General features: G+C 45.2%; 46 protein-coding genes and 1 tRNA gene (1 of these 47 running past the window's edge). 26 read left to right on the forward strand and 21 right to left on the reverse strand.

The window, feature by feature from the left end; all coding sequences use genetic code 11:
• Nucleotides 1-386 precede the first annotated feature (386 nt).
• From R7E42_RS19945 to R7E42_RS19980, 8 genes are all read left to right on the forward strand, one after another.
• Nucleotides 387-1,184 carry an SH3 domain-containing protein gene (locus R7E42_RS19945; RefSeq protein WP_025768373.1) on the forward strand — a complete coding sequence of 266 codons (798 nt, stop codon included), beginning with the start codon at nt 387-389 and terminating at the stop codon, nt 1,182-1,184.
• Between the two features lie 152 nt (nt 1,185-1,336).
• Complete coding sequence (locus R7E42_RS19950) at nt 1,337-1,885, forward strand: phosphatase PAP2 family protein (protein WP_262630243.1); 549 nt, start codon at nt 1,337-1,339, stop codon at nt 1,883-1,885.
• Between the two features lie 3 nt (nt 1,886-1,888).
• A complete protein-coding gene (locus tag R7E42_RS19955) occupies nt 1,889-2,935 on the forward strand; it encodes an MJ1255/VC2487 family glycosyltransferase (RefSeq protein ID WP_005379691.1) in 1,047 nt (348 codons plus the stop codon).
• A gap of 555 nt (nt 2,936-3,490) precedes the next feature.
• On the forward strand, nt 3,491-4,450 hold the full coding sequence (gene calR, locus R7E42_RS19960) for a LysR family transcriptional regulator CalR (protein WP_005379693.1): 960 nt from the start codon (nt 3,491-3,493) through the stop codon (nt 4,448-4,450).
• A gap of 293 nt (nt 4,451-4,743) precedes the next feature.
• Nucleotides 4,744-6,552 carry an AMP-dependent synthetase/ligase gene (locus tag R7E42_RS19965; RefSeq protein WP_033906039.1) on the forward strand — a complete coding sequence of 603 codons (1,809 nt, stop codon included), beginning with the start codon at nt 4,744-4,746 and terminating at the stop codon, nt 6,550-6,552.
• Between the two features lie 449 nt (nt 6,553-7,001).
• Nucleotides 7,002-8,726, forward strand: a complete 1,725-nt coding sequence (locus R7E42_RS19970; RefSeq protein WP_005379695.1) for an acetolactate synthase 3 large subunit — start codon at nt 7,002-7,004, stop codon at nt 8,724-8,726.
• Between the two features lies 1 nt (nt 8,727).
• The gene (gene ilvN / locus R7E42_RS19975; protein WP_005379697.1) at nt 8,728-9,222 is read left to right on the forward strand and encodes an acetolactate synthase small subunit; all 495 of its coding nucleotides are present in this window, start codon (nt 8,728-8,730) and stop codon (nt 9,220-9,222) included.
• Nucleotides 9,223-9,332: 110 nt separating this feature from the next.
• Nucleotides 9,333-11,213, forward strand: coding sequence for a GGDEF domain-containing protein (locus R7E42_RS19980; protein WP_005379698.1), 1,881 nt, complete (start codon nt 9,333-9,335; stop codon nt 11,211-11,213).
• A 54-nt stretch (nt 11,214-11,267) separates the two neighbouring features.
• Here R7E42_RS19980 and R7E42_RS19985 read toward each other — a convergent pair whose 3' ends face one another.
• A complete protein-coding gene (locus tag R7E42_RS19985; protein WP_318072942.1) occupies nt 11,268-11,954 on the reverse strand; it encodes a GntR family transcriptional regulator in 687 nt (228 codons plus the stop codon).
• A gap of 157 nt (nt 11,955-12,111) precedes the next feature.
• The gene (gene pykF, locus R7E42_RS19990) at nt 12,112-13,524 is read right to left on the reverse strand and encodes a pyruvate kinase PykF (RefSeq protein ID WP_005392243.1); all 1,413 of its coding nucleotides are present in this window, start codon (nt 13,522-13,524) and stop codon (nt 12,112-12,114) included.
• 433 nt (nt 13,525-13,957) lie between these two features.
• On the opposite strand from pykF, the gene R7E42_RS19995 reads away from it, so the two are divergent.
• Both R7E42_RS19995 and glmS read left to right on the forward strand, forming a co-directional pair.
• On the forward strand, nt 13,958-14,719 hold the full coding sequence (locus R7E42_RS19995; RefSeq protein WP_005379701.1) for a DeoR/GlpR family DNA-binding transcription regulator: 762 nt from the start codon (nt 13,958-13,960) through the stop codon (nt 14,717-14,719).
• A 110-nt stretch (nt 14,720-14,829) separates the two neighbouring features.
• Entirely contained in the window at nt 14,830-16,662 is a 1,833-nt protein-coding gene (glmS, locus tag R7E42_RS20000) for a glutamine--fructose-6-phosphate transaminase (isomerizing) (RefSeq protein WP_033906046.1), read from the forward strand.
• An 82-nt stretch (nt 16,663-16,744) separates the two neighbouring features.
• Here glmS and R7E42_RS20005 read toward each other — a convergent pair whose 3' ends face one another.
• Complete coding sequence (locus R7E42_RS20005) at nt 16,745-17,827, reverse strand: glycerol dehydrogenase (RefSeq protein ID WP_005379703.1); 1,083 nt, start codon at nt 17,825-17,827, stop codon at nt 16,745-16,747.
• A gap of 353 nt (nt 17,828-18,180) precedes the next feature.
• Between R7E42_RS20005 and dhaK the strand changes: the two genes are divergently transcribed.
• The 3 genes from dhaK to ptsP are packed head-to-tail and all read left to right on the forward strand — an operon-like array spanning nt 18,181 to nt 22,291.
• Nucleotides 18,181-19,239 (forward strand): dihydroxyacetone kinase subunit DhaK, encoded by a 1,059-nt coding sequence (gene dhaK, locus R7E42_RS20010; protein ID WP_064353600.1) that lies wholly within the window; start codon nt 18,181-18,183, stop codon nt 19,237-19,239.
• Between the two features lie 15 nt (nt 19,240-19,254).
• Nucleotides 19,255-19,890 carry a dihydroxyacetone kinase subunit DhaL gene (gene dhaL / locus R7E42_RS20015; protein WP_005379705.1) on the forward strand — a complete coding sequence of 212 codons (636 nt, stop codon included), beginning with the start codon at nt 19,255-19,257 and terminating at the stop codon, nt 19,888-19,890.
• Nucleotide 19,891: 1 nt separating this feature from the next.
• On the forward strand, nt 19,892-22,291 hold the full coding sequence (gene ptsP / locus R7E42_RS20020; protein WP_318072943.1) for a phosphoenolpyruvate--protein phosphotransferase: 2,400 nt from the start codon (nt 19,892-19,894) through the stop codon (nt 22,289-22,291).
• Between the two features lie 80 nt (nt 22,292-22,371).
• Here ptsP and dhaR read toward each other — a convergent pair whose 3' ends face one another.
• The 5 genes from dhaR to R7E42_RS20045 all read right to left on the reverse strand — a co-directional run bounded on the left by dhaR (nt 22,372) and on the right by R7E42_RS20045 (nt 30,631).
• Entirely contained in the window at nt 22,372-24,297 is a 1,926-nt protein-coding gene (dhaR, locus tag R7E42_RS20025) for a dihydroxyacetone kinase operon transcriptional regulator DhaR (protein ID WP_158159547.1), read from the reverse strand.
• 145 nt (nt 24,298-24,442) lie between these two features.
• Entirely contained in the window at nt 24,443-24,973 is a 531-nt protein-coding gene (locus R7E42_RS20030; protein ID WP_005379708.1) for an MltR family transcriptional regulator, read from the reverse strand.
• 86 nt (nt 24,974-25,059) lie between these two features.
• Nucleotides 25,060-26,208 (reverse strand): mannitol-1-phosphate 5-dehydrogenase, encoded by a 1,149-nt coding sequence (locus R7E42_RS20035; protein WP_062730758.1) that lies wholly within the window; start codon nt 26,206-26,208, stop codon nt 25,060-25,062.
• Nucleotides 26,209-26,319: 111 nt separating this feature from the next.
• Complete coding sequence (locus R7E42_RS20040; protein ID WP_005379710.1) at nt 26,320-28,272, reverse strand: PTS mannitol transporter subunit IICBA; 1,953 nt, start codon at nt 28,270-28,272, stop codon at nt 26,320-26,322.
• Nucleotides 28,273-28,867: 595 nt separating this feature from the next.
• Nucleotides 28,868-30,631 (reverse strand): lysophospholipid acyltransferase family protein, encoded by a 1,764-nt coding sequence (locus tag R7E42_RS20045; RefSeq protein ID WP_017820256.1) that lies wholly within the window; start codon nt 30,629-30,631, stop codon nt 28,868-28,870.
• Between the two features lie 233 nt (nt 30,632-30,864).
• Between R7E42_RS20045 and R7E42_RS20050 the strand changes: the two genes are divergently transcribed.
• Nucleotides 30,865-31,584: an SIMPL domain-containing protein gene (locus R7E42_RS20050; protein WP_005379714.1), complete on the forward strand. Its 720-nt coding sequence runs from the start codon at nt 30,865-30,867 to the stop codon at nt 31,582-31,584.
• A gap of 43 nt (nt 31,585-31,627) precedes the next feature.
• Here R7E42_RS20050 and R7E42_RS20055 read toward each other — a convergent pair whose 3' ends face one another.
• Nucleotides 31,628-32,677 (reverse strand): DUF4382 domain-containing protein, encoded by a 1,050-nt coding sequence (locus R7E42_RS20055; protein WP_213964155.1) that lies wholly within the window; start codon nt 32,675-32,677, stop codon nt 31,628-31,630.
• 229 nt (nt 32,678-32,906) lie between these two features.
• Here R7E42_RS20055 and R7E42_RS20060 point away from each other — a divergent pair, with 229 nt between their 5' ends.
• The gene (locus tag R7E42_RS20060; RefSeq protein ID WP_005383040.1) at nt 32,907-33,182 is read left to right on the forward strand and encodes a hypothetical protein; all 276 of its coding nucleotides are present in this window, start codon (nt 32,907-32,909) and stop codon (nt 33,180-33,182) included.
• A gap of 94 nt (nt 33,183-33,276) precedes the next feature.
• Here R7E42_RS20060 and R7E42_RS20065 read toward each other — a convergent pair whose 3' ends face one another.
• The 6 genes from R7E42_RS20065 to rpsU form a co-directional block, all read right to left on the reverse strand.
• A complete protein-coding gene (locus tag R7E42_RS20065; RefSeq protein WP_017633488.1) occupies nt 33,277-34,080 on the reverse strand; it encodes a MetQ/NlpA family ABC transporter substrate-binding protein in 804 nt (267 codons plus the stop codon).
• Between the two features lie 256 nt (nt 34,081-34,336).
• A tRNA-Ile gene (locus R7E42_RS20070) sits at nt 34,337-34,412 on the reverse strand.
• 155 nt (nt 34,413-34,567) lie between these two features.
• Complete coding sequence (gene rpoD, locus R7E42_RS20075; RefSeq protein ID WP_005395986.1) at nt 34,568-36,430, reverse strand: RNA polymerase sigma factor RpoD; 1,863 nt, start codon at nt 36,428-36,430, stop codon at nt 34,568-34,570.
• A gap of 99 nt (nt 36,431-36,529) precedes the next feature.
• Nucleotides 36,530-38,296, reverse strand: a complete 1,767-nt coding sequence (gene dnaG / locus R7E42_RS20080) for a DNA primase (RefSeq protein ID WP_054576656.1) — start codon at nt 38,294-38,296, stop codon at nt 36,530-36,532.
• A 149-nt stretch (nt 38,297-38,445) separates the two neighbouring features.
• Nucleotides 38,446-38,889, reverse strand: coding sequence for a GatB/YqeY domain-containing protein (locus R7E42_RS20085; protein ID WP_005379720.1), 444 nt, complete (start codon nt 38,887-38,889; stop codon nt 38,446-38,448).
• Nucleotides 38,890-38,916: 27 nt separating this feature from the next.
• Nucleotides 38,917-39,132: a 30S ribosomal protein S21 gene (gene rpsU, locus R7E42_RS20090; protein ID WP_001145625.1), complete on the reverse strand. Its 216-nt coding sequence runs from the start codon at nt 39,130-39,132 to the stop codon at nt 38,917-38,919.
• 230 nt (nt 39,133-39,362) lie between these two features.
• Between rpsU and tsaD the strand changes: the two genes are divergently transcribed.
• Together tsaD and R7E42_RS20100 are read left to right on the forward strand one after the other, a co-directional pair.
• On the forward strand, nt 39,363-40,379 hold the full coding sequence (gene tsaD / locus R7E42_RS20095; RefSeq protein WP_005379854.1) for a tRNA (adenosine(37)-N6)-threonylcarbamoyltransferase complex transferase subunit TsaD: 1,017 nt from the start codon (nt 39,363-39,365) through the stop codon (nt 40,377-40,379).
• A 176-nt stretch (nt 40,380-40,555) separates the two neighbouring features.
• Nucleotides 40,556-41,371, forward strand: a complete 816-nt coding sequence (locus R7E42_RS20100; protein ID WP_017635973.1) for an alpha/beta fold hydrolase — start codon at nt 40,556-40,558, stop codon at nt 41,369-41,371.
• Nucleotides 41,372-41,405: 34 nt separating this feature from the next.
• Here the strand turns inward: R7E42_RS20100 and plsY are convergent, their stop codons facing one another.
• A complete protein-coding gene (gene plsY / locus R7E42_RS20105; RefSeq protein WP_005379857.1) occupies nt 41,406-42,017 on the reverse strand; it encodes a glycerol-3-phosphate 1-O-acyltransferase PlsY in 612 nt (203 codons plus the stop codon).
• Nucleotides 42,018-42,267: 250 nt separating this feature from the next.
• Between plsY and folB the strand changes: the two genes are divergently transcribed.
• Genes folB through R7E42_RS20120 form a run of 3 tightly spaced genes read left to right on the forward strand, consistent with a single transcriptional unit; the run spans nt 42,268 to nt 43,924 of the window.
• Nucleotides 42,268-42,627: a bifunctional dihydroneopterin aldolase/7,8-dihydroneopterin epimerase gene (gene folB / locus R7E42_RS20110; protein WP_005387458.1), complete on the forward strand. Its 360-nt coding sequence runs from the start codon at nt 42,268-42,270 to the stop codon at nt 42,625-42,627.
• The gene (gene folK / locus R7E42_RS20115; protein ID WP_005387457.1) at nt 42,624-43,106 is read left to right on the forward strand and encodes a 2-amino-4-hydroxy-6-hydroxymethyldihydropteridine diphosphokinase; all 483 of its coding nucleotides are present in this window, start codon (nt 42,624-42,626) and stop codon (nt 43,104-43,106) included. Before folB ends, folK begins: the two co-directional genes overlap by 4 nt.
• 14 nt (nt 43,107-43,120) lie before the next feature.
• Nucleotides 43,121-43,924: an undecaprenyl-diphosphate phosphatase gene (locus R7E42_RS20120; RefSeq protein ID WP_017636143.1), complete on the forward strand. Its 804-nt coding sequence runs from the start codon at nt 43,121-43,123 to the stop codon at nt 43,922-43,924.
• A 52-nt stretch (nt 43,925-43,976) separates the two neighbouring features.
• Here R7E42_RS20120 and R7E42_RS20125 read toward each other — a convergent pair whose 3' ends face one another.
• Nucleotides 43,977-45,197 carry a multifunctional CCA addition/repair protein gene (locus tag R7E42_RS20125; RefSeq protein WP_064353610.1) on the reverse strand — a complete coding sequence of 407 codons (1,221 nt, stop codon included), beginning with the start codon at nt 45,195-45,197 and terminating at the stop codon, nt 43,977-43,979.
• Nucleotides 45,198-45,335: 138 nt separating this feature from the next.
• Here R7E42_RS20125 and R7E42_RS20130 point away from each other — a divergent pair, with 138 nt between their 5' ends.
• The 3 genes from R7E42_RS20130 (at nt 45,336) to ggt (ending at nt 49,642) form a co-directional block, all read left to right on the forward strand.
• Nucleotides 45,336-46,952 (forward strand): ExeA family protein, encoded by a 1,617-nt coding sequence (locus tag R7E42_RS20130; protein ID WP_017820254.1) that lies wholly within the window; start codon nt 45,336-45,338, stop codon nt 46,950-46,952.
• On the forward strand, nt 46,952-47,638 hold the full coding sequence (locus R7E42_RS20135) for a general secretion pathway protein GspB (RefSeq protein ID WP_005387437.1): 687 nt from the start codon (nt 46,952-46,954) through the stop codon (nt 47,636-47,638). Before R7E42_RS20130 ends, R7E42_RS20135 begins: the two co-directional genes overlap by 1 nt.
• A gap of 273 nt (nt 47,639-47,911) precedes the next feature.
• Complete coding sequence (ggt, locus tag R7E42_RS20140; RefSeq protein ID WP_318072945.1) at nt 47,912-49,642, forward strand: gamma-glutamyltransferase; 1,731 nt, start codon at nt 47,912-47,914, stop codon at nt 49,640-49,642.
• 88 nt (nt 49,643-49,730) lie between these two features.
• On the opposite strand, the gene R7E42_RS20145 is transcribed toward ggt, so the two are convergent.
• From R7E42_RS20145 to R7E42_RS20155, 3 genes are all read right to left on the reverse strand, one after another.
• Nucleotides 49,731-50,342 (reverse strand): TIGR04211 family SH3 domain-containing protein, encoded by a 612-nt coding sequence (locus R7E42_RS20145; protein ID WP_005379900.1) that lies wholly within the window; start codon nt 50,340-50,342, stop codon nt 49,731-49,733.
• Nucleotides 50,343-50,520: 178 nt separating this feature from the next.
• A complete protein-coding gene (locus R7E42_RS20150; protein ID WP_005379898.1) occupies nt 50,521-51,780 on the reverse strand; it encodes an inorganic phosphate transporter in 1,260 nt (419 codons plus the stop codon).
• A 131-nt stretch (nt 51,781-51,911) separates the two neighbouring features.
• Nucleotides 51,912-52,592, reverse strand: a complete 681-nt coding sequence (locus R7E42_RS20155; RefSeq protein ID WP_005379896.1) for a TIGR00153 family protein — start codon at nt 52,590-52,592, stop codon at nt 51,912-51,914.
• 212 nt (nt 52,593-52,804) lie between these two features.
• Between R7E42_RS20155 and R7E42_RS20160 the strand changes: the two genes are divergently transcribed.
• Complete coding sequence (locus tag R7E42_RS20160; RefSeq protein WP_005379894.1) at nt 52,805-54,337, forward strand: inorganic triphosphatase; 1,533 nt, start codon at nt 52,805-52,807, stop codon at nt 54,335-54,337.
• A 41-nt stretch (nt 54,338-54,378) separates the two neighbouring features.
• Here the strand turns inward: R7E42_RS20160 and R7E42_RS20165 are convergent, their stop codons facing one another.
• Nucleotides 54,379-55,152: a potassium channel family protein gene (locus R7E42_RS20165; RefSeq protein ID WP_005387432.1), complete on the reverse strand. Its 774-nt coding sequence runs from the start codon at nt 55,150-55,152 to the stop codon at nt 54,379-54,381.
• Nucleotides 55,153-55,257: 105 nt separating this feature from the next.
• Here R7E42_RS20165 and R7E42_RS20170 point away from each other — a divergent pair, with 105 nt between their 5' ends.
• Nucleotides 55,258-56,514: a methyl-accepting chemotaxis protein gene (locus R7E42_RS20170; RefSeq protein ID WP_318072946.1), complete on the forward strand. Its 1,257-nt coding sequence runs from the start codon at nt 55,258-55,260 to the stop codon at nt 56,512-56,514.
• 113 nt (nt 56,515-56,627) lie between these two features.
• Nucleotides 56,628-57,671, forward strand: the start of a protein-coding gene (gene glnE, locus R7E42_RS20175; protein ID WP_318072947.1) for a bifunctional [glutamate--ammonia ligase]-adenylyl-L-tyrosine phosphorylase/[glutamate--ammonia-ligase] adenylyltransferase. It continues 1,800 nt past the right edge of the window; the window shows 1,044 of its 2,844 coding nt (coding positions 1-1,044); the start codon lies at nt 56,628-56,630; its stop codon lies beyond the right edge, outside the window.

Here is a 57,671-nt window from a genome sequence, read left to right on the forward strand (position 1 = left end):
CGCGCGAACTGGTCACGATCAGGAGGAGGCTAAGCAGGATAGAAAAATGAGCTGACATAGTTGTTAAGCTTTCCACATAATTAAGTTAACAAATTAGTACCGCACTCCATGAAGCGCGTCAACCCTAAAGTCGATTTTTTATTCATATCGGATGAGTCTTTTCGTTTGCTTGAAAAAAATGATGCACTAAGTGAAACAACATGATGCGATAGAAACGTGCTAGAAGAAGTAAGTTCTCATCAAGTTTGCGACGTTTCATTACCAAAACAAGCATCGGGATTGCGACTTGTCACACAAAGGTCCGAATTGTTTGGCAAAAGTTTTGAATGACCATTTATAGTAGTGCAGTTGCACTAGGTAAAAGAAATATAAGGGTTAGGGAAAGAATGAGGTTAACAAAACAATTTGGACGTTCAGCCATAGTACTTACTCTGGTCAGCTTGTCGGGTTGTCAGCTGTTTCAATCGCAGACCTATGTGGAAGTGGCTTCCCCCGTTGTTATGAATGATCACTCACAGAGCGTCATGGTCATCAATGATCAAATGGATCGATTTTTGAGTTATGAAGGACGCGAATCGTTCTTGAATCAGATGCTTGTTGCCCTTGAGTCTGACAGCCGAAATAAGTTTAAAGGTAAAGATCCGGAAACGTATTCTTGGTGGAAGATCCGTGTCCAGCCTAGTGAGAAACAGCAAGCGGAAGTTTTCCGACCAACCACTGAAGGTGTCGATACCTCAAACCCAGTAGAGTTTATGGATGTCTCTTACCGCTCTAAGACCACATTAAACCTACGCTCCAAACCGAGTCTTGAAGGGGCAAAGCTTGGCGTATTATCGAAAGGGGAAGTCTTTAATGTGCTAGCAAAAGTGGTTGATCAACCTTGGTTTCTCGTTGAACAGAAAGGAGTGATAAAAGGTTATGTCCATAAGGATTATGCGCGCAGCAATGTGATAAATCGTGACATTTTATCTACTCAGCCTAACCCTCTACTAGAGCCTAACTCGAGTAAAACGGAGAAAACGAGTATAGAGCATGAACTGTCGGGAAACTATACTTGCCGCTCACTGAGCTATGAGCTAACAAAAGATGGTGACATGACGACAGGCTCTTTGCGCGCCTGCCGCAAGAAGAGAAAAGTCTGGTATATAGACACCCCTCAACCGCAACCATCAAACCCTTCTTAATGTTCTATTTTTATGGTTATGCCCAATAGATAAATCGTTGGGCACACCTTAATTTGGCCTTTGTCATTAATTGTCCAAACTCCCGTCATGCTGTTGTCACCTAAACCTCCTACTTTTCACAAAAAGGCGTTGTCAAAGTAAGGAAAGGTCACATGAGAACCATAGAGACAATTACACAGCCAATTGCAACCATTGCTAAGTTTGATTTAGCGCTCTCTAGTGTTTGTCTTAAGCACCGTTTTAATCAACAAGTCGCCAATATCAGTAAAGGAGTTTCCCACAGTGGTGACGGGCATCTTTACTTGGTGTTGGGGTTATTAGCTTGGTATTTAGATAAGGAGCAAGGAGTCTGGTTTTTACTGGCGGGTTTACTTGCTTTTGCTATCGAGCTACCAATTTATTGGACGCTGAAAAATAGTTTTAAGCGTCGTCGCCCTGAAGAGCTTAGTGCACTCCTTCCTGCTTTTATTACCCCCTCTGATCGCTATAGTCTTCCTTCAGGACACACTGCCGCTGCGTTTGTCATGGCGACGCTGATTGATCATTTCTATCCGAGCCTAGACGTTGCTGCATTCTTTTGGGCAAGTTTAATCGGAACCGCGCGAATCTTATTGGGTGTGCACTTTTTTACCGATGTCATCATTGGTGCACTGCTTGGCAGTCTTTGTGGTGGATTAGCGATTGCGATGTTAGGAGGCTAATTGATGAAAATCTTGTACGGTGTTCAAGGGACAGGAAACGGACATATTGCACGCGCAAGGGCGATGAGTCATGCGTTTAAAGAGCACGATGTTGAGGTCGACTTTTTGTTTTCTGGGCGAGCGCCGGAAAAATACTTTTCAATGGAAGCATTTGGCGATTACCAGACTCGCCGAGGCTTCACCTTTATTACCGAAAAAGGCTCTGTAAACTACGCGAAAACAGCATTGAATAACAATTTGGTGCAGTTTTTCAAAGAAGTTAAGCAACTCGATCTATCGTCCTACGATCTTATCATTAATGATTTCGAACCTGTGACTGCGTGGGCAGCGAGACAACAAAATAAGCCTTCTATTGGTATCAGCCACCAAAATGCTTTCCGTTATCCGGTGCCACTAAAGGGAGCAAGTTGGTTAGATAAATCCGTCATTGAATACTTTGCGCCTTCTCAACACCACCTTGGTTTGCATTGGCATCATTTTGATCAACCTTTGTTACCACCGATAGTGCATACCGTCGATAGCCAAGCAGAAAACGACGACTTCGTGTTGGTGTATCTACCGTTCGAATCGATTGAAGATATCTCGGACTTATTGTTCCACTTTAATCAACAAGCGTTTATCTGTTATCACCCGGATGTGATCGAATGTGAGCAGGTAGAAAACATAGAACTGCGCCCTTTATGCCACAGCAACTTCCAGCATCATTTGCATCGCTGTAGTGGTGTCATTGCTAATGGTGGGTTTGAGCTTCCTTCAGAAGCCTTGTCTTTGGGGAAAAAATTGTTACTAAAGCCACTCGCGGGTCAATTCGAGCAGCAGAGCAATGTTGCGACCTTAGAAGATTTAGGGCTTGCGATGTCGATGGAGAGCTTAGACATTTCCGCAGTACGCCAGTGGCTAAAGGAGCAACAAGCCGAAAGTGTGAAATACCCAGATGTTGCTCAGGCTATTGTTCATTGGGTACTGCAAGGTGCATGGGATTCAAAAGCAGAGTTATCCAGACAGCTGTGGGAGCAGGTTGATTTTCCAAGTTACGTGTCGAACATTTAAGTACGTTGTTCTAAGTACATTGTTCCTTCCATTTTTGACACGATTTTGTTGCAGCCTTTCTGTTTGGAAGGCTGCATTTTTATTCTTCCTCTCTCATTTCTATTCAGTGTGTATTTGCTGATAATTTGACTGATAAGTGCAAAATTCAATCAGAGATATAGCTGTCATCTGTTGTTCTTATTCCAACTAATAACTGAGCTAAATGCATGCTTGTGTTGACCGCCTGTCCTATCAATTTGCTAAATACGTCCTCAAAGAATGCATTTTTACGTGTTTTATAGTTTTTTATGTTTTTATCAAGTATTTGTTATTTAACAAATAAATACCTAATTGGCTAAAATTTACTGATTAAATATCAATCTAGTTGCGAAACCGCAATCGATTAGTTGATAGTACAGTTCGAGCCGGAAGTATCCGGACGATAAATATAATAAAAAGTTAGGTTATCTATTCGTAAAATGATTCGAATCCAGCCGCCGTCTTTTGTGCGAGATGGGATTCTATTCGTTATGAATTTAATGAACAAAGTTGACGATTACAAAAGAGGCGCACTCAATGTTAGAGAAGAAAGACGCGATGAGCGCAATTGCTAGCTACCGTATGGAAAGCACTTTGCGTGGTGTAGATTTAAACCTACTGACTGTATTTGATGCTGTAATGCAAGAGCAAAATATTACTCGTGCAGCACATAACCTAGGCATGTCTCAACCGGCAGTAAGTAACGCCGTGGCACGCTTAAAAGTGATGTTTAACGACGAGCTATTCATGCGCCAAGGCCGTGGTATTCAGCCTACGCAACGAGCTCGTCAACTGTTTGGCCCTATTCGCCAAGCACTACAGCTGATTCGCAATGAACTTCCTAGCTCTGTATTCCAACCAGAATCTTCGACTCGCTTATTCAAGCTTGCGATTTGCAGCCCTTGTGACATGCGTTTTGCTCCGAAGATCATGGCAAAAGTGAATCAACAAGCACCAAACGTTCAGCTTCACCTAGATGCAGAATTTGACCGTTTGTTGTCTGAGCGTATGCGCTACCAAGAAATTGATTTCGTGATCGACTACGCTCGTTTTGATGAGCAAGGTTTCTCAAGTACTGAAATCTTCAAAGATGAATTAGTGGTTATCGCATCAAAAACACACCCACGCATTCAAGGTGGTGTGACGGCTGAGCAACTGCTTAACGAAAAGCATGCGAAGTTATCGAAAGTGCATGGCCAACGTAGTTTCTCAGAGCAAGCGTACCGTGAACTGGATTGCCAAGCGGCGTATGAAGGTTCTAGTTTAAGCAACCTACTATACGTGGTGGGTCAATCTGAGCTTGTGACTATTGCACCACGTTGGATGGCGGAAAATGCGGTAAACAGCGATCAACTGCAAATTCTTGATTTCCCATTTGCGAACAAAGAAATCAGCGGCTTCTTAAGCTGGCATGAATCAAGCGAAAAAGATAAAGGCCACATTTGGCTGCGCGATCAACTGATGATCACTTGTGGTGAAGTCGTTGCCGCAAAATAAGATGACGTTTGGTCTTCTCGATTAGACCATATTGGTAATCATCAATTTTTACAATTCATTGGTCCCCGAGCGATTTTTGTCTCTCGGGGCTTTTTGTTTTCGTAATCAACAATCGAAACAGTAAGTTAAATAGAGTAATCATTCAGCAATTTGAGGTACGTTCGCGACGTATAAGTGATAGTTGTCTCTTATTAGTGATAAGTTTGATACTGGTCAGTTGCGTTTTAGCAAGCCGTGAGTACACTTGTTCGCTCAATTAGCTTACGCCTGTAAGCCAAAAGGTAAGTAAAAGAATGGCCAAGTTAGATTTTCATATCGTTAAACGTATTCGTGAACAAATTGCGAACGGTGGTACACGCGTTGCACTCAAGCATAAAGTGGGTGAGGAGTGGCAAGGTATTACGTGGACGCAATTTGGTCAGCAAGTTGATGCTTTATCACTTGCACTTTTGGCTCAGGGATTAGGAGTCCAAGATAAGATCGGCATTTTCTCGAACAACATGCCGCAATGGACGATTGCTGATATCGCAGCACTGCAATTACGCAGCGTGACAGTACCTATTTACCCAACCAATACTGCCGCTCAGTCGGCGTACATCATCAACAATGCAGACGTCAAAGTTCTGTTTGTTGGTGAACAGCCTCAATTTGATGCAGCAGTGAGCATTTTTGACCAGTGCGAACAGTTAGAGCTCATTGTTGCGATGTCTGATGATATAGAACTTGGCGATCATGATTTCGTTATCTCTTGGCAAGCATTTGTTGCCAAAGGCGACACTACATATCAAGTTGAATTGGATGCGCGTTTAGATCAGGCAAAAGAAGATGATCTACTCACGCTCATCTACACCTCGGGTACAACAGGCCAGCCAAAAGGCGTTATGTTGGACTACGCAAACATTGCGGCGCAATTGGAAGGGCACGATCAGCGCTTGAGCCTTTCTCAAAGTGACGTGTCATTATGTTTCCTTCCGTTGTCACACGTATTTGAGCGCGCTTGGACCTTTTATGTATTGTACAAAGGGGCGACCAACTGCTATTTGCAAGACACCATGCAAGTACGTGATGCACTGAGCCAGGTGCGACCTACCGTGATGTGTGCCGTACCGCGTTTCTATGAGAAGATCTTCTCTGCGATTCACGAGAAAGTGTCTCGCGCGCCGATTCATCGTAAGATCATGTTTACTTGGGCAGTCAACATGGGCGCAAAAATGGCCGCTTGTCATCAAGAAAAACGTCAGCCATCGCTCTTGCTGCGTAAGTCATACGCTTTGGCGGATAAGTTGGTTCTGAGCAAACTGCGTGCGCTACTTGGCGGGCAAATCAACTTTATGCCTTGTGGTGGTGCAAAGCTGGATGAAACCATCGGTCGATTCTTCCATGCGATTGGTATCAACGTTAAGTTGGGCTACGGCATGACTGAAACCACGGCGACAGTATCGTGTTGGGATGATAAATGTTTTAACCCCGACTCTATTGGTATGTCGATGCCTGGCGCACAGGTTAAGATCGGCGAAAACAACGAGATTCTGGTTCGTGGTCCAATGGTGATGCGTGGCTATTACAAAATGCCAGAAGAGACGGAAAAGACCTTTGATGAGCACGGTTTTCTAAAAACGGGCGACGCTGGTTACATTGATGAAAATGGCAACTTGTTCATCACCGATCGTATCAAAGAGTTGATGAAAACTTCAGGTGGTAAATACATCGCTCCACAAATGATTGAAGGTGCGATTGGTAAAGACCACTTCATCGAGCAAATCGCAGTCATTGCGGATACTCGTAAGTTTGTTTCTGCGCTTATCGTGCCTTGTTATGACTCGCTAGAAGAGTACGCGAAAGAGCTGAATATTAAATATCACGATCGCGTTGAGTTGATTAAGCACCACCAGGTGGTCGAAATGCTTGAGAAGCGTGTGAACGATCTTCAAAAAGAGTTGGCAAAGTTTGAACAAGTGAAGAAGTTTAAATTGTTACCAAGAGCTTTCTCTATGGATGATGGTGAGTTAACGCCAACTCAAAAACTTCGTCGTAAAGTCATCAATGACAAATACCAAGATGAAATTGAAGAAATGTATAAGGAAAAGTCGGATAAAAAGTAACTTAAGCTGACTTAGGTTTTATATTGATGAAAAAATCCCCAGTGATGTGATCGCGCATTGCTGGGGATTTTTGTTTGCATTGATTTTTTCTGCTTTGCTCGTCAAATAACGCTATTTCGCACCCTATAGCTAAAAGCTTATGAAATAATGTTCTTTTTTTAAGCGTTAATTTTTTAGGTTGTACTGTGAAATAGGAGATGTGTGGCTGCTATTCCTACTAACATTCTAATTACTAGTATCTTGTTTAAAAAGTAGACCAATCTCTCATTAGACCCTTTGATAATAAAACGTTACATTTGTTGGGTAACCTTGCGGGATGTTATGACGAACGCAAGACATAGCCGAAAACGTGGAAGTATTTCGATTAGGCTACGAATAAGACCTAGACTATGTAAAACCAGACCAATCCGTTGACCTTACGGTGAGGAAACTGGCTAAGGAGAGCAATTATGACAGCAATGTTGTCAGGCGCAGAGATGGTGGTTCAATCTCTGATAGAAGAGCACGTAGAGCAGATCTTTGGCTACCCAGGTGGCTCTGTTTTGGATATCTACGATGCACTGCATGCCAAAACCGATCAAATCAAACACGTACTTGTAAGGCATGAGCAAGCCGCCACTCATATGGCAGATGGTTACGCTCGAGCTACCGGTAAACCGGGTGTCGTACTTGTGTGCTCGGGGCCGGGCGCGACCAATACCATTACGGGTATTGCAACAGCGTATATGGACTCTATCCCAATGATCGTTATCTCGGGTAACGTACCGAATAGCCTAATTGGTAATGATGCTTTCCAAGAGTGTGACATCGTCGGTGTCTCCCGCCCAGTGGTCAAACACAGCTTTTTAGTAAAAAAAGCGGAAGATATTCCTGAAACAATCAAAAAAGCGTTTTATATCGCGACTACAGGTCGACCTGGTCCAGTTGTGATCGATTTGCCAAAAGATGTAATGAACCCGCAAATCAAACTGCCTTATCAATATCCAGAAACGCTTTCTATGCGCTCTTACAAGCCGACAACTTCGGGCCATAAAGGCCAGATTAAAAAAGCGCTTAAATCGCTATTAGAAGCGAAAAAACCAGTGCTTTATATCGGTGGTGGTGCGGTGATTTCTGGCGCCCATGAACATATTTTAGAGCTTTCCGACAAACTGAACCTACCAGTAGTGAGTACTTTGATGGGCTTGGGGGCATTCCCGGGTACACATAAAAACTCACTGGGCATGTTGGGTATGCACGGCACTTACGAAGCTAATATGGCAATGCATGAAGCGGATCTTATTTTTGGTATCGGTGTGCGTTTTGATGACCGTACAACCAACAATCTTGAAAAGTACTGCCCAAACGCAAAAGTGATGCATATTGATATCGATCCGTCATCGATCTCGAAAAACGTGAAAGTGGATTTGCCGATCGTAGGTTCTGCGGAAAAAGTGCTGACAACCATGCTCGGGCTGCTTGCAGAGCAAGGTAGTGGAAATGATCAAGATGCTATCACCGCATGGTGGGATGACATTCAAGTATGGCGTGACCGCAACTGCTTGTCTTATGAAACGTCTCCAGAACGAATCAAGCCACAGCAAGTAATTGAAACGCTGCACAAGCTAACTAATGGCGACGCATATGTGGCGTCTGATGTGGGCCAGCATCAGATGTTTGCGGCGCTGTACTACCCATTCAATAAGCCGCGCCGTTGGATAAACTCTGGTGGTCTTGGCACCATGGGATTTGGTCTTCCGGCTGGCATGGGCGTGAAGTTTGCCATGCCACAAGAAGAGGTCGTGGTTGTGACTGGTGACGGCAGTATTCAGATGAATATTCAAGAATTGTCGACAGCCATGCAATACGACATTCCAGTGAAGATCATCAACCTGAACAACCGATTTTTAGGCATGGTAAAACAGTGGCAAGACATTATTTATCAAGGTCGTCACTCTAATTCTTACATGAGTTCTGTTCCTGACTTTGCAGCGATTGCAGAAGCTTATGGTCACGTCGGTATTCGTATCGAAACGCCTGATCAGCTCGAAGAAGGGCTACAAAAAGCGTTGGATATGAAAGATCGTCTGGTGTTTGTGGACATCAACGTAGACGAAACCGAACACGTATACCCGATGCAAATCAAAGGTGAGGGTATGGATAAAATGTGGCTAAGCAAAACGGAGAGAACTTAATATGAGACACATTATTTCATTGCTATTGGAAAACCAACCGGGTGCGTTGTCTCGTGTTGTTGGTTTGTTCTCTCAACGTGGTTACAACATTGAATCTTTGACGGTATCACCGACTGATGATGAAACCCTGTCGCGAATGAACATTACCACGACATCTGATGAGATGCAGTTGGAACAAATTCAGAAGCAGTTACACAAACTGATCGATGTGCTGAAAGTACAAGAAGTCACCGAGTATGAGCACATTGAGCGTGAACTGATGATGGTGAAAGTGAAAGCCAGTGGTTTTGCGCGAGCAGAAGTGAAGCGGACGGCAGACATCTTCCGTGGCCAGATCGTGGATGTCACGGCTTCCCAATACACCGTACAACTTGCGGGTACGAGTGAAAAGCTAGATGCCTTCATTCAAGCGATATCCGAAGTGACCGAAGTTGTCGAAGTTGCTCGTAGTGGTGTCGTTGGCATTGCGCGAGGAGAGCGAGCTCTCAAACCTTAACTCTCTGATTGCATATAGAAAAGCCACTTAATCTAAGTGGCTTTTTTGTTTAGAAAATAACAATTAATGATATAATTGTCGTTTTAGTAAGCATGATAGGCATTAGACGTGTGAAAGTACCTAAGCGAGTCGGCACCTTATTGGCGACAGCACTATTTTTTAGTGCACTCACTGCCGCTTACTACTATCAGAAATATCTGACGTTGTTAGAAAACAATGTTGAGAACACCGCTCAAGAAGCGTTACATCAATTGGCCTATACTGGCCGTGAATACAGCAATATTCAGGATCAAATCGAAACGATCAGTGACCTACTTGGTCACAGCCAAAGTCTGTATGAATATCTGCGCCAACCTAACCGGGTGAACCGTTCCATCTTAGAAGACATGTGGATCTCGGTCGCAATCAATCAAAAGTTGTATAAGCAAATTCGCTTTCTTGATGTTTCTGGTCGAGAAAAAGTGAGGATTAATTATGAGATTGAAACAGGCGCTGCGTTGCCCGCGATCAAATTGCAAAATAAGTCAGAGCGAGATTACTTTCAATTCGCTAAGAACTTAGACGATGGCGAAATCGCTTCGTGGGGGATAGGTTTAGAACGAGAGTATGGCGAGTTAGTCTATCCCTATAGCCCGTCACTGCGTATTTTGATGCCTATTTCGCTTAACGGAAAGCGCGAAGGGTATCTTGTGCTTAATGTTGATATTGACTATTTATCCTCTCGACTCAACTATTCGTCAGTGCTTGATTTCCATATTGAGCTGATTAAGAGTGACGGATTTTACATTGATAGCCCTAAATCAGCTCGTTTGTATGGCCATATAATTCCCGCTCGCTCTCAATTTAATTTTGGCCGGATGTACCCAAACATTTGGCGTAGTTTAAATTCAAAAGATTCGGGCTATGCTTACAATGGTTCGAATTTGGTCGCGTATCGCACCATCCAGTTTGTTTCTAGCGAACCTCTTCATCTGGTTATTGATCTTACCAATGAGCAGTTATTATCCCGAGCTCAGAGGGATATTGATGACTTAATCCAAGAAGCGTTTTTTGTTCTAAGTTTGGTGCTCGGCTTCACTTTGCCGACGGCAGCCCTTGCTCTGCATTATCGGCGTCATAGTATGGAATCGAAGTTGGCTCGAGCTGCTCTTGATGGTATGACTGCGGTGATGATCTCGGATGCTTCACATAGAATCATCATGGTTAATCAAGAGTTTGAAAACATGATGGGTTACTCAACCAAGCATGCCCAAGGTTGGAGTGCACATCATTTAATTCTCTTACCTGAAGATCTCGAAGCAAACCTGAGTATCTGGAAAACACTGAAGAGTGAACACGTATGGGAAGGGGAGATTCGTTGTCGAACTAAGTTTAATCAAGTCTTTACTGCAATAATGCGTATTCAGGCGAATTTAACCAAATCAGGTAAAGTGAGTTATTACATTACGTCGCTGGTGGATATCTCTGGGCAAAAAGAGTTAGAAGAAAAATTACGAAACCTAAGCGAAAAAGATGGCTTGACGGGGTTGTGGAACCGCCGAAAATTTGAAGAGCAATTGGCGCAATATGCGGGGATTATTGAACGCTATCCTGATAGCCCTCCTGCTTGTTTGGCGTTGTTTGATATTGACCATTTTAAGCGTATTAATGACGAGCTTGGCCACGACGAAGGAGACAAGGTGATTTGTAGTGTCGCAGAAACCCTCCTAGAAGAAGTCCGCAGCACAGACTTTGTATCTCGTGTCGGTGGTGAGGAATTTGCAGTGATTATGCCGCATACAACACTAGAAGAGGCTGAAATTGTATTGAACAGGCTACGTGTCGCGGTTCAAATGCGTAGTGATAGAGGCATTACTGTCAGTGCTGGGTATAGTGATTTAACCTCTGATCGTACAAGAACGTATAAATGTGCTGATATTGCTTTGTATGAGTCAAAAAGTGCAGGGCGTAACTGCGTATCGCTATGTCATAGTTATGATGATATTGCTTAGTGCTTTTACAAAAACGAAAAAACGGGGATAGACCCCCGCTTTTTAGTCTCAGCGTTATTCGCTAGCCAGTATGCGACATTGGTTGTCGATGGCGGCTTCGATACACTGTATTGACTGTCTCAAATAACGCTCTAGATAACCTAAAGCATCCTGACTCTTTTTGTCTAGCGATGCCTTCATCAGCATTTCTTGCTCATCGAGATTACAGTGCCCAGGGTTCCCTGTGCCTAAAATCTGCATCGCGAAGTATTGGTAGCGTTTAATTTGCGTGAGTAGATCGCGGAAAAACCCAAACATATTGACAGAGCCAACACCTTCAAATAGCGCAGTAAGAAACTGATTTTGGCGCTCTTCCCATTCCCTCCAACAAAAGCTTTCGCCAGGTTTGACTCGGGATAACTTGTGATAAGCAGTTAGTACATCCAGTTCCCATTTTTCATCGCCAATCATAATTGCCTTACTGAGTAAGCATGCGGAGACCATTTGCAGGCTTTCGTACAAGTCATGTAACTCATCTTTACATACAGGTGCAACCCAGCAGCCTTTTTGCGGCTCGAGTTTGACGTATTTGCTCCAAGATAATTGCACCAATGCTTCTCGAATGGGTGACGCTCCTACGTTGTACTTCTCTTTGAGTTCGGCAACCACGAGTTTTTGACCTGGTTTAAGCTCGCCATCGAGAATATCCTGACGGATCATTCTTAATACTTTGTCGGTAAGAGTGGGACTAGACACATACACCTCATAGAAACTTTAATCGTGACGATAAAATTAAACAGTACGAAATTCTGATAGGGGTAAATAATACAATTAGCCTATTATGAGAGCAAGAAAGCCATATAAAAAAGGAGGGCATAAGCCCTCCTTCTCAAGAAACTGAAGTGTTAAAAGTTCAGTCTTATAGCACGTGTACAGAAGCTGTGTTCGTAGTACCTGAAGCAACTAGAGCGCCAGAAACCATAACAACGATATCGCCTTTGTTACCTAGACCTGATTCTAGAGCAAGTTCTTTACCCGCTACGTAGAATGCGTCAGTGCTTTCGATTGAATCAACAACTACAGGAGTAACACCTTTAGTTAGAACTAGCTGTGCAGCAGTTTTCTTGTTAGTTGTTAGCGCTAGAATGTTTGCAGTTGGGAAGTACTTACGTACTGAACGTGCAGACTTACCGCCTTCAGTTGCAACAACGATAAGTGGAGCTGCTAGTTTCTCAGCTGTGTCTACAGCGCCTTTACATACTGCTTCAGTGATGCGAAGACGTGGGCTGTCTAGACGAGAACCTAGTTCAGCTTTTAGCGCTGAGTCAGTACGGTTCGCGATTTGAGCCATGATAGTTACCGCTTCAACAGGGTATTTACCTTTCGCCGTTTCACCAGAAAGCATTACTGCGTCAGTACCGTCCATTACTGCGTTAGCAACGTCGCCTGCTTCCGCACGAGTAGGACGTGGGTTGTTGATCATAGAATCAAGCATTTGAGTTGCAGTGATAACCATCTTACGTGCACGGTTACACTTCTCGATCATCATTTTCTGAGCGAAGATTACTTCTTCAGCTGGGATTTCAACACCTAGGTCACCACGAGCAACCATGATGCCGTCAGAAAGCTCTAGGATCTCGTCGAAGTTATCAACACCTTCTTGGTTTTCGATCTTAGAGATGATGTGGATGTTCTCGCCGCCGTTTGCAGCAAGTACTTCACGGATTTCTTGAACGTCAGACGCTTTACGGATGAAAGAAGCTGCTACGAAGTCAACGCCTTGCTCACAACCAAATTTTAGGTCGTTCTTATCTTTTTCAGATAGTGCAGGTAGGTTTACAGAAACGCCAGGAAGGTTAACACCTTTGTTTTCGCCTAGTGCACCGTTGTTAAGAACTTTACATTTAACTTCAGTTTCAGTCTTAGAGATAACTTCCATCTCGATTAGACCGTCGTCTACTAGGATAGTGTTACCTACGTTTAGGTCTGCTGCGAAACCAGCGTAAGTTACTGCAACTTTATCTTTGTTACCTACAACTGAAGTGTCAGTTGTGAAAGTGAATTCTTGACCTGCTACTAGATCAACATCGTTACCGCCTTCTAGCTTGATAGTGCGGATTTCTGGACCTTTAGTATCTAGAAGAATTGCTAGTGGTTTGCCAGTAGCTTCCATTACTTTACGGAAGTTCGCGATACGAGTGCCGTGTTCTTCGTAGTCACCGTGAGAGAAGTTAAGGCGCATTACGTTCATGCCTGCGTTAACTAGTTCAGTTAGCTTCTCTACAGATTCTGTTTTAGGGCCAATCGTACATACGATTTTGGTCTTTTTCATGGAAGATACTCTCCGGTAAGTATAGTTACAATTTGAAAGTCGGTTATTTACTCTGAAGTCAGGACGTTTTTGATGACATTTAGTACCTGTCACCCACCGATTTTTCGTCTCATTATTAGAACTTCAGATTCTGAAAGTCTTTCACCAAGTTTAGTCATTTTATGACTAAAAGATCGGCGATTTTGGTTACCTTTTTGTGACTAATCCCACTTTATATGCAGAAAGTTGCAAAAAAATAGCCTTCAATTCTGTAATTTTTTTTCTTTTCGGTGGCGAATTCTACCACTGAATGAATCCAATATCACTGTTTAAGAATTGTCTTAGGACAAGGTTTTATCGAGAAATATTAATTTTTTGGATCGAAATAAATGGACTTAAAAGTTTCGGTTTGACTATAATAAGTTTCACATCGAAACTTAAAATCAAAACTTAAATGTCGAAACGAAACACTCAATTAAGAAGACACGCCATTTCTAACTTGGTTTCTGAACTAGGAGAAGTCAGCGTTGATGAACTTGCTCAGAAATTCGAAACCTCAGAGGTCACGATTAGAAAGGATTTAGCTTCTTTAGAGAAAAACGGCCAACTTCTACGCCGCTATGGCGGTGCGATTGCTATCCCAAAGGAAGTCATTCACGAAGAATTGGGCGCTAATGTTTCGACTCGAAAGTTAAGCTTAGCAAAAGCAGCAGCATCATTGATTCGCGATCATAATCGCATCGTGATCGACAGTGGCAGCACGACTGCCGCGCTGATTCAACAGTTGAATGACAAACGTGGCTTAGTGGTCATGACCAACTCGTTGCATGTTGCTAACGCCCTAAATGAATTAGAGAGCGAACCGACACTGCTGATGACTGGCGGTACTTGGGATACGCACTCAGAGTCCTTTCAAGGCAAAGTAGCCGAATCTGTATTACGAGCTTACGACTTTGATCAACTGTTTATCGGTGCGGATGGCATCGATCTCGAGCGTGGAACCACGACATTTAATGAGTTGGTTGGCTTAAGTAAGGTAATGGCAGAAGCGTCACGTGAAGTGATCGTAATGATCGAGTCCGAAAAAATCGGCCGTAAGATCCCAAACTTAGAGCTCGCTTGGCATCAAGTTGATGTGTTGGTGACCGATGCAGATATCCAAGCAGAGCATAAAGTACAGATTGAACAACATGGCGTGAAAGTCATTTGCGCCTAATAATGTAATCAGTTTCATATTTTACTTCCCTCTGGATAAAGGCCTTTGCTTGCTGCCTCTATTTGAAATCATGGCTAGGGAAGAACAAAACTACAAACGGAGATAAACACATGTGTGGAATCGTAGGTGCAGTAGCACAACGAGATGTTGCAGAAATTTTGGTTGAAGGTCTACGCCGCTTAGAGTACCGCGGTTACGACTCTGCTGGCGTTGCGGTTGTTGATGGCGAATCAAACCTAACGCGCGTTCGTCGCTTGGGTAAAGTACAAGAATTGGCTGATGCAGTAGAAGAAGCAAAAGTGATCGGCGGAACTGGTATTGCGCACACTCGCTGGGCGACGCACGGTGAACCTTCTGAAATCAATGCTCACCCACACATGTCTGGTGATATCGCAGTGGTACATAACGGCATCATCGAAAACCATGAAGAGCTGCGTGAGCTGCTTCAATCTCGTGGCTACGTGTTTGAATCGCAAACGGATACAGAAGTTATCGCACACATGGTTGAGTGGGAACTTCGTACTTCAGAAACGCTATTAGAAGCGGTACAAAAAACAGCAAAACAACTTGAAGGCGCATACGGCACGGTAGCGTTGGATCGCAAAGATCCTTCACGCATCGTAGTAGCGCGTTCAGGCAGCCCGATCGTGATCGGTTTTGGTGTAGGTGAAAACTTCCTAGCGTCTGACCAACTTGCATTACTTAACGTTACGCGCCGTTTCATGTACCTAGAAGAAGGTGACGTAGCAGAAATTACTCGCCGTGAAGTCACTGTGTTTGATGCAACGGGTGAGCCAGTTGAGCGTGAAATTGTTGAATCTAATGCAGAGCATGATGCAGGTGATAAAGGTCAATACCGTCACTTCATGCAAAAAGAAATCTATGAGCAACCTAAAGCGTTGATCAACACAATGGAAGGTCGTATCACGGCAGACTCTGTTGTGACAGACGCGATCGGTGTGCACGCGGCAGACATTCTAAGCAAAGTAGAACACGTACAAATCGTGGCGTGTGGTACGTCTTACAACGCAGGTATGACGGCACGTTACTGGTTTGAAGACATTGCAGGCGTTAGCTGTGATGTAGAAATTGCGTCTGAATTCCGTTACCGCAAGTTTGTGACTCGTCCAAACAGCCTATTGATTACGTTGTCTCAGTCTGGTGAAACCGCTGATACCCTAGCAGCTCTTCGCCTAGCAAAAGAGAAAGGTTATATGGCGGCGATGACCATTTGTAACGTAGCAGGCTCTTCTCTGGTTCGTGAATCAGATTTTGCGTTCATGACTCGCGCTGGTGTTGAAATCGGTGTGGCTTCAACCAAAGCGTTCACGACTCAGCTTTCTGCACTACTTATGCTGGTAACAGCACTGGGTAAAGAGCAAGGTCGCATCAGCAAAGAGAAAGAAAAAGAGATTGTTGAAGCGCTACACGCACTTCCTAAGCAAATCAACGCGGCACTTTCTTTCGAGAAAGAAATTGAAGCACTTGCAACGGATTTTGCAGACAAGCACCACACATTGTTCCTAGGCCGTGGCGAGTTCTACCCAATCGCGATGGAAGCGTCTCTAAAACTGAAAGAGATCTCGTACATCCACGCAGAAGCGTACGCGGCGGGTGAACTGAAACACGGTCCTCTGGCTCTAATTGATGCTGACATGCCTGTTGTTGTGGTTGCACCAAGCAACGACCTACTTGAAAAGCTAAAATCAAACGTTGAAGAAGTGCGTGCGCGTGGCGGCCTTCTATACGTATTCGCAGATGCAGACGCAGGCTTCGAAGGCGATGAGACAATGAAGATCATCACTATGCCTCACGTTAGTGAAATCACGGCGGCGATCTACTACACCATCCCTATGCAGTTGCTGTCTTACTACGTAGCACTGATCAAAGGTACGGACGTAGACCAACCACGTAACCTGGCGAAAGCGGTAACGGTTGAGTAATTACGCTTAACAGCAAAAATCCAAGCGGCACATGCGAGAGTATGTGCCGCTTTTTTATTTAAGCCCACTTTAAGGGGGTGAGTTATTGACCCAACTGGTGAGCGGTTAGAATTGCAGAGTAGACATTTTCTGCCGTCACTGGGAATGGCATATTGTGGATGGTTTCTCCCTCGGCCGTTGAGGCTTCGGCGACCTCGCGCAACTTAGCGTGGTTAAGCTCTTTAACGCCCATATCAAATAAGTTGGTTGGTAGACCTACAGAGCGGCAGAATGCAAGAACCGTATTAATCTCTTCCATCGCTGCGTTTTCTAGTACCAGCTGAACTAGTGTGCCGAACGCGACTTTCTCACCATGATAGAGATGATGACACTCTTCAAGCTTAGTTAGGCCGTTATGAATAGCGTGAGCACCCGCTAGACCACTGCTTTCAAAACCGATACCGCTTAGGTATGTATTGGCTTCAATAATGTTTTCTACCGCTTTGGTGCTCACACCATTTTCTACCGCAGCTTTTGCTTTTACACCATCTTCAAGCAAGGTTTCATAGCAAAGTTTCGCAAGCGCTTGTGCTGAACGCGTCGCTAACCCACCAGCCATTGTTGCCTTACCAGAAGTCATGTTGGCACGAGCTTCAAAGTAGGTGGAAAGCGCGTCGCCCATCCCCGATACAAGTAAGCGAACAGGGGCTTTGGCGATGACTGACGTATCCATGATGACCATGTCTGGGTTTTTAGGGATCATCAAATATTCTGCAAATTCACCTTCAGGTGTGTATATCACCGCAAGCGCTGAGGTTGGTGCATCTGTCGAGGCAATGGTAGGAACCACCACGACAGGAATTTTGGTGTAAAACGCAACAGCCTTTGCTGTATCTAACGTTTTACCACCACCAATACCGACAATGACATCGTGTTTTTGAGTGGCACAAATGTCCGTGATGCGTTCAATCTCAACGCGCGAACATTCGCCACCAAAAATGTTCATAGTGAGTGGAAGCTTTTCGTCAGCAAAACTTTGCTTGACGTCATCACCAACCAGGTTAGTCACGAACTCATCGGCAATTACTAACGGACGTTCACCCAATGTTTTCACATAGTGAGCGATAGATGTAAGTACTTGTTCACCTTGGACGTATTTGCTTGGGCTGATAATAATTTTGTCCATAATTCAAACCTTTAACCTTTTTTATGTGTGTTTTGGGCTGCAATGGATATCCATTGTAGGGATAAGGTTTATATTAGGTTTGGTGTGGTAAGTGGTGAAGGATATCTCTGGTTTTGTTTCATGCTTTTATGACCTCTGTGTCAAACCGACTGTCAGAAGTAATAAGCATCAGCATGCTTTATGGCGACGATCACTATTCAGGAAAATTTGTCGTTTTTCGTTTCATATTGAAACAATAATGCCGAAGATTTCGTTTCAATATGAAACGAATTGATTGTTGTTGAGCACGATTTTTCTCTGTTTAAGATGAATTCATACCCTACATAAAAATATAAATGGAATGAGATAGAACGATGAAAAAGTTAATTAACCAAGTTGATGATGTTGTATTGCAGCAAATGGAAGGTCTGGCTTTATCTCGCCCAGAGCTAAAAGCGAACTACGAACCTCGTTACATGTGGCATGAGGAAACTCCGGGGCAAGTGGCACTGGTTTCTGGTGGTGGCTGTGGTCATGAACCTTTGCACGCTGGTTTTATTGGTAAAGGCATGCTGACAGGCGCCTGCCCAGGAGAGGTATTTACTTCACCTACGCCTGATCAAATGTACGAATGTGGTAACCAAGTGAATACCGGTGAGGGCGTGCTGTTTATCATTAAAAACTACACCGGCGATGTGTTGAACTTTGAAACGGCCGTGGAGTTGCTTCATACCGATGGCATCAAAGTTGGGTCGGTGTTGGTGGATGACGATGTTGCAGTCAAAGACAGCCTATACACCGCTGGTCGCCGTGGCGTTGCTGGAACGGTATTGGTTGAAAAGTTAGTTGGGGCTGCCGCGAGCAAAGGTTATTCGTTGGAGCAATGTGAAGCGCTGGCTCGTCGCGTTAATAATCACTGTCGTTCATTTGGCGTGGCGCTTAATGCTTGTGTTGTACCCGCAGCAGGTAAACCATCTTTTGTTCTGGAAGATGATGAAGTGGAGTTTGGTGTTGGTATCCATGGTGAACCAGGTATCAAGCGAGTGAAATACACCGATGTCGATACGTTAGTGGATGAAATGTTTGCTGAAGTTGCTGAAAACACACCTTATCAGCGCACATTGCGTATTTGGAATCGTGACGAAGGTGAATGGGATGAAGTGGAATCCAGCATTGAGCCTTTCGCCGCTGAACACAACTACATCGTGATGGTGAATGGTATGGGTGGTACGCCAACTTCAGAGCTTTACGGAGTGTACCGCCGTCTGGCTCATAACTGCGAGCAAGCAGGGTTCCGTATCGTGCGTAATATGGTTGGTAACTTCTGTACGTCACTCGATATGGAAGGCGTTTCGATTACGTTGCTGAAGGCAGACAAAGAGATGTTGGAGCTGTTTGATGCTCCTGTCGATACGGCTGCGATCAAGTGGTAAGAGGGGGGAGCAAACATGCAAATTGAAAAACAACATATCGTTCACTGGCTAGAGTTATGTGCAAAAACGTATCAAGAGAATCAAGATTTTCTGACCGACCTTGATCGTGATATTGGTGACGCCGACCACGGTCTCAATATGAACCGTGGCTTTAAAAAAGTCGCGGAAAAACTGCCGCAATTTGCGGACCAAAATATCGGCAGCATTCTCAAGAATACGGGCATGACCTTGCTTTCTAGTGTCGGTGGGGCAAGTGGCCCGCTGTATGGCACGCTGTTTATTCGTACGGCTGCCGCTGTCGGAACTCGAGAGCAACTAACGTTTGAAGAGTTGGTCGATGCACTAAAAAGCGGTGTGGATGGCGTGGTGTCTCGTGGTAAAGCGGAACTGGGTGATAAAACCATGTGTGATGTTTGGTTACCCGTTTTAGTTAGCGTGAAGGCGTCGTTAGAAAATGGCATGAGCGCCGATCACTTACTGAATGAAATGGTTGAGCTAGCAGAAACGAACGCGGTTGCCACGATTGAAATGTTGGCGAAAAAAGGGCGAGCAAGCTATCTGGGGGAACGTAGTATTGGCCACCAAGATCCCGGTGCAACCTCTTCTTTGTTAATGATTAAAGCACTACAGCAGGCAATAGCAGGTAATTAAGATGGTGGGAATTGTAGTTGTATCTCATAGTCGTCGCCTTGCAGAAGGGGTGGCCGAACTTGCCACCCAAATGACGCAAGGCAAAGCCAAGCTTGCGATTGCTGCTGGGATTGATGATCCAGAGAACCCGATCGGAACCGATGCCATTGCCGTGATGGAAGCGATTGAGCAGGTACAAGGTCAACAAGGGGTTGTTGTGTTGATGGATCTTGGCAGCGCGTTGCTTAGCACGGAAATGGCTCTGGACCTGATTGATGATCATGTGAGGGAAAATGTCACCCTTATCTCGGCACCTATTGTTGAAGGAACCATGGCGGCGTCGGTGGCTGCCGCCGCCGGACTGCCTTTATCGACGGTAGTCGAAGAGGCACAGAATGCGTTAAGCGTAAAACAAGAGCACCTTGGTGATCAGCCACTAACATCCGCTGAGATAGCGCCAGTATCAGAGAACTTTGAGCAAGAATGGACATTTGATTGGGTAGTGCAAAATCCGCATGGATTACATGCTCGTCCCGCTGCGGCCATTGTTGGTGCACTCGCGCCTTTTGACTGCCAATTATGGTTGAAAAAAGGCGAGCGCCGTGTGAACGCGAAAAGCTTAAACAGCATTGCGAAACTTGGCGTTCGTAGCCAAGAGACGATCACGCTGTGCGCACTCGGCTCTCAATCCAGTGAAGCAATCAAGGCATTTGAAGCCTTAGCTTATGAGCACTTCGGAGAAAAAGAGGCGGTTGAGCAAGGCATTATCGAACCTGAAGAAAGTTCAGATACTCTGCTCGATGGCATGGCCTCAAATCAGATTGAAGGTGCTGTTGTTGGTATTCGAGTCAATGACGGTATCGCTACTGCTCCTGCTGTCCTTTTTACTCATGAAATGCCAGCAGTGCCTGAACGTGATTTCCAAAGTGAACAAGATGAAATTGAACGGGTTAAGCGTGCGATAGGCGTGGTTGTTCAACATTTGCAGGAGCAAGCGAAGCAGCCGAAAGGGGAAATATTTGCTGCTCATAGCATGATGCTCAGTGACCCAGAATTATGGGCATCGGTCGAGTCGCGAATTCAAACGGGCATGATAGCCGAGCAAGCTTGGGTAGAATCACTGCAAACGTTGGCCGAAGAGTTTCGCCAGGCAGAAAGTCAGTACATGCGGGAACGCGAAGCAGATGTACATGATATCGCACGCCAAGTTATGGTCGAAATGACAGGCGTAACGCCTAATGCCATCGACATTCAGGAACCGAGTATTTTGTTGGCCCGCGACCTGATGCCTTCTGATGTGGCCGGGCTTGATAAATCGAAAGTGCTTGGTATCTGTTTGAGTGAGGGAGGGAAAACCTCTCACAGTGCGATTCTTGCTCGTGCGATGGGGATTCCTGCCATCGTTAAAGCTCAGGGCTGCCTTGATGCTGTGCGTGCTGGTCAAGTGGTGACTATTGATGGCTTCCGAGGGCATTTATGGTTCTCTCCTTCAGATGCCGTACAGCAGGAATTAGAAGCTCAGCAAATTGAGTGGCAAAGCATCCGACAACGTGCATTAGCGAGTGCTCAGCAAGCCGCAGTCACCTGTGATGGTGTCCATATTCCAGTACTCGCCAATATTGGTGGACCGAAAGATATTGATGATGCACTAACATCAGGAGCTGAGGGCGTTGGTCTATTTCGGACTGAGTTTCTATTTCAAAACAGTGATGAGTTGCCGACTGAGGAAGCGCAATACCAAGTGTATCGTGATATTGCAGCCGCACTTGGTGATAAGCCACTTACGATTCGTAGTCTAGATGTTGGCGGTGATAAGCCTTTAGCCGCTTATCCTATGCCAGCAGAAGATAATCCATTTTTAGGTTTGAGAGGGGTGCGGTTGTGCCTTCAACATGAGTCATTGTTTACCGCTCAACTTCGAGCCATTCTGAGAGCCTTTCACGAGCAACCGAATATTCAATTGATGATACCGATGGTGGCTCAGGTTGAAGAAGTGAGAAAAGTAAAAGTGCTGTTGGCGCATCAAGCAAACCAACTCGGCTTGGATGCGACTCATTTGCCCGTTGGTATTATGATTGAGGTACCAGCCGCGGTGTTAAATGCTGATGCGTTAGCCCAAGAAGTCGACTTTTTCTCTATCGGCACCAATGATTTGACTCAATATGTTATGGCCGCCGATCGAGGTAACGCCGCTGTTGCTGAATTGGTGAACTACTTTGAACCATCGGTACTAAAAGCCATTGAGCTCACGTGTGCAGCAGGCGATCGCGCGGGCATACCGGTTAGTATGTGTGGTGAGATGGCTGGCGATCCAAATGCCACAGAAACATTGCTTTGCGTGGGGTTGCGAAAATTCAGCGCCAGTTCGAGTATGCTCCCGGGACTAAAAGCGCAGATTCGTCAGTTGTCTGTCGATGTTTAATCGATACCTTATCGTTAGTACATCTGTACCGGCGTGCTTACGCCGGTTTTACTTTTGTTCTAGGAACGCCAATTCACGACTTAATACAGCTTCATTTGCTCCTGCAGCCCAAACTTATTAATTTTTCTCCATAAGGTCGTGCGGCCAATTTGCAATGCTTTCGCCATATCATGCATTTTGCCATCACACTGATTCCAAGCTTGAACGATAGCTCTTCTCTCGGCTTCTTCTAACGTGATTACTGGCGTATTTTCTGCGGTATGGCGAGAATTCAGTTTAATGTCTTCAGGAATATCGTTCAGCTTGATTAAGTTCGAACTGCGATTAAGCAAAATTCGCTCAGTTCGGTTTCTTAATTCGGAGTTATTGCCTGACCAACGAAAATTCATCAACGCTTCCAGTGCGACTGGCTCTATCGAGATAGTCACATTGTGGCGGCGTTCGTAATGGCTGATAAGCTGCTGGACGAGAAATTCAATGTCTTCTTTACGCTTTCGTAGTGGTGGAATGTGCAGCTCGTTCGAGGAGATTTCATAATAAAGTTGCCGACCAAATGAGCGCTGAGTGACATACTCGCTGATCTCTGAAGCGGTGCTCGTGATAAGTTGAAAGTCTACGGGGATCAATCGCAAACTGTCGCTGCGGCTGACGAGCCCAGTTTTTAACAACTTAAGTAGCACGGCTTGTAAATCGGGCGACAGATATTCCACCTTTTCTAAAAAGAGCGTACCGCCATGGGCGAGCTCAAACTTTGAAGGCATGCCTTGCCCTTCGTCATACCCCAGAGTTTCTTTGACCAGTTGCTCTGTATTGATGGAGCGGCAGTTGAGCGTAATGAACGGCCCTTCTTTGTAGGTGCTTTCGTTATGAATCGCCATGGCGAGAGTGGCTTTTCCTACACCTTCTTCACCCGTAATTAGAATCGGTGATTTGGACTTTATGGCCCGTTTTGCCACGGTAATGACATGCTTCATTTTTCGTGAAATGACGGGCAAAGTGCTGAACGTATAGCGCGCACTGCCACCTATTTGTTGTTGAGCAAGTTCGCGAATTTTATCGATAGGGTGCAAGAACAATAAGTGTGTGCCGTCGTTGAGTGGACGCAAGGTGATGATCGCCTCAACAAACTCGCCACGAACCTCTACCGTTGTGAGTTTACGGTTTATGCTCGCACCTGACTCAATACTAGTAAGGACATTCGGTGGGAAGCGCAAAACAGAAAAGACTTCTTTATCCAAGACCTGACTGGCTTCAATGTTTAACAAACGCTCGGACTGGTGATTTACCATGGTGATGCGATTTTCTTCATCCCACGCTAGAAGGCCGTCATCCATGCACTCTAACGTTGCGTTATGCGCACAAGTGAGGCGGTTCATGTTCTCTTGTTCCGACTGAATGTGGATTTGCAAGCTGACTTCTTTCGCGCTCGACGCGATGATGACTAAGTCTTCTTTCTTATAGCTTTCCGCTTTTCTGAAAAGGCATGTTGTACCGCGTAATTTGCCAAATTGGTCAAAAACAGGCGCCGCTACAGAGGCATAAGAGTGCAAGTGGCGATTGAAATGTTCGGCGGCAAAAACTTCACACGGGATATGAGTATTGATACAGAGATTGACTGCATTTGTGCCTATCTTTCCTTCGGAGAGAAAACAGCCTTGTTTTATGCCGAGCGTTTGCATCTCTTGTCGCATAGAGTCGTGCCCGACGGTGGAGAGAATACAGCCGTTGCCATCGGTTACCATCAATACCAGGTCTTCGTCCCCTAGCATGTCGTAAGTGTCTTCAAGTACGGTCGTGGCGCATTCGATGAGATGTTCGTTGCGCTTCATTAGAGATGAGAAGGTAAATCCAGAGGCAATATGTGGTTTTGACCAGGTGTAAGGGCTGCATTGCTTTATGCAACGCTCCCACGACTCGAGGACGGGAGTGCGGGAAAATTCTGGAGATACCCAGTGGTGTTTCTGGAAAAACTCCCACTTAGTTTTAGTGTCTTCGATTGAAAGCATGCGATACCGTTTCAATACTAGCGATAGATTGGTCTGATGTTACAGAGACATCGGAATATGGACTGTGATGGCTTTCACGCACGTTGTATAGAAGAATGTGCAAAAAGAGGGGCGAGTTGAGGAGGCTTCCTTGCCAGTTTTTCGATTAAAAAGGGCTGTCTTTGCCGAGCTCATTGCAAATCTCGACAATGGCAAGTGAGAGCCCTGACTTAATGATTTGTTGTTGACGTTGCAGTTGTAGCTGATAAAACTCAAGGTCGATGTCGTCATCTGGTTCGCTGACTTCCAGTTGTACCATGCCCATTTTCTTCACCAAGTGCAGTTTCTTAATTGGTTCTAGAATATTCGGGTCAGTGAATTCGTAATCTGAAGCGTCACTATTGAGTTGGTTTTTGAGTTTGATGATGTCTTCGATGTCGTGGTAAATGTCATCGGGGAGCACTCCCAAGCCAAACAATAACTTCAAACGAACAGACAGATCGCCCAGCGGTCCAGAGTCTTGTAGCAGCGGACCGACAACCGATTGAACAGCGAAGTTATCTTTACGAAAGATTCTTTGCACCAACCCGTCGATCGAATCGTTAAAAACGTCGACTGCTGCAATGAAAAAGCCTCGTACCGATGGTGCGCTGTTTAATCGCTCAATGATCTCGGTTTCGTTGATGTTATCTGCCATATACTGAATACATTTCTAATTATTAGCTATCCCAACTCTTCAAGCAGAGAAGGACATAGAAGGGGAGCCGAGCTCCCCTAGGTAAATCAAAGTTGGTTGTAAAGTGTCTCGATTTGAGCCACTTCAGCACTGTCTTCTGCAAGACCTGTGTATGTCGCTAGCGTCTTCTTCACACCCACTTCTTTTAATGAGTTTTGTAGCTCTACGGCTTGTGGGTCAGTGTCGTTAGTGTACTTCAACGCAGCGGCAATGCCTTTCAAAAGTGTTTGATTTTCAGTGCCATACTCAATTGTACCGAGTAAAGGCTTCACTAATCTATCGTTTGCACCCAATTTTCGAATTGGTTGACGACCTACGCGATCCACCTCATCCACTAAGTATGGGTTGGCAAAGCGTCCTAAAATCTTCTCGATGTAGGCGTTGTGCATGTCACGGTCGAAGCCGTAACGTTTGATCAGCACTTCACCACTCTCTTGCATCGCCTGTTTTACTTCAGCGTGAATGCTTGGGTCTTCAATTGCTTCACGAATGGTACGATGGCCTTTCAAGCAACCTAGGTAAGCGGTAATGCAATGGCCTGTATTGAGAGTGAATAGCTTGCGTTCTACGAATGCCATTAGGTTGTTGGTTCTTTCCATGCCAGCTATGTCAGGGATTTCGCCCTTGAATTGCTGCTCATCCACAATCCATTCGCTAAAACTCTCTACAGTGACTTCTAGTGGGTCATCGTTCGCCGCTTCTGCTGGTGGTACGATACGGTCTACCGCTGAATCGACAAAGCCAACCAACTCGTCTGCTTTCGCGTGCAATGATTCATCCAAGTGTTTATACACTTCACCTTTTAGGTGTGTGGTGCCACGAACCATGTTTTCACACGCTATGATGTTCAATGGTTTATCGTTACCTGCTGCAAAGCGTTTAGCAATGCCGGTAGCGATGGTTTTTGCAATGATGTCCAGTACGTTAGGGCCAACCGCTGTTGTTACCAAGTCGGTTTTTACAATGCGGTCAATGACATCTTCACTGGCTGAGTTAACCGCGGTGACGTGAGTTACTGTGTCGATTTGGCACTCAGTACCGACCACTTTTACTTTGTATTCTTGCTTGTGACTCAGTTGGTCGACGAGTGGAGCGTCAACGTCTGCGAATGTCACCTCGACTTCTGCGTCTGCTAATAGTTTACCGATGAAGCCACGACCAATGTTACCTGCGCCAAAATGAACTGCGTTTTTCATAATTCTTACCTACCAATGTCTAAAATGTTGACTTACGAAACTAGGGGGAGGCCAACCGCATAGGGGGTGACAGCTGACCTCATTTGCCTCAGGAGCAAATTAAAGGGGTAATTAAGCCGCTTGTTGACCGCCAAGGATGTTTAGAATCTCTTCCACATCGTTGGTGCTGGTTAGCTTCTCAATTGCCTCCGGCTCATCGAGCGCGTTCGTAATGGTGGTAATCACCTGGATGTGCTCATCGTTCTTAGCGGCAATGCCGATAACCAGTTTCGCAACATCGTCGTCGTCTTCAGTAAATTGGATACCCGATGGGTATTGGCAGATTACAATGCCGGTTTTCTTCACGCGGTCTTTCGCTTCCACCGTACCGTGAGGCACTGCGATAGATTCGCCTAGGTAAGTTGGAACCAATGCTTCACGCTCAAACATCGCGTCTACGTATTCTGGTTCTGCGTAGCCAAGTTCGACCAACTTGTTGCCCGCGAAGCGAATCGCTTCTTCTTTGTTGGCAGCTTTCAAACCTAGGTGAATGTTTTCACGCTGGATTTGGAACACCGACGTTTGCTGTGGCTCGAAGTTGTCGTCGTTTGCTGCCACGAGCGAAACTTTTACCATTTGGTCGTCATTGGCTGCGGATTGGTTTTGCGCTGCTAGTAGTTTGGTGACTAGCTGGTTGTACATCTCGCTATCTAGGAAGTTAGTCAATGAAATGTGGTGTGCGTTTGGAGCATGCTTACGTGCACGATCCGTTAAGTCTTTATGAGTAATCACGATATCTGCACTCTCTGGTAAGCTGTTAATGGCAAGGTTGGTTACGTGGATGTTCAGACCTGCGTCTTGAACCTTTTTGCGTAGCATGCTCGCGCCCATTGCACTCGAGCCCATGCCCGCATCACAAGCGACAATGATGCTTTGTACTGTCGCTAGGTCTACGTCACCTTTGCTTTGGCTGTTTACCACCGCATCGTTTTTAGATGCAGATTTCATGTCTTTCATTTGTGATGTTGCTTTTTCTAGTGCTGCTTCATCACCGTCTTCTTCTGTTGACGTTTGAGTCTTCATTAGCAGTGCTGCTACGGCGAATGACACGCCTGTTGCTGCTGCGATAGACGCTAGAACACCAACGATTGAGCCTTTCTGAGTCATCAACAAGATTGCAAAGATTGAACCTGGTGATGCTGGAGAAACGATACCTGCGTTAAAGATAGTTAGTACGAATACGCCAGTCATACCACCTGCGATAGCCGCAAGGATTAGGCGAGGGTTCATTAGGATGTATGGGAAGTAAATCTCGTGGATACCGCCGAAGAAGTGGATGATTGATGCACCACCTGCCGTTTGACGAGCCGTACCTTTACCAAACACCATGTAAGCTAGCAGGATACCAAGACCAGGACCTGGGTTTGCTTCGATTAGGAAGAAGATCGATTGACCTGTTTCAGACGCTTGCTGGATACCCAGTGGAGAGAAAATACCGTGGTTGATCGCATTGTTTAGGAAAAGGATCTTCGCAGGCTCAACGAAGATTGAAGTCAGTGGTAGTAGGTGAGCAGAAACTAGGAAGTTAACGCCTGCCGCCAAGCCACCAGAAAGAATTTTTACGAATGGACCGATAAAGATGAAGGCAAGGATCGCACATAGCATGCCGATGATGCCCGCAGAGAAGTTGTTAACCAACATCTCGAAGCCACTTTTTACTTTACCATCGATGTAGTTATCGAATTTCTTGATAGCCCAGCCGCCCATTGGGCCGACCATCATTGCGCCCATAAACATTGGGATGTCTGTGCCTACAATCACACCCATTGTTGTGATTGCACCGACTACCGCACCACGATCGCCACCAACTAATTTACCACCGGTGTAACCGATAAGTAGTGGCAGCAAGTAGGTAATCATTGGGCCAACCATAGAGGCTAATGTTTCGTTTGGTAGCCATCCCGTTGGGATAAATAGAGCAGTGATAAAGCCCCACGCGATAAACGCGCCGATGTTTGGCATTACCATGTTTGACAGAAAACGACCAAAATTTTGTATCTTGATCTTGGCATCTGGTGATATCATAACAATTCCCCGTTCGATGTTCTGATGAATCTTGTTGTAGTAAACGGTTCGCCAAAACCGTTTGTTTGATTGCTTAGTACCCAATCAATTTACCACACATTTTCCAATTGGAACTGACAACGGGTTTTTCGTGATCTACGCCCGCATTTCTTAGGCTGAGAAACGGTTTTTAAGTGACCAAGTTCAACTTATTAACTTGTAACTTAATAACAAAAAGCCACTTTTAAATCTGTCAATAAAAATCTTAGTGATCAATCCGATCTTCTGACAAATTTAAAATCAAAATACTTTGTGACTTTGATCACTTTTGATTTTTTTTGAAATTCGAATTAAATACTTGTAATGATCAATGTCACGTTTTGTGTTGAGTTGTGGTGGATTTAAAGTGTGATCTGGATCTGTTTTTGTTTTTTGTGAAAGTTTGTGACGGAATTGGTGAGATAAATGCTATCTAGATCTTTCGATAGATTGTATCTATAAGAGCCTTTTCGGCGCACTTCACGGAGCACGCCTAATTAGTTGATGAAAGGGTAAATAAAGAGAGTCGCCACACGGTTCTTCTTGTGATTCCCAACTCTCTACTTAATCACTGTTCTTAATCATCGTTGCTATTAGTATGATAGACGAGGTAGTCATGAGCTTGCTCGCGTCCCATATACCTTGCCAACGTCTTTTCTTGAACATCGCGCAAATCCACCATAATCAATCCATCTAGAGCGTTATTGAATGCAGGGTCGACGTTGAAGCATACCAGCTTGCCATTGAGGCTTAAGTACTGACGCAGCAAAACGGGCACTCCTTTCCCTTCATCGATTCTGGCAATGACACGTGACAATAGCTGTAAATCACCCAGAGCAGTGAGCATGCTGGTGTTCCAGTCACGGTGGTGCTCAGGAAGTGGGTTAGAAGGTGTGACGTACTCTGCGCAATTGTTGTCGTAGTGGTGCAGTGTCATTGATTGAGCCAGTAATTGACGTGCAGTATCGCTATAATCGTTGCTAATGCTTACCGGACCAAATAGGTGAGTGTAATCTGGGTTTTGATGAACGAACGTTGCGATGCCTTTCCACAGTAGCAGTAGCGCGCTCATGCTCTTTTGATATTGATGTGCAATCACAGAGCGCCCCATCTCAATGGATTTACCCATTTGGTCGATAAAGCGTTGGTCATAGTTAAACAACGTTCGTGAATACAGACCTGCTACGCCGCGCTTTTCAATCAGTTGATCAACCAGACCTAAACGATACGCGCCCACCAAGCATTGGTTCTCTCTGTCCCACACAAACAGATGCAGGTAATCATGATCGAAATGGTCAATGTCTATTGCTAGTCCAGTCCCTTCGCCAACTTGTCGGAAATTGAGCTCACGTAGGCGACCAATTTCATGCAGTAGGGAAGGGATACTCTGCGACTCCGTGCAGTAAACATCGAACTCACCACTTGTTAGCAGCTTGGACTCTTTTGGTAAGTTGTTCAGCTCTTCAAGCAATTCGCCTACGGGTAACCCTGCCGCTATTGGAGAGAGCATTTCTGATGAAGAAGAAGGCTTCACTGAATGGGTTTCACGATTGAGCAAGTAAGTGTTGAGCCGCAAATAGTTCACCACTTGATCATCGTTAAGTGTGTTGATCTCTTTGAATTTGATCACTTGGCCAAAAGATAAATCGATGGTTTGCGCATGTTTGTTTAGCAACTCTCGACCAAGCAGTAGGGTACGCAAAAGTGGATGGATTTTCCCTGCCATATAGAAGCGTTTCGAGTTCTGGCCACTGATGAATACTGGAACTGTCGTTGCTTTGTTTTTGCGAATTAGGCTACTTACGCTTCGACTCCACGCTTTGTCTTCCAAGCGTTGCTGTTTGGCATCGACTAACTGGGAAACCTCACCGGCAGGAAAGACAAGCAATAAGCCGCCACTTGCGAGGTGTTTATTAGCCGCTCTGAGGGCCTTCATATTTGATTTGACGGCGTCTTTGCCTTCAAACACATCGACACCAATGAAGAGCTGATCTAACTCTGGTACGGTTTTCAGGTATTGATTGGCTAGAATTTGGATATCGTCTCGTACCATCAACAAGAGTTCGGCCAAGATGACGCCTTCCACACAACCAAGCGGGTGGTTCGCCACAATGACGGTAGCACCTTGTTTAGGCACTGAGTCGAGTGAACCATGAGCAATGCGATAATCGATACCTAAAATATCCAACGTGAAGCGGAGAAAAGTTTTGGTATCGGCATTAACGGGGCGTTGAGCGTAGAACTTATCAAGCTGGTTTAAACCGGTTGCCCATTCAGCAACGTTTTCACCAATGCCAAACGGCGTTTTACGAGGGAGACGAAAAGGGGTTGAACTATCCATATTTACCTCAGCGTACAAGTTGCTGATTGGATAGTAGAAATTACAGATGACAGTTAAGAGGCAAAAGCATGAGCCTTTGGTGACAAACCAATGAAGCTTTATTGACTAAAGAAAACGGTATATCACTGTGCTATGAATCAAAACTCGCGTTATGTCTCCCTCTTAAAACAATAGATAGGCTATCTTATCTAGAACAAAGATTAAGCTAAGTTGATATTTATCAGGGGGAAATAATGGAACGAGTTTCCAATAAAGCAGCACTTTGGATTGGGCTAAGTTTGATACTTGGTCTTGGCATCCTTGGCTATTTTATGCAGCAGACGGCGGTGAAATACCGAGCCTATGAAAGAGTCGTGACAGTAAAAGGTTTGTCGGAGCGTGAGTATCCTGCTGATACGGTGATTTGGCCGATTCAATTTACTCTAGCGAGTAATGATATGGGAGCCATGTTTGATGAAATTGACCAGCAAACCCGTTTGATTTTGGACTTTCTAAGTGCCAAAGGGCTTCCTGAAACCAGCGTTTCCCTTTCTTCCCCAGCGGTCATTGACAGAAAAGCACAGCAATATGGGAGCGAGCAAGACATTGAGTATCGTTATTTGGCCTCGCGAACCGTTACGGTTTACAGCCAGAGTGTTGATGTTGTTCGAGCGGCAATCAATGAAATAGGTGAGCTAGGAAAACAAGGCGTTTTGCTTAACCAAGATCCTTATGCAAATCGTGTTGAGTATAGCTTTACTAAGCTGAATGATGTGAAGCCAGACATGATCGAAGAAGCGACTAAGAATGCGCGTGAAGTGGCTGAGAAATTTGCGAAAGACTCACAGAGTTCACTGGGTAAGATCAAACGTGCAACTCAAGGGCAGTTCTCGATTTATGACCGAGACAGCAACACGCCTTACATTAAGAAAGTACGAGTGGTATCGACGGTTCAATATTACCTTTCTGACTAAGTAAAAAGCCGCTCAGTACGAGCGGCTTTTTTAATATGGTGACTTAAAGAATTGGATTAATGTCCTGAGTTGTCAGTTCTGCCTCGACAACATCAACTGGCGTGTAGTGCTGGTAAATCAAGAAACCGTCTTCTGAAGTTTCATGAGCGTCTGGCGTATCAATATACGCAGTACATGTGTAGCCAATGCTGTAAGTACCCGGGCCGATGTAACCAAACTCGTAGCTGTAGGTTGTATTACCTTCTTCGTCTTGCGATTCATTCACGTTAGCTACCGCAACTGGCGCGTTGAGTGGATCTGTCGCACCCATATCGCCCATGGTTGAGCGATCCATTGAACCTGCATATAGGTAAACAGAGTGAACGGCAGGAACGTCATTTATTGCATTTGATGCTGCACTGTCTGCTTCACACGCTTGATACTGAATTTCACTGACTTCACCACTAATATGACCTGATTCTGATGCGTTTACTAAGCTTACCGCATTAGAGTTCATGTTCATGTAATCTTTGCCTGTTGGATCCGCCAGACCTTTGCGTAAGTCAAACTCGACAACATAGCTATTATGACCAGTATGAACTTTTACATACTGACCTTTTTGCGAAAACTTTAAGCGACCTTGATCGCTCATATCTGGTTTAAAACCAAAACAGCTGCCTCGGCTAGGTACAACTAAGCCTTTGATGTTGCCGTCTGTCTTCTCTACGTATGACAGTGTTGTATCGTTTAATTGTTTGCCGTCTTTAGCGTACACACACATAGCATAATCACCAGGAGCGATGTCCTGTTCGTGAATGATCGTTTTAGCGTTGCTTCCCTGATATTCCATTAGATCAACTTGGTGTAGTGCTCCATTGTCACTAGCATCTAACAGAATGTGTTCTCCAGTTTGCTCGCCAGTTTCAGGGTCAAATGGTACAAGGACAACATCTTGAAACGCTAAAACGACTTTGTTGGCATCGTCGACAGGAGCATCGGAAACGCTGAGAGAAAAAGTGGCTGCTTCTGTATCGGATGAAGAGTCGTCGCTACCGCAGCCCGTCAATAAAAGACCACCTGAGATAGCAAGTAAAGGATAGGTATATTTTTTCATTATGACCTCTTGTTTACACTGCTGATAAATGTAAAAGGCTAGTCTCAAAGTCGAGAAATGATGTCATTGTATTGTGATAGACAGGTCAATCTTCAATGGTGCTATATACAAGTCCTTTTTTATAAAACTAAGTTCTTAACTGTGATGAGGGGAGTTTGATGATAGTCAAGCTGGCTTCTTTCTTATGAGCGTAAGTTAGTATGACTTATTGCTAGAAGGAATTAGTATCATGGCATACAAGCACTTTATTAGAGAACTACTGGGTTTAGCGATCGTTGTCTCTGTCGTCTTTGGCGTATTAGGCGTGATGTTAGAGCTCTTCGCACTGACAGCACTTTGGGAGCATCAGCAAACGATAGCCGATGTTTTCTTCCATGAATCTCTCTACTTCATCGTATTTTTAATCCCACCATACTTCCTCTGGAAGTTGATTAACCGTCCTGAATTGGTTTCTGCTGACCAAGCTTATTTGGCTATGAAGTTAGAGGCTGAAAGTCGACAATGAGTCGATTTAGTGAGTAATGAAAAGAAGAGGCTATGAGGAAACATTAGCCTCTTTCCTATCTGATTAGTGAGCAAAGTATTCGTTGCTTTATTGATTAAAAAGCTGCTTCTATTGTGCCTTTGAACGTACGATCGAGGTAATCACGAATTGCTTGAGATTGGTAAATAGAAACGAACTTTTTATACGCTTCATTATTTTTGTCTGCGTCACGAGTGGCGATGACCATGACTGCTAATGGGGCGTCTTTTGCTTCAAGATAGATACTTTGTTTCTTCGGATCTAAACCAGAAGACATTACGTAGTTCATTGTAATCGCAGCCGCGTCCACATCATCTAATGTTCTTGGTAGCTGAGCGGCATCTACCTCGACAAATTCAAATGATTTTGCGTTTTTTGTGATATCAGTTAGGGCGGCTTTATGGCCAACACCCTGTTTCAGCTCAATTAAACCTGCATCGGCGAGTAGCAACAGACCACGACCACCGTTGGTAGGGTCATTTGGAAGCGCTATACGTGCATTGTTTGGAAGCTCTTGCAGTGAGCGATACTTATTGGAATAAAGCCCCATACGCATAAGAATGGACTGACCAATTGATACTAATTGGGCGTTATGGCTACTGTTGAAGTTGTCTAAAAATGGCTGGTGCTGATAGCTATTAATATCGATGCTACCATCGCTAAGAGCGGCATTAGGTGTCACGTAGTCAGAAAACTCAATGACTTCGACATTCAAACCTTGCTTTGCTGCCTCCTTCGCTACCGCCTCGACTACTTGTGCATGTGGTCCAACTGTCGCGCCCACTTTAATGACAGAGTCATCTTTTTCTCCACAAGCGCTTAAGCCGACTACTGCCGTGAGAATCAAAGCTAGTTTCTTTAAGTGACCAATACTTTTCATTGTAGCTCCATTTTTTGTTTTAGACGTCCATACGTTTGTATGTCCATCCTATCAGAAGTTGTCTGAGGGTCAATGGTTTAAATCACGAGCAGACATTTTGTTTCTATTGCTCGTATAGAGAGCCAGATAATAGTTAAAGAAGAGGGGAAGAGGAAAAGCTATTACGAGGTTAGTGACGAGTTACCGCAACTGTACCCAAAGATATAAGATACAAAAAAAGCGTAGTAGGTATTAACCTGCTACGCCTTTCGGAATATGGTGGCCCCTCGCAGACTTGAACTGCGGACCAATCGATTATGAGTCGACTGCTCTAACCACTGAGCTAAGGGGCCTTAATAGGACAACGATTATAGGGGAAGCGTTGCAAGGTGTCTAGATACCAACTAGGGCAATTGCGCTTAGTTTTTATCCACTTAGAACAGTAGATAATAAAAAAGGTGACCTAAAGTCACCTTTTTTGATTTCTAAAAGCTTGTATGCGCTGCGATTATTCGTCTAGGAAGCTGCGCAGAGTCTCTGAGCGGCTTGGGTGGCGAAGTTTACGTAGTGCTTTTGCTTCGATCTGACGGATACGCTCACGAGTAACGTCGAACTGCTTACCAACTTCTTCTAGAGTATGGTCAGTGTTCATGTCGATACCAAAGCGCATACGAAGTACTTTCGCTTCACGTGGCGTTAGACCTGCAAGCACGTCTTTTGTTGCCACCTTAAGGCTAGTTGCAGTTGCAGAATCTAGCGGAAGTTCTAGCGTTGTATCTTCGATAAAATCACCTAGATGCGAATCTTCGTCGTCACCGATTGGTGTCTCCATTGAGATAGGCTCTTTAGCGATTTTTAGAACTTTACGAATCTTGTCTTCTGGCATTTGCATGCGCTCTGCCAGTTCTTCCGGTAGTGGCTCGCGACCCATCTCTTGCAACATTTGACGAGAGATACGGTTTAGCTTGTTGATCGTTTCGATCATGTGTACCGGAATACGAATCGTACGTGCTTGGTCCGCGATTGAACGAGTGATTGCCTGACGGATCCACCACGTTGCGTAAGTCGAGAACTTGTAACCACGACGATATTCGAACTTATCTACCGCTTTCATCAGACCGATGTTACCTTCCTGGATCAGATCCAAGAACTGTAGGCCACGGTTGGTGTATTTCTTCGCGATAGAAATTACAAGACGCAAGTTCGCTTCAACCATCTCTTTCTTCGCACGGCGAGCTTTTGCTTCACCGATAGACATACGACGGCTGATGTCTTTAATGTTCTGTACGTTTAGAGAAGTCTCTTCTTCAATCATTTTTAGCTTAGCGATTGAACGACGGATTTCTTCTTCGTTACGTTTGATCTTTTCAGCGTATGGCTTGTCTGAAGCAAGAACTTCATCCAGCCAAGCTTCACTTGATTCATTACCAGTGAACAGCGCGATGAATGATTTCTTCGGCATTTTGCCGTATTCAACCACTGACTTCATGATCAGACGCTCTTGTGTACGAACGCGATCCATAGCAGTACGCAGTTCATTCACTAGGTGATCAAACTGTTTAGGCGTTAGACGAAACTCGCGGAATACGTCTAGCATCATTTCATTAGCAACGGTTGCTTTCGGGCTGTTATAGCCGTACTCGTTGATTGCTAATTGAAGATTTTGATAGGTGCTGCGTAGTTGGTTGAATTTCTCTAGCGCTAATTCTGGATCGATACCTACATCTTCTTCAGAATCATCTGAATCGTCATCGCTATCTTCGTCGTCATCAACGTCTTCATCGTCTTCTTCTTCTAACTGAGATTCAGTCAGTTCAGAACCGATGTGTGTTGCCGTTGGTGCAGCGGTGTCGTCAGCATCTGGATCTACAAAACCTGAAATTAGGTCTGTAAGACGTAGTTCTTCAGCTTGAACTTTGTCAAATTGCTCAAGAATGTACGGAATTGTGCCTGGGTATTCAGCAACAGACGATTGAACTTGGTTAATACCTTCTTCAATACGTTTTGCGATGTCGATTTCGCCTTCGCGAGTTAGAAGTTCGACAGTACCCATCTCACGCATGTACATACGTACTGGGTCTGTTGTACGACCAATCTCACTCTCTACGCTAGAAAGTGCAGCGGCTGCAGCTTCGGCTGCATCTTCATCGGTAATATTTGTGTCATCGTTCAGTGCTAAATCATCAGCATCAGGAGCAGTTTCTACTACCTTAATGCCCATGTCGTTGATCATCTGAATGATGTCTTCTACCTGTTCTGAATCTACGATTTCAGCAGGTAGGTGGTCATTTACTTCGGCGTAGGTCAGATAGCCTTGTTCCTTGCCTTTAATAACAAGTGACTTTAGCTGTGACTGCGGATTGTGATCCATAGACGGTATCCAACTTCGTAATCTGGTGAAGGAATCAGTATGCGAAATGCAAACCACTTACTATAACAAATTAAATCGTTGCTGACTAATTAAACAGGGTTACGCTTTTAAATCTAGCATAAGTGCTAGCAGCTCCCTTTTCTCTTCGGCTGATAAACCGACACTTCTTGCTTTGGCCTGCAGGTTTTCAATTTGTTTTTCTACGCACTGGGCAATAATTTTATCCAGTGAGTCTAAAAAGATTTCTTCTTGGTTGTCCTCATCGAGTGGAATGTCCCAACTCGCGAGACGAGACAGAAGGGTCTCATTTTGGCTGTTTCGCCAATGCTCTAATAATTGGCCTGTGTTGATATGGGGATGCGCTTGGCATTTATCAAGTACATCAACAAATAAACTTAGACCAGGAATGGGCAAATCTCTAACGCTAGTTAGATCTGGCACCATACTTACGTATTGTGGGTTTTGAATCAGTAACGCGATCACTTCTCGCATCGGCGTTCGCTTGATTTCTTTATGAGGTTGAGGCCTTTTATCCTCTTTACCTTGTTTTGAAATTAGCTGCTGTAGTTGGCGTTCATCAACCAAACCCAAACGGCGGCCAAGCAATTCTCTCAAGTATAGTCTTAAAGTGCCGCCAGGGACTTTATCAATGAGAGGAACCGCAAGAGTACTCAGTTTTGCCATGCCTTCTTTCGTGCTCATGTCGACCTGCTGAGTCAATGAGCTGAACATGAATTCAGACAAGGGCATCGCATTAGACACTTGCTGCTCAAATGCTTGTTTTCCGTTTTGTCGGATATAAGAGTCGGGATCTTCTCCATCCGGCAAAAACATGAATTTTAACTGGCGACCATCCGTTAGGTAAGGCAATGCATTTTCCATGGCACGCCACGCGGCTTCACGGCCTGCGCGGTCACCGTCATAACAACACACGACGGTGCTTGTTTGCCTGAATAACACCTGCAAGTGATCGCCCGTTGTCGAGGTTCCTAATGAGGCAACGGAATAATCTACGCCATATTGAGCAAGCGCGACAACATCCATATAGCCTTCAACCACTAAAATTTGTGGTGGCTCACGATACGCTTGTAGTACTTCATAAAGGCCATACAACTCTTTACCTTTATGAAATATCGGGGTTTCGGGTGAGTTGAGATATTTTGGTGTCCCATCACCTAATACTCGACCACCAAAGCCTATTACTCGGCCGCGTCTGTCTCGAATAGGAAACATCACTCGACCACGGAATCGGTCGTAGCGGTTGCCTTTATCGTTTTCAATCAACATGCCGCCTGTGACGAGCATGTCTTGGTTTTCTTTATTCTGGCCAAAGTTCTTACGAACTAAATCCCATTCATCAGCCACATAGCCGATGCCAAACTTCTGGACGATTTCACCAGACAGGCCACGATCTTTTAGATACTCAATCGCCACCTTACTTGCTGGCTGTTTGAGTTGGTTACGATAAAATTGAGCAATGCTGCCCATTAAGTCGTATAGGTTACGTTTTTCACTGCTGCTTGCTTGTGGGCCTGACTGAAACGAACCATTACCGCCGCCACGTTGTTCTCGAGGAACATCTAAACCCAAGTATGAAGCGAGTTCTTCAATGGCTTCGACGAATTCTAGTCGGTCGAATTCCATCAAAAAATCGATGGCATTTCCGTGCGCGCCACAACCAAAACAATGGTAGAACTGCTTTTCTTGACTGACACTGAATGAGGGTGTCTTTTCGTTGTGGAAAGGGCAGCATGCGCCGTAGTTTTTGCCTTTTTTCTTAAGTTTCACACGTGCGTCGATGATATCGACAATATCAAGTCGAGCTAGAAGGTCATCGATAAAACTGCGAGGGATGTGTCCAGCCATAAAACCTAACAAAAAAAGAAGATGATGAGTGGAGTGAATGCCTTAAAAGAATGAGCGTATTGCCCATTGATTTCATTCCATCCATCCAGATACAAACAAGCCGTGCGCTCCAAAGGATAGCACGGCTTGCTGCAATTGGGTGGGGTACCTTAAGCCAATTTAGCGCGAACTAAACCGCTTACTTTACCCATATCTGCACGCCCTTGAATTTGCGGTTTCAGAACGCCCATTACTTTGCCCATGTCTTGCATGCCAGCTGCGCCAGATTCAGCAATCGCGTTCTCGATGAGAGCCGCTACTTCTTCGTCTGTCAGTGGTTGAGGCATAAAGTCCTCAAGAACGGTAATTTCTGCTTGTTCCGCATCAGCAAGATCTTGACGACCCGCTGCTTCAAACTGCGCTACAGAATCGCGACGTTGTTTAACCATCTTGGTCAATACTGCAAGAATGTCGTCATCGTTCAGAGTAATCTGTTCGTCAACTTCACGTTGCTTGATTGCTGATAGGGCTAAACGAATAGTACCAAGGCGCAATTTGTCCTTGGCTTTCATCGCTAATTTTTGCTCTTCTTTGAGTTGATCAATCAGAGCCATAACTAAATTCCTTTTGGAGCTCAGTTATTAGTACAGGCGAACGCGACGAGCGTTTTCGCGAGCTAGCTTCTTAGCGTGACGCTTTTGAGCTGCTGCTTTAGCGCGTTTGCGAACTGTAGTTGGTTTTTCGTAGTGCTCACGACGACGCACTTCAGAAAGGATACCTGCTTTTTCGCAAGAGCGCTTAAAACGACGTAGAGCAACGTCGAACGGTTCGTTTTCACGTACTTTAACTACTGGCATATGCCTTTCACCTCAGGGGTTATTCGTTAACGCTGGTATTCAACAGACCAAATCACAATTGTTAGGTCTCTTACCAGCTTGATCAAAAATGGTGCGGAATTTTAATCCGATCACAACTACTTTGTAAAGCCTTTTGTCGATTATTGTCTGTACAAAATTTGTTTGCAGCACCAAGGCGAGGTAATATGACGCCCAAATTTCCTCTATACAGAAAGCATACTGAGAAAACCATGCGCATTATTGGTATTGAAACCTCTTGTGACGAGACTGGCATCGCAATTTATGACGATGAAAATGGTCTCTTGTCACACAAGCTATATAGCCAAGTAAAACTGCACGCAGATTACGGCGGTGTGGTGCCTGAGTTGGCTTCACGTGACCACGTAAAGAAAACCATTCCTCTTATTAAAGAGGCACTAAAAGAAGCGAACTTAACTTCAAAAGACATCGATGGTGTCGCGTATACCGCGGGGCCTGGTCTTGTTGGGGCGCTATTAGTGGGTGCGACTATCGGTCGCAGTATTGCTTATGCTTGGGGAGTGCCAGCGGTACCTGTTCATCATATGGAAGGTCACCTATTGGCCCCAATGTTGGAAGATAACCCTCCACCGTTCCCGTTTGTGGCGGTATTAGTATCGGGCGGTCACTCTATGATGGTGGAGGTGAGAGGCATCGGTGAGTACAAAATTCTAGGTGAGTCGATTGATGATGCGGCGGGCGAAGCGTTTGATAAAACAGCGAAGCTAATGGGTTTGGATTACCCAGGCGGTCCACTATTATCTAAACTGGCGGAAAAAGGTACACCGGGCCGCTTTAAGTTCCCGCGTCCAATGACGAATGTGCCAGGTTTGGACATGAGTTTCTCTGGTCTAAAAACCTTTACGGCTAACACGATTGCTGCAAACGGTGATGACGAGCAAACTCGCGCGGACATCGCATTAGCATTTGAAGAAGCTGTGTGTGCTACGTTGGCTATTAAATGTAAGCGCGCGCTTGAGCAAACAGGCATGAAACGTATTGTTATTGCTGGTGGTGTGAGTGCTAACCGTCGTTTGCGAGCTGAGTTAGAGAAGTTAGCGAAGAAAGTTGGTGGCGAAGTTTACTACCCACGTACTGAGTTCTGTACAGATAACGGTGCGATGATCGCTTACGCAGGCATGCAGCGCTTGAAGAATGGCGAAGTGGCTGATATGTCAGTAGAGGCTCGTCCACGTTGGCCAATTGATCAACTAACACCTGTCGCTTAATCAAATTTATGCGGTAAGTTTGAAACCGGTTCTGTGTAATAAAGGTCTCTGCTCCTCAGAGGCCTTTATTTTTAATTATTCAATGAACCGCCTCGTTTTACATTCTGACTGATGCGATCAGTTCGCTATTGTTTCAATGTTAGGATGACGTGGAAGAATAAGAAATGGATATAACAATGAATAAGTTTGAAATTGAAGGTCAGCAACTTGCTTATCTAGATAAAGGTGAGGGCCCTGTGCTTCTATTTGGTCATAGTTACCTTTGGGATAGCCAAATGTGGGCGCCGCAAGTTGAGGTTTTAAGCCAGTCATTCCGTTGTATTGTGCCAGATCTTTGGGCACATGGTGAATCGGACGCTGCACCTGCATCGACACAGTCATTGGCCGACTATGCACAACATATGTTGGCATTGATGGATCATTTAGATATCGAAGAGTTCTCGATAGTGGGCTTATCTGTTGGCGGCATGTGGGGAGCAGAGCTAACGGCTCAAGCGCCGCAACGTGTTAAGTCACTGGTATTGATGGATACCTTCATTGGCTGGGAGCCAGAAGTTACGTATAAGAAGTATTTTGCAATGCTTGATACCATCAGCCAAGTCCAAGCAGTGCCTGCGCCAATTATTGAAGCCGTTGTGCCGCTGTTCTTTGCCAACAACGTCAATCAGGATAACCCTGAACTTGTCGCTTCATTCAAACGCAGTTTAGAAGAGCTGAACGGTGAGCGTGCGGTGGAAGTCGCTCGCATAGGGCGTATGGTGTTTGGTCGCCGGGATGTGATTGAGGATTCGGAAAAATTTGCTCTGCCGACGTTAATTGCAGTGGGCTGTGAAGATAAACCACGTCCAGTTTTTGAATCTTATTTAATGAAAGACTGTATCACAGGCAGTGAGTTGGTGGAGATTCCCCAAGCGGGACATATCAGTTGTTTAGAACAACCTGAGTTCGTCAACCAGATGTTGTTGAACTTCCTGAATCGAGTTCATGCGTAACCAATGCATCCTTCTTTAAACGAAAAGCTCGGCATTAAGCCGAGTTTTTTTGTGTCAGTTTTTTCTCGCCGATTTTTGGCTCGTCGCCAGATAAAAGCCGCCGAATATTTTGATGATGCTTAAATACGATTAAGCAGCACAGCATAGCAACAGGTAACGTGTATTGCGGTTTAAACATCCAAGTATAAAACGGAGTGACCAAAACCGTGACGAGAGCCGCTAAGGATGAATAGCGGAATAGCGCGGCTACTGACAGCCAAGTTAACATTACCAATCCAGTTAAGTCCAAACCAATCGGAGCGATAGCGCCAAGCGCGGTTGCGACACCTTTTCCGCCTTTAAAGTGGAAAAAGATGGGGTACATGTGGCCAAGACAGGCAGCAATGGCGATGACGCCAAGAATGATAGGGTCGATACCAAGAAAGTATCCGCCCCACACGGGGATAGTGCCTTTGAGCATATCGCACAACAAGACTGAAACAGCGGCTCCTCGTCCGCCAATACGCAATACGTTCGTTGCTCCAGGATTGTTAGATCCCACACTGCGTGGGTCTGGCAGTTTTAAGAGTCGACAGATCAAAACCGCACTGGAAACCGAACCTAATAAATAGGCGGCCATTGTCATTATCAGTGCCAGTGCGTCCATAGAAGTCCTTGATGGATTGGAATTTAATGCTCGGTTCCCGCGTAGTTGCTATCATACCCCGAATTTACATAATGCAGAAATCCTCACTGTGATAGAGCTTGCATTATGTGATTTCTTGTATATAAAGATGCTTTCGCAGTTTATACCTAAGTAACATTGTGATGACCAAAGTAAATGTTACTTAGGTATAGAATACTACGATCAAATTACCCCTCACGGGTATCCGACCTCTGTAATAGAAGGACATAAGATGGCTCTGGATAAAGTTTTTATTGAACAGTTGGAAGTAATCACCACCATTGGCGTGTACGACTGGGAACAACAAATCAAACAAAAGTTGGTTCTAGATATTGAAATGGCACACGATAATAAACCTGCGGGCAAAAGTGATGATGTGCAAGATGCACTGGATTATTCGCAGGTGAGTGAGGCGGTACTTAACCACATTGAAAATGGTCGTTTCTTATTGGTCGAGCGCGTGGCTGAAGAAGTAGCAGAGCTTATCATGCAGCGTTTCTCTGTGCCTTGGGTGAAAATCCGCCTAGCGAAACCTGGCGCCGTGCCACAAGCACGTGCTGTTGGTGTGGTGATTGAGCGAGGCCGAGCATGATCACCACCTATATCGGTGTTGGGACGAACGTAGAAAGAGAGCAACATGTGCTTGCTGCGTATCAGGAGCTGCAACGGCTTGGAGAAAATCTCCTCGTATCACCGATATATGAATGTGAACCTATTGGTTTTAGCAGCAAGAATTTCTACAACTTTGTCGTTGCAATGCGTACCGAGTTGTCATTAGAAGAGTTGAGCCATCAACTACGCGAGATTGAATTTAAGTGGGGACGCGAAGAAAACGCGCAAAAGTATCAGGATCGAACACTGGATCTCGATATAGTGTTGTTCGGTGAGCGCGTCTCCAAGAAAAAACCTGAGCTACCTCGCAGTGATATCTACAAATATCCTTTTGTCACAAAGCCGCTGTATGATCTCGAACCGCAATTAGTGATCCCAGGTGATGGACGCACAGTCGCAGACATTTGGCATGCTATGCAGCCAGTCGATTCGCTCAAACCCGTTTCCTTTCATTTTTAATTTGAGTTGTTTACATGAGTTATTTTGAAGCCTTTATTTTGGCTCTGATTCAGGGGCTGACAGAGTTTTTGCCTATCTCAAGCTCTGCCCATTTGATCCTGCCTTCCGCTATTTTAGGATGGGAAGACCAAGGTCTGGCCTTTGATGTTGCTGTTCACGTCGGTACATTAATGGCTGTCGTGATCTATTTTCGTCATGAAGTAATCACTTTGTTTCAAGCGTTATTTGCTTCGATCTTTAAAGGAGATCGCAGTAAAGAAGCTAAATTGGCTTGGATGATCGTGATTGCGACGATTCCAGCTTGTGTGTTCGGTCTATTGATGAAAGACATCATTGAAGTGTATCTACGTAGCGCTTACGTCATCGCGACTACCACGATCGTATTTGGCTTGTTGCTATGGTGGGTAGACAAAAACGCTAAACTCGTTGCCGATGAATACCAAACGGGTTGGAAGAAAGCTGTATTTATCGGTATTGCTCAAGCCTTAGCGATGATTCCTGGAACTTCACGTTCAGGGGCGACCATCACAGCAGCGCTTTACCTTGGCTTTACTCGAGAAGCGGCTGCCCGATTTTCGTTTTTAATGTCGATCCCAATCATTACATTAGCTGGTAGCTACTTAGGCATGAAGTTAGTGACCAGTGGTGAACCTGTCCATGTTGGTTTCTTACTTACTGGCATTATCACATCGTTTATCAGTGCGTACATCTGTATCCACTTCTTCTTGAAGATGATTTCACGCATGGGCATGACACCGTTTGTGATTTACCGTCTCATTTTGGGCGTCGGTTTGTTCGCTTTTCTATTAAGTGCATAATTGATGCTAACGAAAAACGCCCGCGAAATCCGCGGGCGTTTTTGTTTGTTCGTTACTTCTTAAGTACTGCTTTCACTGCTTCAATACGTCGCTTTTCTTGCTCGTCACGAATCGCAGGGCCTTTAAAGCCCTCTTTGATTATGGTTTGAACGTCAACTGCCGCTGCTGCTTGGTAGGCTTGCCTAAAAATATCCGCCTGTGGATATGGTTGCGTTTCCAGTCCTTTACGACCAGCGTGATCCGCTTGGCAGCAAAGCAAGATATCTTGCAGACGTTCGGACTTACGCCACCCATCAAGCTTATTGAGTATTTTAATTATGGTTTGTGGTTTAAGTTCAGCCGCGCGATGAATATTGGAGTGCTGTTCGCACACCATCAAGGCTAAATCACGAAACTCATTTGGTACCCGGACACGTTCGCACAGCTTTTTGATCAGTTTTAATCCTGTATGGCAATGCATTTTGTGGCTTGGCCATTCGCTCTCTGGCGTCACGCCCTTACCCAAGTCATGCACTTGGGCGGCAAACCTGACGGGGAGTGAGTTACTCAATTTTGCGGCTTGCTCTGCCACCATCAAAGTATGGATGCCAGTATCGATTTCTGGATGCCACTTCTCAGGTTGAGGTACGCCAAATAGTGCATCAATTTCAGGTAGCACCACGGTTAATGCACCACAGTCTCGTAGAACCGATAAGAAAATATCAGGGCGAGGAGTAGAGAGAGATTTATGCCATTCTTGCCAAACACGCTCGGGAGTCAGTGTGCTCAGCTCTCCGGACTCTGCCATGTGACGCATTAACCGCATGGTTTCGTCGGCAACCGTAAAGTTTAGATCAGCAAGCTTCGCTGCGAAGCGAGCGACACGTAAAACGCGTAGAGGGTCTTCAATAAAGGCGTCTGATACATGGCGTAGCAGTTTATCGTTGAGATCTTGCTGGCCACCATATGGGTCATGGATCGTGCCATCACTCTCCATTGCCATCGCGTTAATGGTTAAATCACGACGTATCAAATCTTCTTCTAAGGTGACGTTTTGATCGAAGAAACATTCAAAACCAGTGTAACCAGAACCTGACTTTCTCTCTGTTCGTGCAAGGGCATATTCTTCTTTACTTTTGGGATGCAGAAATACAGGAAAGTCTTTACCAACGGCGGTGTATCCTTGGGACAGCATCATCTCGGGCGTCGCGCCTACGACCACCCAATCGTTGTCATAACTATCAATTCCGAGCAATTTATCTCGAACTGCGCCACCTACTAAATAAACTTGCACGAATTACCTCTTAATTTATGGATATGCCGTTGGACATTGTAGCAAGCAATGGTACTTTTCTTTACTCCCGAGAGTAGATGCGGCTATGTTTATATTATATCTGACTATTCTCAGGTGGTTTTTTAGCTGGAGAGCCTAATGTATAAGGACTTTTTTGGGTTTGTCGAACAACCATTTTCGATTGTTCCAAACTCACGTTATTTGTATTTAAGCCAACGTCACAAAGAGGCAATCACACATCTCCAAGCTGGGCTAGGCGATGGCGGTGGCTTTGCTATGCTTACTGGCGAAGTAGGTACAGGCAAAACGACCGTCGCAAAAGCGATGCTGGCGAATTTGGGTGATAACACCAAAGCGGGTCTTATTCTCAATCCCACGTTTTCGAGTAGAGACTTGCTCGAGGCCATTTGTGATGAGTTCAAAATCACCTATCCGCCAGACGCAAACCTCAAACAGCTAAACCAGGTTATCCATCAATATTTGCTGCGTAATTATCGTTCAGGCTGGCAGACATTGCTGGTCATTGATGAGGCTCAACACCTTGCTGCCGACGTTTTAGAGCAGTTGCGCTTGTTGACTAACTTGGAAACCGATACCAGAAAACTGCTCAAAGTGTTGTTGGTCGGGCAGCCTGAATTGCAGCGGTTATTACAAACAACACAACTACGCCAACTTGCCCAGCGTATTACCGGGCGTTATCACCTGTTGCCGTTGGATGAAAAAGAGACAGAAGATTACATCGCATTTCGACTACATACAGCAGGTGGCGACCAGCAACTGTTTAATCGTGCTTCTTGTAAACTTATAGCCAAATACAGTCACGGTATACCGCGGCTCATCAACCTTATCTGTGACAAATCCCTCAACATTAGTTATCACCAGGGTAATGTGGTTGTGGATAAGCAAACCGTTCAGCAGGCCTGTGAAGAGGTGATGCAGTTTCAGGCAGATATTTATCAGCAAGATAAAAAAGAGCGCCGGACTTTCCGTTGGCCTGCTTGGGGCTCTGTCACGGTAGGCCTTATTGCTGCATTAAGTACGGGGTGGGCGGTCGTGAATTATATGCCAGCTCAAGCGACGTCAGTGTTGACACAAGTGACGGAGCCAAGAGTAGAGCCAACACCAACCGTCGTCAGCCAACAGTTAACGGATGAGCAGCGTGCTTTATTGTTAACACAAAAACAGTCGAACCTCGCTGTAAATGATTTGTATCGTTTGTGGGGATATCAAGCATCGGTTCGCGATAACCTTTGTTTGTCAGAACCGCAGTCGACTATGCGTTGTGAGCGTAAAATGGCGACTTGGCCGCTGTTGATGCAACAAAATCGCCCTGTGATCTTGGAGTTGAATTATCAAGGTGATGTTGGGTATGTCATTCTATATGCCGTCGGTAATGACCAAGCTGAAGTGCTCAATGGTAAGCAGCGTCTCCGTCTGCCAATTTCATGGCTAAAGCCGTTGTGGCAGGGCAATATTATCGAACTGTGGCATGCTCCGCTGAATGAAACATTACGTTTAGACATGGAAGGCCCTGCGATTGAAGTATTAGACCGATTATTAGCAGAAGCGGTGAGTGAGCCACTGCTTGAAACGTCTATTTTTGATGGTGCGATGAAAGAGCGAGTCGAGTTATTTCAACGCTGGCAAGGAATTGGTGTCGATGGTATTGCAGGTAAGCGAACGCTAGACCGACTTCAGCAAAATGTTCAGCCAGATGCGCCTCAACTGGCGAGAATCGAGAAGGAGGACGCATAATGTCAGCTGTGAAACATATAGGTCTGTTCTTGCTGCCAATCACTGCTTCTGCTATTGGAGTCGCTTGGTACTTAGATCTCTTTGCACCGAGTGTTGAAGTAGATACAACGTCCCCGATAGAAAAGGTCGAAGTGGTATCACCTTTCAAAGTATTAGACTATCCAGAGAACACCCAGTTGGCCCAATTGCCAAGAGAGTGGCCAAGTGCAGAGCTATCGCGTGATTTTGGTACATTTACCACCCCCGATGAATACACGAGCCATACACCAAGCAGAGATGAAACACGCAACTCAGCATCAACCCAAACGACTTCTGCTGCTGAAGAGGACCTCGGGTTGTCTTTGGATGATCTGGATTTATCCTCATTATCTCCTGATTTAGCTAGGAAGGTTGAAAATGCCTTATCCCGAGATGATGACAACTCTTCATCACAAACGGCACGCGTGAACGATTTAGAGCGCAACGCTCACCAGTGGCAAGGGCGTCTACCTGCGCTTAATTTGCAAACCCATATGTACGCTAGTGATGAAAATCGCCGTTGGGTGAAAATTAACAATGTTGAGTATCATCAAGGGGATGTCGTTGATGATCAGGTCACTCTAAGAGAAATACAACCGCAAGCGGTGATTGTTGAGTTCCAAGGTGAGCAAATTCGTATACCAGCGTTGTATGAGTGGAAAGGGTAACTCTTGTAGAAACACATCAAGCCAGCGAAATTATATCGCTGGCTTTTTATTTTTCAGAGCATCTTTTGCATCTATTCTGGTGATGATTTTTAGATACTCAAACAAGCAAAATATAGCTTTTCTCAGTCGTTTAAATAGCACCAATATCATTCATCTATTGATAGCGCGATTCCAGTCAGCGTTGTGTAAAAAGACACCATCTTCACGAACTTCGGAGTAATGACTTGGTCCACGTTAGACCCCATCACATAATAGGAGTCTAAACAGAGACACATGCGTATTCTGATTTTTTCTTTAAGCATTGTTGCATCGACAAGCTATGCAGCAAAGCCAGACCCATTCCCAGTTACACCAGATAGTCGCGGGCAAGATTTCATGGTCAGTGCGACGAATCCTTACGTGAGCAGTACCGGTTACTCAATATTGAAAGAAGGCGGTAACGCTGTTGATGCTATGGTTGCGATGCAGATGGTGATGTCTGTCGTTGAGCCAGATATGACCGGAATTGGCGGCGGGACTTTCGCGCTGTTTTATCAACATGACGAGAAAAAATTTCTGGCCCTTGATGGTCGAGATGAAGCGCCCTCTAGCGCGAACCCTGAAATGTTTGTTGAGAATGGGGAAGTACTCAGTCGCAACGAAATATTAGGCCCTCGTTCTGTTGCGGTTCCGGGCACGTTGCGGTTGCTTTACACCACTCATGAACAATACGGCAAGTTGCCATGGGCAGAGCTGATTAAGCCAGCGATTACATTGGCGAGCAATGGGTACGCGATGAACAGCTACACCTACGACATCGTAGTAAGAGAGCAAAGCCGACTTGAGCAAGATCCGGAAGTGAAAGCCTTGTATTGGCAAGGGGACGATATTAAGCCGACGGGAACCTTGATGAAGAACCCTAAGATGGCTGAGACGCTGAGGAAGATCGCGCAACAAGGCGATAGTTACCTTTATGGTGGTGAGCTTGGTCAGCACATCGTAGAGACGGTTAATAGTCGTATTGATGACCAACACGAGAAGTTGTCTTTAGAAGATTTTAAACATTACCAAGTGAAGCAGCGTGACATCATTGAGAGCGACTACCGTGGGAATAAAATCGTCTCTTTTGGTTACCCAGCTTCGGGCGGTGTGATGGTCGCTCAGAGTCTTGAACTGCTCGCACCCTATGACATTGCCCATATGGCGAAAACGGATGTGGAACCTTGGCGTCTCATGACTGAAGCGATGCGAATTGCAAAAGCCGATCGTATTGCGTATGCCGGAGACCCAGATTATGTGGAAGCGCCAGTTGAACAGTTGTTGTCTAAAGCCTATCTAGATCAGAGACGTGATTTAATCCCCGATAATGGCACTTCAAAAGAGGATCCAAAAGCAGGACAGATAACGCAAACTCAGTATGCGCAATATCAAGGCTTCGAGAGCAAAGATACAGGGCACATTTCTATCGTTGATAGGGAAGGTAATGCGATTGCTATGACCAGCACGGTAGGAACGGGTATGGGCTCGGGTGTGATGGTCGATGGCGTTATCTTGAACGCGCAGATGGCTAACTTCTCACCTCAGCCAACGGTTAACGGCAAGCCTACGCAAAACTCAATTGAAGCGGGCAAGCGTCCACGTTCGGCTATTACGCCATTAATGGTGATGGACAGTGATGATAACTTGCGTTTGGTGGTTGGGTCACCAGGTAGTTCACAAATCCCGGGGTATGTACTCAAAACCGTGGTTGGGGTGCTGGATTGGAATTTATCAGCGCAAGAGGCTATTGACTTACCAAACATCCAGTATGGCACTAAGATAGACCGCACCAAGTCTTATGACCCGACTGGTTTGCTGGTGGAAAAGAAAACGTTCGCAGAAATGTTGGTGCCTGAGTTTATGGAGCTTGGCTACCCAGTACACGTTATTCCAGTGGTAAGCGGTTTGAATGCAATTGAGCTAAAAGATGGCAAGCTTTATGGCGCAACGGATCGTCGTCGAGCCTCTAGTTCAATGGGGGAGTAGTACTCACTTCTGTCAAACGAAGCAAACTAAAAAGCCAGTCAATATCGACTGGCTTTTGCGTTCTTTTTAAAGCTAAAAGCGTAAGGGTTTATGCCCAACCCGCAGGAGAGCGCTTTCTACGAGGCATGACATGCGGAAGAATCAAACCAAATAGTAAACCTAAACCTGCAACACCGCCGCCATAAGTGAAGTACTTAAGCAGCATGTCATCTTTTTGTGTATCCAGTTTTGCGCGTAGCTCGCGGTTTTCTGTTTCAACAGAAGTAAGCTGATCGCTGATCTCAGAGTATTTATTTTCTAGATCTGAAATTTGTTGGTTACGTGTTTCGAGAGAGGTAACAAGACCGGCTTTCTCTGCATCAGAAGTTTGACGAGCATTAGCAAGCTGCTCTTTTACTTCGGCTAGCTCTTTCTCAATGCGAGGAAGGCGAATTGCCATGCTCTCTTGGTTTGTCACAAACTTGCTTTGTACCCAACCAGTGCGACCACGGTCATCACGAACTTGCGTGTAGCCAGTATCTCGGTTGGTTTTAATCAGTTGTACTTTAGAACCGGCGTTAACACTACCAATAATACGGTAGGTGTTATTTGGACCTGAGTGCATAAAAGTGAAGAGGTCATCAGAAATATAACGGTCTGCTGCTAGGGCCGCTGGCGCTGCTAGCAAAGTAAACAAAACCGTGATGATTAGTTTTTTCACAGTAAATCCCTTAACGATTTTTCTTGGAGACAGCGTTGGCACCGAATGATTGGAGCCGGAAATAGACGAATAGTATGCAGTTTCAAACTTCGGTGCAACAAAGAAGGGAGGCAAAGCCTCCCTTTCTGTGCGTTTGAGTCAATAATGACAAAGCGCTTACATTCTATTGACGAGTGTCTTAAGCGAACATCGCTTGAAGTCCGTAGAAGAATACTACGGCCAATAACGCCCCTGCTGGTAGTGTAACGATCCATGATGCCACGATGTTACGAACTACGCCTAGGTTCAGTGCTGCGATACCACGAGCAAAGCCAACACCGAGAACCGCACCAACCAATGTTTGAGTGGTTGAAATTGGCAGGCCTGTACCAGACGCTAGAACTACTGTACATGCTGTTGCTAGCTGTGCTGCAAAACCGCGGCTAGGCGTTAGCTCAGTGATGCCTGTACCAACGGTTGCCATTACTTTGTGACCCAGTGTTGCAAGACCGACCACGATACCAATACCACCAAGAGGTAGAATCCACCAAGCGATGGTGCTTTTCGTGCTGATTTCGCCCATGTGTTCAACAGTCGATACGACAGCAGACAGTGGACCAATGGCGTTTGCAACGTCGTTTGAACCGTGTGCAAATGCCATCGCACAAGCGGTGATAACCATCAGAACGCTGAAGATACCTTCCACGCCAGAAAAGCTGCGGTCTTCTTCGCGATTAGCGAATTTTTTCTGGATGTATACGTAGCCGCCAATCATCACAAGTGCTGAAACTGCTGCTGCCCACATCCAGGCTTCACCATTGGTCAGGTGAAGACCAACGTGTTTTAGACCTTTTTTGATGGTTACAAGTGCAATCACCATTGTTGTGATGAACATGTAAACAGGTACAAAACGTTTTGCGTTAAACAGAGGGTTCTCAGTATCAAAAATCAGGCGCTGTGCGCTGACAAAGATAACGTAAGCAAAGAAACCTGAAATCACTGGCGTAATAATCCAGCTACCAACAATGCCTTGAACGCTGCCCCAGTCAACCGCTTCAGTACCTACTGATACGCATGCAAAACCAATGATTGCACCGATGATTGAGTGAGTCGTTGATACTGGCCAGCCCATGTAAGAAGCAAGAAGCAGCCATGTACCTGCTGCTAAAAGCGCAGACATCATGCCGTAGACAAGAACATCTGGTTGACTAGCAAATAAAGAAGTTTCGATTACACCTTTACGGATAGTGTCGGTTACTTCACCGCCTGCAAGGTAAGCACCTGCAAATTCGAAGATCATCGCAATGATGATAGCTTGTTTTACAGTTAGCGCTTTTGAACCTACAGATGTACCCATCGCATTAGCAACGTCGTTCGCGCCAATACCAATCGCCATCATGAAACCAAAAATCGCTGCAACAATAATCAGGACAGTGCCGTAGTTCGCAAGGATATCCATCGTAATACCTAGTTGTTTTATAACAAGCGGAACAAAATTTTACGCGCGCCAAACCATAAGACGATGAAAATAGTCATCGTCCCTATGACACGTGTTAATTATGCTCTTCGTTATGTCGTTAACTTTATGTTTTAAGATCGAGATAGCATGACTTCCAAACGAGCACCTACGCGCTGCGCTTGGTCGGCAATACCACCTACCCATTCAAGAATCTTGTATAGGAACATGACATCGATAGGGTTCATGTCAGCTTCAATCACCATCAACTGCTGGCGAAGTTCAATCTGCATGGCATCGGTATCATCTTCGATAACGTCTAATTGATGAATCATTTCAGCGACGAGCGTCACTTCACGGCCTTTGAAGCCGGTTTCTAGCAATTCATCAAGTTCATTGATTACCTTTTGCGCCTGATCGGCAGCATCAAGACAACGTTGAACGTAAGCGAGGAAGTTTGGTTGGAGAGCCTCAGGGATGACAAGTTGACGACCATATACACGGCCAGCAATGTCTTTTGCCAGGTTTGCAAGTTTGTCCTGTTGAGTCAAAAGCTCAAGCATGTCAGTACGGTCGACTGGCATGAACAAACCGCGAGGCAGTTTTAGACGGATTTCACGTTTCAGCACATCCGCTTCTTTCTCTAAGTGAGAAATTTGTGCACGGATTTCTGCTGCTTTTTCCCAATCACCCTTTGAAGATACTTCAAAGAATTTCACCAAGTGTGAACAACATTCGTTGACACACACAACGTGGCGTTGCAAAGGCTTAATTGGGGACTTTGCAAATAACCCCATAATTGTATTTACTGGCATGGTCATTCAACCTAATAACTATAACCTTAAAAAAACATACACCATTTCTGAGTGCTTGGCGAAATGTTGAACGATGGCTATAAAGGCGCGCATGGTAACGCATTAAATCGCTCATTAAAACTGTTTTAGATCATCATTCCGGCGATATTTCTCTCTTGCCGTGTGAGAAATTACGCAATATCCTGTTTCTATCTGCTTTGAAAGGTATAGCTATGGAAACCGAAATAGAACTGAAGTTTTTTGTTTCTCCTGAATTTTCAGAAACTTTAAAAGAAAAAATTTCTGAGACAAAAGTACTTCAGCATAGTTGTCGTGACTTGGGTAACACCTATTTTGATACTGCCGATAAATGGCTTAGAAAGCACGACATTGGTTTAAGAATTCGCCGTTTTGATGATGTATTCGTCCAAACCGTAAAGACAGCAGGACGCGTCGTCGCAGGCTTACATCAAAGACCAGAATACAATGCTGAGCACACTAGCGACGAGCCTAATCTGTCGCTTCATCCTCTAGATATTTGGCCTCCAGGTAAAGATGCAGAAACGCTGCAATCCGAGCTTATGCCATTATTCTCGACCAACTTCACACGTGAACAATGGCTGATTGGCATGCCCGATGGCAGTCAGATTGAAGTTGCCTTTGACCAAGGCTTAGTTGTAGCCAAAGGTGAAGACGAAGAAGAGAAGCAAGAGCCAATTTGCGAAGTTGAACTGGAACTTAAGTCAGGCCAAACCGAAGCTTTATTCACACTGGCACGCAGCTTTTGCGAGCAAGGCGGTATGCGCTTGGGTAACTTGAGCAAAGCGGCGAAAGGTTATCGACTTGCAAGCGGTTATGCGGGTGATGAAGTAAAATCATTGGCACTTGTGGACAGTAGTCCGACGGATACCGTTGAATTTTGCTTGATCAACTCTTTAGAGCACGCTTTGTCTCATTGGCATTATCACGAGCAAATTTATGCTGAGCGTGACAGCGTGGAAGCACTGCGTGAAATCAGTAATGCCATTCGTTTCATTCGTCAAACATTGACTATTTTTGGCGGGATTGTCCCTCGTCGCGCGAGCGCGATTCTGCGCCAAGAGCTTAAATGGTTGGAAGAAGAACTGAGTTGGTTGGATGAGCATGCACACCTTGAAGAGCTCTTAGATGACAAAGGCAATGTGCTGCGTAAGTTGGATGCGCGTAAGTTCTTAGTATCTGAGTTGACTCAGCAGTTACAAGAGTTGCCAAGCCGTGAAGAAGTGCTAGGGTTGCTCAATTCCGCGCGTTACACAGGGTTACTGCTGGATCTAAGCCGCTGGATCTTAGCGCGCGGTTGGCAGCCATTTCTTGATGAAAAAGCACGTGAAAAAATGGCAAGTAACATCATGCCGTTTTCAGTTACTCAGCTCGATCGCACTTGGGCTGAGCTAATGGAAGCTTTCCCAGCAGAGCGCGATTTGACGGCGCAAGAGTACGTTGATCAGCGTTATCGCTTATTGCGTAACCTCTATACTGGTATTGGTTTCGCGAGTTTGTATAACTCGGATGAGCGTAACAGCTTCCGTTTACCATGGGCGGATCTAGTGCATGGTATCGATGATCTGCTAATGCTGAACCACTTGCTCCCGTTGGTTGATATGCTGGAAGACGCAGAAAAAGAGCAGTTAGAACGCTGGTTACACCGTCAAGAGCGCTCAATTTTGCATGCAATGGATCAAACCCGAGCGATCAGTGTGGAAGTTCAGCCTTATTGGCGTGAATGATCTTTCTGGTGGTAACGACAAAAAAATAGGACCGCATGGTCCTATTTTTTTGTCTCTGTTTTACGTTGTTGTAGCTCTTTTTCCATGAAATCGAGTCGTTCTAGTATTTGCGCTTGTTGGCTTAGGAGCTGCTCGAGCATACGTTCTTTATTGATTGAACTGTGCGTCTGTTGTTTCGTTGGGGCAGTAAGGATAGAGGTGATAAGACCCGAGATCATACCAAAGATACCCACCCCGCAAACAATGATGATGACAGCCAAAAACTTTCCTATGGAGGTCACTGGATAATGATCGCCGTAACCAACCGTTGAGATCGTTACAAATACCCACCACAAAGCATCGGCGCCAGTACGAATATTCGCTTCTGGGTTTTTCGCTTCGATAAACAGCATTGCACTAGAACCGAGTGTTATGAGGATAACCATCAATAGCAGTATAGAGGCGACCGTGGTTTCGCGGCGGTTTTCTTTGAGCTGATGCAAAATGAACTTTGACGAACGCAGTACTAATACCACTCGCATAATATGAAAAATACGAGCAAAGCGCAGGGGCTCTATCAATGGGATACTCGCCACGAAATCTATCCAATGACGTTTAAGGAATAACCAGCGATCTGTGGACCGGATCAAATCAATGGTGAGCTGTAGTAGAAAAATACTACAGATTATGAAATCCAGACCGATAAGAACTTGACGGGTTTCGTGATCGATCGGGAAAAACAACAAGCCAGAGATCACAAATAGTGCCATAAAAGACAATATTAGTGACAACAGGCCCATCGGTCGTGTGCTGTCTTTGATATCATTGTTTTTCATACGAAGCTCAAAATAAATCGCGTAACCACGCAAAGCGCGAACATAACTATAAGTAATATAAAGATTATAGATAAAGACTATATAAGACTCGGTGGAGAACTGACAATGGAAAAGCTGGCATTTAAGCCATGGGAAAGGGTCATATCCGACATTCGACTGGTGCCTAAAATGGTCATGTTGATGGTCTTCAGTACTGTCCTGATCGTGGCAAAACAACTGTGGGACGCAAACACTTTTTACGACTCACTTTTAGCGGCGACACAAAACGCGCAAGTTGCCCAACAGCATTATGAAGCATACTTAACGCAAGTTGCTTGGCAAACCGCCTTATTAATAGTGGTTTTTGTCGTGCTCTTATTAGCGGCGGCTAGAGTGATGTTGCGTCAAACACAGTATCTGAGCGACGCGATCAAACTGATGGCGAGCAAGAACCTCTCTGTTCCATTTGGTATGGATTGTAAAGATGAATACGGAGACGTGGCACGTGAATTGGAAAAGACACGTCGACAATTGCACGATGTGATTCAAATGCAAATTAATGCGTCTGATGAATTATCAACGCTCACCGAAGTCATGACACTGAGCATGTCGGAAACGAAGGAATCGGCGCAAGAAGAGTTTAACGAAATTGATCAACTTGCTACGGCGATGAGTGAAATGTCGTCGACGGTCCAAACGGTTGCGGAACATGCCCAGACGGCATCTTCTCTGACAGAGCAAGCTTCCGCACAAGCAATTTCTGGTCAGCAGTTCTTGCAAAGTACAATGGCGAAAATGAGTGAACTTTCGTCGGATATCGCTTCATCGGCACAAGCGGTTAACCAAGTTGAAGAACGTGTTGAAGCCATTGGTAGCGTTGTAGGGACGATTCAAGGCATTTCTGAACAAACCAACCTGCTTGCACTGAATGCGGCGATTGAAGCGGCGCGAGCTGGCGAGGCTGGGCGGGGTTTTGCTGTGGTTGCAGATGAAGTTCGTAACCTTGCCCAACGTACACAACAAGCGACGGTAGAAATTCAAGAGATGATCGCACAGCTGCAAACCAGTGCTAAATCTGCGGTAGAACTCATGGAAAAAAGCGTTGTGGAAGCGGCAGATGGAAACGAGCTGGTTTCTAATGCTGGATCTGAGCTCGATGGTATTGTTGGGCAAGTGACGCAAATCAATGACATGAACTTCCAGATCGCGACGGCGTCTGGTCAGCAAAGCAGTGTTGCAGAAGAGATGAGCCAAAACCTCACCAATGTACGTGAGTTGGTGGAAGCCTCAGTTGTTGTTGTTACCGAGCTGCTAGAAACCTCTGAAATGATGCAAAATAATGCAGGTGAGCTAGACAAGAAGATCAAATCTTTCCAAGTTTAATATTCGATCCCGAACTTTTGATAAAACGCCCACAAACCTTTTGTGGGCGTTTTTATTTGCTTTCAGTCTGGTATAAAGAATGAGTTACCGTGCTTTTCAAACAAGGAAGAAAAATGCAGCTGCCTTCGCCACTGATTTCTATCGCTGAATCTGCCGTACAAAACGCCCAAGACGCAGGTTATTTTCCCCTTTGGCCCGATGAGGTTGCGCAGCAATTTCGTTATGTGGCGGGCTTAAGCCAATTTATAACCGAAGCCATTCATCGCGATGAAGTCCTAGGCCGTGAGTTGCCAAGTATGTTAGCGCAGCCAAGTCGTCAGGAGTCTTACCGCTCACGTCTTGCTGAACTGTTGGAACAATGTCCTGATGAGATGTCTGGTCATCGCGTGTTGCGTCAGTTTCGCAACCGAGAAATGGTGTACATTGCGTGGAAGGATTTCACGCATGCATGGTCGCTAGAGACGTCTTTAAGCCACTTATCTGAGTTGGCAGAAGCGATGATTTTTGAAACTTATCAATGGCAATATCAAGTGTGTTGTCAGGAGTGGGGCACACCAACAAGTGAGGACGGTGAAGTGCAGCCGATGTTAATTATCGGCATGGGGAAACTGGGTGGTGGCGAGTTAAACTTTTCTTCCGATATTGATCTAATTTTCACGTATCCAGAGAATGGCGAAACCCAAGGTGCACGCCGCAGCATTGCCAATGCCCAGTTCTTTACTCGTCTTGGTCAACGCATCATCAAAGCGCTCGACCAACAAACCTTCGATGGTTTTTGCTACCGCGTCGACATGCGACTTCGCCCATTTGGAGAAAGTGGCCCCTTGGTAATGAGCTATGCCGCACTTGAAGATTATTACCAAGAACAGGGGCGAGATTGGGAACGTTACGCGATGATCAAAGCTCGGGTGATGGGATGTGAGATGTACCCGCAGTATCAAGAGCTACGCCAAATGCTGCGCCCTTTTGTTTTTCGTCGTTATATTGATTTCAGTGCGATTCAATCTTTGCGACGAATGAAGTCGATGATCAGTAGCGAGGTTCGCCGCCGAGGGTTGAATAACAACATTAAGCTAGGTGCGGGTGGCATCCGAGAAATTGAATTTATCGCTCAAGTTTTTCAATTGATTCGAGGTGGTCGAGAGCCTTCTTTGCGT

The organism is Vibrio sp. Vb1337 (genome assembly GCF_033338715.1).
Lineage (GTDB): Bacteria > Pseudomonadota > Gammaproteobacteria > Enterobacterales > Vibrionaceae > Vibrio > Vibrio alginolyticus.

Excerpts from the sequence above, each read along its gene's own strand:
- R7E42_RS19965 (WP_033906039.1), top strand. The coding sequence starts at position 4,744 with ATGGCCAAGTTAGATTTTCATATCGTTAAACGTATTCGTGAACAAATT.
- rpsU (WP_001145625.1), bottom strand. The coding sequence starts at position 39,132 with ATGCCAGTAGTTAAAGTACGTGAAAACGAACCGTTCGACGTTGCTCTA.
- R7E42_RS19950 (WP_262630243.1), top strand. The coding sequence starts at position 1,337 with ATGAGAACCATAGAGACAATTACACAGCCAATTGCAACCATTGCTAAG.
- pykF (WP_005392243.1), bottom strand. The coding sequence starts at position 13,524 with ATGAAAAAGACCAAAATCGTATGTACGATTGGCCCTAAAACAGAATCT.
- R7E42_RS20120 (WP_017636143.1), top strand. The coding sequence starts at position 43,121 with ATGAGTTATTTTGAAGCCTTTATTTTGGCTCTGATTCAGGGGCTGACA.
- R7E42_RS20030 (WP_005379708.1), bottom strand. The coding sequence starts at position 24,973 with ATGGCAGATAACATCAACGAAACCGAGATCATTGAGCGATTAAACAGC.
- R7E42_RS20035 (WP_062730758.1), bottom strand. The coding sequence starts at position 26,208 with ATGAAAAACGCAGTTCATTTTGGCGCAGGTAACATTGGTCGTGGCTTC.
- R7E42_RS20055 (WP_213964155.1), bottom strand. The coding sequence starts at position 32,677 with ATGAAAAAATATACCTATCCTTTACTTGCTATCTCAGGTGGTCTTTTA.
- ggt (WP_318072945.1), top strand. The coding sequence starts at position 47,912 with ATGCGTATTCTGATTTTTTCTTTAAGCATTGTTGCATCGACAAGCTAT.
- R7E42_RS19945 (WP_025768373.1), top strand. The coding sequence starts at position 387 with ATGAGGTTAACAAAACAATTTGGACGTTCAGCCATAGTACTTACTCTG.
- dhaK (WP_064353600.1), top strand. The coding sequence starts at position 18,181 with ATGAAAAAGTTAATTAACCAAGTTGATGATGTTGTATTGCAGCAAATG.
- R7E42_RS20050 (WP_005379714.1), top strand. The coding sequence starts at position 30,865 with ATGGAACGAGTTTCCAATAAAGCAGCACTTTGGATTGGGCTAAGTTTG.
- R7E42_RS20005 (WP_005379703.1), bottom strand. The coding sequence starts at position 17,827 with ATGGACAAAATTATTATCAGCCCAAGCAAATACGTCCAAGGTGAACAA.
- R7E42_RS20165 (WP_005387432.1), bottom strand. The coding sequence starts at position 55,152 with ATGAAAAACAATGATATCAAAGACAGCACACGACCGATGGGCCTGTTG.
- R7E42_RS20135 (WP_005387437.1), top strand. The coding sequence starts at position 46,952 with ATGTCAGCTGTGAAACATATAGGTCTGTTCTTGCTGCCAATCACTGCT.
- R7E42_RS20170 (WP_318072946.1), top strand. The coding sequence starts at position 55,258 with ATGGAAAAGCTGGCATTTAAGCCATGGGAAAGGGTCATATCCGACATT.
- folB (WP_005387458.1), top strand. The coding sequence starts at position 42,268 with ATGGCTCTGGATAAAGTTTTTATTGAACAGTTGGAAGTAATCACCACC.
- glmS (WP_033906046.1), top strand. The coding sequence starts at position 14,830 with ATGTGTGGAATCGTAGGTGCAGTAGCACAACGAGATGTTGCAGAAATT.
- R7E42_RS20100 (WP_017635973.1), top strand. The coding sequence starts at position 40,556 with ATGAATAAGTTTGAAATTGAAGGTCAGCAACTTGCTTATCTAGATAAA.
- folK (WP_005387457.1), top strand. The coding sequence starts at position 42,624 with ATGATCACCACCTATATCGGTGTTGGGACGAACGTAGAAAGAGAGCAA.
- dhaR (WP_158159547.1), bottom strand. The coding sequence starts at position 24,297 with ATGCTTTCAATCGAAGACACTAAAACTAAGTGGGAGTTTTTCCAGAAA.
- plsY (WP_005379857.1), bottom strand. The coding sequence starts at position 42,017 with ATGGACGCACTGGCACTGATAATGACAATGGCCGCCTATTTATTAGGT.
- R7E42_RS20085 (WP_005379720.1), bottom strand. The coding sequence starts at position 38,889 with ATGGCTCTGATTGATCAACTCAAAGAAGAGCAAAAATTAGCGATGAAA.
- ilvN (WP_005379697.1), top strand. The coding sequence starts at position 8,728 with ATGAGACACATTATTTCATTGCTATTGGAAAACCAACCGGGTGCGTTG.
- R7E42_RS20040 (WP_005379710.1), bottom strand. The coding sequence starts at position 28,272 with ATGATATCACCAGATGCCAAGATCAAGATACAAAATTTTGGTCGTTTT.
- ptsP (WP_318072943.1), top strand. The coding sequence starts at position 19,892 with ATGGTGGGAATTGTAGTTGTATCTCATAGTCGTCGCCTTGCAGAAGGG.
- calR (WP_005379693.1), top strand. The coding sequence starts at position 3,491 with ATGTTAGAGAAGAAAGACGCGATGAGCGCAATTGCTAGCTACCGTATG.
- R7E42_RS20130 (WP_017820254.1), top strand. The coding sequence starts at position 45,336 with ATGTATAAGGACTTTTTTGGGTTTGTCGAACAACCATTTTCGATTGTT.
- R7E42_RS20155 (WP_005379896.1), bottom strand. The coding sequence starts at position 52,592 with ATGCCAGTAAATACAATTATGGGGTTATTTGCAAAGTCCCCAATTAAG.
- R7E42_RS20150 (WP_005379898.1), bottom strand. The coding sequence starts at position 51,780 with ATGGATATCCTTGCGAACTACGGCACTGTCCTGATTATTGTTGCAGCG.
- tsaD (WP_005379854.1), top strand. The coding sequence starts at position 39,363 with ATGCGCATTATTGGTATTGAAACCTCTTGTGACGAGACTGGCATCGCA.
- R7E42_RS20160 (WP_005379894.1), top strand. The coding sequence starts at position 52,805 with ATGGAAACCGAAATAGAACTGAAGTTTTTTGTTTCTCCTGAATTTTCA.
- R7E42_RS19970 (WP_005379695.1), top strand. The coding sequence starts at position 7,002 with ATGACAGCAATGTTGTCAGGCGCAGAGATGGTGGTTCAATCTCTGATA.
- R7E42_RS19995 (WP_005379701.1), top strand. The coding sequence starts at position 13,958 with ATGTCGAAACGAAACACTCAATTAAGAAGACACGCCATTTCTAACTTG.
- R7E42_RS20065 (WP_017633488.1), bottom strand. The coding sequence starts at position 34,080 with ATGAAAAGTATTGGTCACTTAAAGAAACTAGCTTTGATTCTCACGGCA.
- dhaL (WP_005379705.1), top strand. The coding sequence starts at position 19,255 with ATGCAAATTGAAAAACAACATATCGTTCACTGGCTAGAGTTATGTGCA.
- R7E42_RS20060 (WP_005383040.1), top strand. The coding sequence starts at position 32,907 with ATGGCATACAAGCACTTTATTAGAGAACTACTGGGTTTAGCGATCGTT.
- R7E42_RS19955 (WP_005379691.1), top strand. The coding sequence starts at position 1,889 with ATGAAAATCTTGTACGGTGTTCAAGGGACAGGAAACGGACATATTGCA.
- R7E42_RS20045 (WP_017820256.1), bottom strand. The coding sequence starts at position 30,631 with ATGGATAGTTCAACCCCTTTTCGTCTCCCTCGTAAAACGCCGTTTGGC.
- dnaG (WP_054576656.1), bottom strand. The coding sequence starts at position 38,296 with ATGGCTGGACACATCCCTCGCAGTTTTATCGATGACCTTCTAGCTCGA.
- rpoD (WP_005395986.1), bottom strand. The coding sequence starts at position 36,430 with ATGGATCACAATCCGCAGTCACAGCTAAAGTCACTTGTTATTAAAGGC.